General features: G+C 50.3%; 32 protein-coding genes, 4 tRNA genes and 1 pseudogene. 16 read left to right on the top strand and 21 right to left on the bottom strand.

The window, feature by feature from the left end:
• The first annotated feature begins 250 nt into the window (after positions 1-250).
• Positions 251-1,348 carry a branched-chain amino acid aminotransferase gene (locus NY07_RS17090; protein WP_033540572.1) on the top strand — a complete coding sequence of 366 codons (1,098 nt, stop codon included), beginning with the start codon at positions 251-253 and terminating at the stop codon, positions 1,346-1,348.
• A gap of 52 nt (positions 1,349-1,400) precedes the next feature.
• Here NY07_RS17090 and NY07_RS17085 read toward each other — a convergent pair whose 3' ends face one another.
• The 5 genes from NY07_RS17085 to NY07_RS17065 form a co-directional block, all read right to left on the bottom strand.
• The gene (locus NY07_RS17085; RefSeq protein WP_033540571.1) at positions 1,401-1,820 is read right to left on the bottom strand and encodes a hypothetical protein; all 420 of its coding nucleotides are present in this window, start codon (positions 1,818-1,820) and stop codon (positions 1,401-1,403) included.
• A 223-nt stretch (positions 1,821-2,043) separates the two neighbouring features.
• Positions 2,044-2,736 carry a GntR family transcriptional regulator gene (locus NY07_RS17080; RefSeq protein WP_052125879.1) on the bottom strand — a complete coding sequence of 231 codons (693 nt, stop codon included), beginning with the start codon at positions 2,734-2,736 and terminating at the stop codon, positions 2,044-2,046.
• A 220-nt stretch (positions 2,737-2,956) separates the two neighbouring features.
• On the bottom strand, positions 2,957-3,904 hold the full coding sequence (locus tag NY07_RS17075; protein ID WP_033540569.1) for an acyltransferase: 948 nt from the start codon (positions 3,902-3,904) through the stop codon (positions 2,957-2,959).
• A gap of 24 nt (positions 3,905-3,928) precedes the next feature.
• Positions 3,929-4,813, bottom strand: a complete 885-nt coding sequence (locus NY07_RS17070; RefSeq protein WP_033540568.1) for an acyltransferase — start codon at positions 4,811-4,813, stop codon at positions 3,929-3,931.
• A gap of 112 nt (positions 4,814-4,925) precedes the next feature.
• The gene (locus NY07_RS17065; protein ID WP_033540567.1) at positions 4,926-6,446 is read right to left on the bottom strand and encodes a YifB family Mg chelatase-like AAA ATPase; all 1,521 of its coding nucleotides are present in this window, start codon (positions 6,444-6,446) and stop codon (positions 4,926-4,928) included.
• 325 nt (positions 6,447-6,771) lie between these two features.
• On the opposite strand from NY07_RS17065, the gene NY07_RS17060 reads away from it, so the two are divergent.
• Positions 6,772-8,103, top strand: coding sequence for a hemolysin family protein (locus NY07_RS17060; RefSeq protein WP_033540576.1), 1,332 nt, complete (start codon positions 6,772-6,774; stop codon positions 8,101-8,103).
• Here NY07_RS17060 and NY07_RS17055 read toward each other — a convergent pair.
• From NY07_RS17055 to ilvY, 3 genes are all read right to left on the bottom strand, one after another.
• Positions 8,100-8,933 carry a GGDEF domain-containing protein gene (locus NY07_RS17055; protein ID WP_052125878.1) on the bottom strand — a complete coding sequence of 278 codons (834 nt, stop codon included), beginning with the start codon at positions 8,931-8,933 and terminating at the stop codon, positions 8,100-8,102. The genes NY07_RS17060 and NY07_RS17055 overlap by 4 nt on opposite strands.
• A 184-nt stretch (positions 8,934-9,117) precedes the next feature.
• Positions 9,118-9,924: a substrate-binding periplasmic protein gene (locus NY07_RS17050; RefSeq protein ID WP_235363958.1), complete on the bottom strand. Its 807-nt coding sequence runs from the start codon at positions 9,922-9,924 to the stop codon at positions 9,118-9,120.
• 69 nt (positions 9,925-9,993) lie between these two features.
• Entirely contained in the window at positions 9,994-10,878 is an 885-nt protein-coding gene (ilvY, locus tag NY07_RS17045) for an HTH-type transcriptional activator IlvY (RefSeq protein ID WP_033540565.1), read from the bottom strand.
• 182 nt (positions 10,879-11,060) lie between these two features.
• Between ilvY and ilvC the strand changes: the two genes are divergently transcribed.
• The 9 genes from ilvC to NY07_RS18950 all read left to right on the top strand — a co-directional run bounded on the left by ilvC (position 11,061) and on the right by NY07_RS18950 (position 22,573).
• A complete protein-coding gene (gene ilvC, locus NY07_RS17040) occupies positions 11,061-12,542 on the top strand; it encodes a ketol-acid reductoisomerase (RefSeq protein WP_033540564.1) in 1,482 nt (493 codons plus the stop codon).
• Between the two features lie 497 nt (positions 12,543-13,039).
• A complete protein-coding gene (gene ilvG / locus NY07_RS17035) occupies positions 13,040-14,713 on the top strand; it encodes an acetolactate synthase 2 catalytic subunit (RefSeq protein ID WP_033540563.1) in 1,674 nt (557 codons plus the stop codon).
• Positions 14,710-14,979 carry an acetolactate synthase 2 small subunit gene (ilvM, locus tag NY07_RS17030; protein ID WP_033540562.1) on the top strand — a complete coding sequence of 90 codons (270 nt, stop codon included), beginning with the start codon at positions 14,710-14,712 and terminating at the stop codon, positions 14,977-14,979. The genes ilvG and ilvM overlap by 4 nt, the downstream gene beginning before the upstream one ends.
• 25 nt (positions 14,980-15,004) lie before the next feature.
• Positions 15,005-15,928, top strand: a complete 924-nt coding sequence (locus NY07_RS17025; protein WP_033540561.1) for a branched-chain amino acid transaminase — start codon at positions 15,005-15,007, stop codon at positions 15,926-15,928.
• A gap of 119 nt (positions 15,929-16,047) precedes the next feature.
• Positions 16,048-17,898, top strand: coding sequence for a dihydroxy-acid dehydratase (gene ilvD, locus NY07_RS17020; RefSeq protein ID WP_033540560.1), 1,851 nt, complete (start codon positions 16,048-16,050; stop codon positions 17,896-17,898).
• 1 nt (position 17,899) lies between these two features.
• On the top strand, positions 17,900-19,450 hold the full coding sequence (gene ilvA / locus NY07_RS17015) for a threonine ammonia-lyase, biosynthetic (protein WP_033540559.1): 1,551 nt from the start codon (positions 17,900-17,902) through the stop codon (positions 19,448-19,450).
• Between the two features lie 231 nt (positions 19,451-19,681).
• A complete protein-coding gene (locus NY07_RS17010; protein WP_033540558.1) occupies positions 19,682-20,824 on the top strand; it encodes a pyridoxal-phosphate-dependent aminotransferase family protein in 1,143 nt (380 codons plus the stop codon).
• 423 nt (positions 20,825-21,247) lie between these two features.
• Entirely contained in the window at positions 21,248-21,718 is a 471-nt protein-coding gene (locus tag NY07_RS17005) for an Hsp20/alpha crystallin family protein (protein WP_033540557.1), read from the top strand.
• Between the two features lie 291 nt (positions 21,719-22,009).
• Positions 22,010-22,573, top strand: coding sequence for a TetR/AcrR family transcriptional regulator (locus tag NY07_RS18950; RefSeq protein ID WP_052125877.1), 564 nt, complete (start codon positions 22,010-22,012; stop codon positions 22,571-22,573).
• Between the two features lie 138 nt (positions 22,574-22,711).
• On the opposite strand, the gene NY07_RS19675 is transcribed toward NY07_RS18950, so the two are convergent.
• The 5 genes and pseudogenes from NY07_RS19675 to ubiK form a co-directional block, all read right to left on the bottom strand.
• A complete protein-coding gene (locus tag NY07_RS19675; RefSeq protein ID WP_200884320.1) occupies positions 22,712-23,482 on the bottom strand; it encodes an amidohydrolase family protein in 771 nt (256 codons plus the stop codon).
• A 29-nt stretch (positions 23,483-23,511) separates the two neighbouring features.
• Positions 23,512-24,051, bottom strand: a complete 540-nt coding sequence (locus NY07_RS19825; protein ID WP_200884315.1) for an amidohydrolase family protein — start codon at positions 24,049-24,051, stop codon at positions 23,512-23,514.
• A 588-nt stretch (positions 24,052-24,639) separates the two neighbouring features.
• Positions 24,640-25,437: pseudogene (locus NY07_RS16990) on the bottom strand (sodium-dependent transporter); the annotation flags it as partial.
• Positions 25,425-25,787, bottom strand: a complete 363-nt coding sequence (locus NY07_RS16985) for a hypothetical protein (RefSeq protein WP_052125876.1) — start codon at positions 25,785-25,787, stop codon at positions 25,425-25,427. The pseudogene NY07_RS16990 and the gene NY07_RS16985, both read right to left, overlap by 13 nt.
• Before the next feature lie 431 nt (positions 25,788-26,218).
• Positions 26,219-26,479 (bottom strand): ubiquinone biosynthesis accessory factor UbiK, encoded by a 261-nt coding sequence (ubiK, locus tag NY07_RS16980; protein ID WP_033540556.1) that lies wholly within the window; start codon positions 26,477-26,479, stop codon positions 26,219-26,221.
• Positions 26,480-26,760: 281 nt separating this feature from the next.
• Here ubiK and rep point away from each other — a divergent pair, with 281 nt between their 5' ends.
• Positions 26,761-28,773: a DNA helicase Rep gene (rep, locus tag NY07_RS16975; RefSeq protein ID WP_033540555.1), complete on the top strand. Its 2,013-nt coding sequence runs from the start codon at positions 26,761-26,763 to the stop codon at positions 28,771-28,773.
• Between the two features lie 39 nt (positions 28,774-28,812).
• On the opposite strand, the gene NY07_RS16970 is transcribed toward rep, so the two are convergent.
• Positions 28,813-31,458, bottom strand: a complete 2,646-nt coding sequence (locus NY07_RS16970; RefSeq protein ID WP_033540554.1) for a sensor domain-containing diguanylate cyclase — start codon at positions 31,456-31,458, stop codon at positions 28,813-28,815.
• 218 nt (positions 31,459-31,676) lie between these two features.
• On the opposite strand from NY07_RS16970, the gene NY07_RS16965 reads away from it, so the two are divergent.
• The 4 genes from NY07_RS16965 (at position 31,677) to NY07_RS16950 (ending at position 32,178) form a co-directional block, all read left to right on the top strand.
• Positions 31,677-31,753 (top strand) — tRNA-Arg (locus tag NY07_RS16965).
• 44 nt (positions 31,754-31,797) lie between these two features.
• A tRNA-His gene (locus NY07_RS16960) sits at positions 31,798-31,873 on the top strand.
• 98 nt (positions 31,874-31,971) lie between these two features.
• Positions 31,972-32,048, top strand: a tRNA-Pro gene (locus NY07_RS16955).
• A 53-nt stretch (positions 32,049-32,101) separates the two neighbouring features.
• A tRNA-Pro gene (locus tag NY07_RS16950) sits at positions 32,102-32,178 on the top strand.
• Between the two features lie 106 nt (positions 32,179-32,284).
• On the opposite strand, the gene NY07_RS16945 is transcribed toward NY07_RS16950, so the two are convergent.
• The 7 genes from NY07_RS16945 to NY07_RS19820 form a co-directional block, all read right to left on the bottom strand.
• On the bottom strand, positions 32,285-34,207 hold the full coding sequence (locus tag NY07_RS16945; RefSeq protein ID WP_033540553.1) for a bifunctional diguanylate cyclase/phosphodiesterase: 1,923 nt from the start codon (positions 34,205-34,207) through the stop codon (positions 32,285-32,287).
• 8 nt (positions 34,208-34,215) lie between these two features.
• Positions 34,216-34,854, bottom strand: a complete 639-nt coding sequence (locus NY07_RS16940) for a transglutaminase-like cysteine peptidase (protein ID WP_373681773.1) — start codon at positions 34,852-34,854, stop codon at positions 34,216-34,218.
• Positions 34,855-34,939: 85 nt separating this feature from the next.
• Positions 34,940-35,545, bottom strand: coding sequence for an OmpA family protein (locus NY07_RS16935; RefSeq protein ID WP_033540551.1), 606 nt, complete (start codon positions 35,543-35,545; stop codon positions 34,940-34,942).
• Positions 35,545-36,957, bottom strand: a complete 1,413-nt coding sequence (locus NY07_RS16930; RefSeq protein ID WP_033540550.1) for a TolC family outer membrane protein — start codon at positions 36,955-36,957, stop codon at positions 35,545-35,547. The genes NY07_RS16935 and NY07_RS16930 overlap by 1 nt, the downstream gene beginning before the upstream one ends.
• Before the next feature lie 31 nt (positions 36,958-36,988).
• Positions 36,989-38,371, bottom strand: coding sequence for an HlyD family type I secretion periplasmic adaptor subunit (locus tag NY07_RS16925; protein WP_033540549.1), 1,383 nt, complete (start codon positions 38,369-38,371; stop codon positions 36,989-36,991).
• Entirely contained in the window at positions 38,364-40,544 is a 2,181-nt protein-coding gene (locus NY07_RS16920) for a type I secretion system permease/ATPase (RefSeq protein ID WP_033540548.1), read from the bottom strand. Before NY07_RS16920 ends, NY07_RS16925 begins: the two co-directional genes overlap by 8 nt.
• A gap of 134 nt (positions 40,545-40,678) precedes the next feature.
• A partial coding sequence (locus NY07_RS19820; RefSeq protein WP_033540547.1) for a beta strand repeat-containing protein occupies positions 40,679-44,922 on the bottom strand: 4,244 nt, incomplete at its 5' end.

Genomic DNA, 44,922 nt, shown 5'->3' with positions numbered 1-44,922 from the left:
TTTAGTCCCCGCTTATCCGCGATGAACCAATAAAAAGCCCTCGATAGGATCGAGGGCTGGGCCAAAATTGTCATCACTGTGGTGAGTTAGCCTCGTCGGAATGAAGAGATAACCCCCGTGGCATCAGGCCTTCTCTGTCTAAAAATCTGTACTGCGAGTCAGTTGAAGAATTTGCTGCTACCCCGCCTATGGCTTGACTTTCAAGCAGGTCATACATAGTCTGCTAGATCAGTCTTCAAGGTGGTATGAAATGCAAATAAACTATAACTTAAAACCTGCGTCTGAACGCCGTACAGAACAGTTTGAGCCGGAAACCAATGTGGGCTTCGGCAATCTGAGAACTGATCATATGTTTTTGATGGATTACCGCGATGGGGAGTGGCGAGATCCGAGAATTGTACCTTACGGGCCTTTTGAGATGGCGCCCGGTGCAATGGCACTGCATTATGGTCAGTCAATCTTTGAAGGCGCCAAGGCCTTTATGCATGACGACGGTGAGATCTACTCCTTCCGCTTAAAGAAAAATGCCGAGCGCCTCAACTGTAGTGGCGAGGTCTTGTGTATTCCTGAGGTGCCAGAAGCGATGCAGCTGGCCGGTATTAATGCCTTAATTGATGTCGATAGGTTGTGGTTCCCCATGCAAGAGGGCGCCTGTCTCTATATTCGTCCCTTTGTGTTTGCCACCGAAGATAGGCTGTCGGTAAGCCCAAGTCAGCAGTATACCTTCTGTGTCATGTTAAGCCCGAGTGGCGCCTATTATGCAGATGGTTTCGATAAAGCGATCCGTTTGTTGATCACCGAGCGTTTTCATCGCGCCGTGTCTGGCGGCACGGGTGCATCTAAGGCGGCGGGTAACTATGCTGCGTCGCTTAAAGCCGGTAAGGCGGCTGCCGAATATGGCGCGGCCCAGGTGTTGTATCTGGATGCCAATAACAAGCAGATAGAAGAGGTGGGGGCAATGAACCACTTCCACGTGCTTAAAGATGGCACCATTATCATTCCTAAGTTTACCGATACGATTTTGAAGTCCATTACCTCTCAATCCATCATGGAGTTAGAGAAGGAGCTGGGTTGCACCGTGCGTCAAGAGACAGTGATGTTAGAGCAGTTTATTGCCGATATCGAGTCGGGAGAGATTATTGAAGCCGGTGGTTTCGGGACCGCTGCAGTGGTATCGCCGGTGGGTTCCTATATTTTTGAAGATCGTCGGGTGCTAACGGTAGGCTCTGGTGAGGTAGGTGAACATACTCGCCGCATTTATCAGGTTCTGACGGATATTCAAAAGGGTAAGCGTCAAGGCCCCGAAGGCTGGATGCAAAAGGTTGAGCGCGTCGCGCCTAACTCTTGAGTTTGATATAAAAAGGGCGCCTATTAGGCGCCTTTTTTAATTGAACACTCTTTTAATTGAACACTACGGTCGCGGACACTCTAACCGGCTGCGCGGTTTTATTATCGACGGTGGCATTAAACCTCTGCTCGCTAAACCTCGCCAGCAAAAGCTCTTTTTGTTGTGCAGTCATCGCCAGCTGTTCATGGTCTATGTCGAGATCGACCAGTTGCCCCGCCTGATTAATGCTAAAACGTATATTGAGCTGCTGCTGATTAGATTGATAATTAAGCAGGTCTTGCCAATTGAGCGTGTTGTCTTGAATTACCCAGTATTTGCTAAGTTGGGTTGGGGTGACCTCAAGGTAATCCCGTGATGTTTGTGGGGTGCTGTTGAGTTGGCAACCGCTGATCATAAGGGGAAAGGCGATAGCTGCGACCAAGCGAGCAAATGATGACTGCTTGAGTCTACCGATAAACGTAACTGGGTTCAAAACTACTATTCTCTGCTGATGCATAGCTATGCATTTAAGGTAATCATTCAGGCGGGCAATTATATTAACATTTTATTAAAGTTAATAGTCAAATTTATGACACTCACAACAAAATGACTCAAATGATACAAAGTGTTACGTCCAAAAGAAAAGGCCTTGCCGGAAGGGAGGGGCAAGGCCTTTTCGAGTCGATGTCAACGAATATTCGCTGGCATGAACCTGGTTAACGCTGCTCTGCTTGCAGCGCCTTGAGTCGTTTCTCTGTGTTTATCCTGCCTTGCTCGATATGACGACGCATTAGTAGGCTGGCGAGCTCGCCGTCACCTTCGGCGATAGCATTGACTATATTTCTGTGTTCGGCAATCGCCCTGGTGGGCCGGGTCTCGCTGGTGCATTGGTAGCGGTACATGCGCAGCAGATGGTATAGGTTACCTATAAGTGTCTCCTGCAGGTGTCGACTGCCACTGGCGCGTATAATGCGATAGTGAAAATCCACATCGCCATCTTGTTGAAAATAGGTATCTCCCTTGGCTAGGGCCTCTTCCTGATTATCCATCAGACTTTGCAACTGCATCAGTGCCGCAGGGGTAATATGTTGCGCCGCTAATTCGCAAGCCATCCCTTCGAGCACACTGCGAAGACGATAGAGATCGTTGAGCTCCTCAATCGACAGCTGAGCCACTCTGGCGCCAACATGTGGCACTCTCACCACCAAGCGGCGGCGCTCTAGTGTCAACAAAGCTTCGCGAGTCGGGCCGCGGCTGATGCCATATCTTTGTGCCAGCATCTGTTCATTGATCTTGCTGCCTGGGACGAGCTCTCCCTTGATGATACTGGTCTGGATAGCCTGTAGTGCCTTATCGGCTAAGGTGAGCGCCGGCGGAGTGTCGGATAAGGCTAATGATTCAAGAGGCATCTCAGGGCTCAAACATAAATAAAGTCAGTAAACAAATTAGTGCTACAAGCCATTATTGTCAACAATATGCTTGTTGAACTTAAGTCTAAGTCAAACTTTATACCTGTTTTTTTTATGCTGTTTTATGGAAAGGCGCTTCTTTGGTTTTGCTATTTTTGTCGACAATAGGTATTAAAAAGCCGCCTTGGGTGGGCGGCTTATCATGCGTGCCAAGATGAGGCTAGCGGCTCTCAGCCAGCGAGGCGGTCTCTTTTGTCACCAGGCGGTCAGAGTTGTAGCGGGTTAAGATCTGATGGATCTGCTCATCCTTTTGCTGCCAAATACCATTGAGCCACCGCTGGAACTGGGCACGGCATTCTGCATCGTTGAAATATTGCTTATCGTCCACCTCAGGCACTGGCATAGATTCGATGCGGACCACAATACGTTTCACCTTACCGTGCATCACTTCTGATAGCGTGTTGTCGGCCGAGTCAGGGTAGACCAGGGTGACGTTCAGCAGGCTGGTAAACTGCTCGCCCATGGCAGAAATGGTAAAGGCGATACCACCGGCCTTGGGCCGCAGTAGGTAACGATACGGCGAGCGTTGACGTGCCTTCTTCTCGGTGGTGAAGCGACTGCCCTCAACATAGTTGATGATAGAGGTGGGCATAGTCTTGAACTTTTCACATGAACGACGTGTAGTGGCTAAGTCTTTCCCCTTAAGTTTGGGGTTTTTACGTAGTTGCTTGGCGCTGGTGCGATTCATAAAGGGCATATCCAATGCCCAGCAGCCTAATCCTAAGAAAGGCACATAGAGTAACTCTTTCTTTAGGAAAAACTTGAGCATGGGGATATTGTTACGCAGCACATAGGTGAGGGCGGCAATATCGAATCCGCTGAGGTGATTGCTGATCAGCAAATACCAACCATCTTTCTTTAAGCCTTCAAGCCCTTCGATATCCCACTCTATCTTGGCGATCAAAAACAAAATGCCGCCATTGCAGCTGGCCCAGCTCCACATACAGCGATTCATCAGGTGAGTGATCCCGGTTCGTAGCGGGGCGATTGGCAGCAGGAGTTTGATTAAGCCGCCAACGCAGATTAAAGAGCTCCATAACACAGTGTTGATGATCAACAGGGTTAGGCTGAGCGCAAATAGGAGGGGTCCGGGTAAAAAATTTAGCATCGTTCTAAAGCACCTTATCTGCGGTTATTGCTGCGCCATTTTCGTTAACATGGCGTCCTTTTCTTGCCAGATACGATTGAGTTGTTCCTGAAAACTGATCTTGTAGGCGCGATCATTGAGGTAGTCGCCACGCATCTCAGGGGCGATTTCGCTCACCTTGATGTGGACTCTGACCTGTTTGACCCGGCCGCAGATATAGTCCCAGTAACTGGGTGTGTTGTCTGGATAATAGATGGTCACATCTACCAGTTTATGGATTTGCTCGCCCATTGCCGAGAGCGCAAAAGCCATACCACCAGCTTTAGGCTTGAGCAGGTGGTTAAATTCTGAGTTTTGTTTCTTGTGCTTTTCAGGGCGAAAGCGAGTGCCTTCGACAAAGTTCATCACGCTGACTGGTTTAGTCTTAAATTTGGCGCAGGCCTTACGGGTGATCTCAATATCTTTCCCTCTGAGCTTAGGGTTTTTACGCAGTTGGGCACTTGAGTATCGACGCATAAAGGGGAAGTCCAGCGCCCACCAGGCAAGTCCCAGCACAGGAACGAAAATAAGTTCTTGTTTAAGAAAGAACTTTAAGAAGGGGATCTTGTGGTTGAAAACACGCTGTAGGATCAAAATATCTACCCATGATTGATGATTAGCAATCACCATATACCACTCTTTGGTGGAGAGGTTGCTGTCACCTTCGATCTTAATCTCTACCGGATGAAACAGGCGCTCAATAAAGGTATTAACGCTGATCCAGGCGGTCGCACAGTGATCCAGCAGATAACTACATAGGGTGCGCATAGGTGCGATGGGGATAAGTTTTATTATACTTACCAATAAGATAGGTATTACCCAGAAGAGAGTATTGATTACATAACAGCTAAAAGCCAAGCTGCCTCTTATTAGTGATAACACTGCGCCCATTAAAGCCCCCATAAAAATTCGGAGACCTATGTTACTCGCCTGAGCCATTTTGCTCAATGTTATCCTGTTCAATCTGCCTTTATAGCCCAGAAAAAGCTGAAAAAATCCTCCGTTAATAGGGATTCTTCAAGCTATTAAGCAGTCTATCCATGGCGCGATAGCCAAGTGCCTGGGCGATATGGTGGCGGGCGACAGTTTCGCTTTGTTCCAGATCCGCTATGGTACGGGCGACGCGTTGCAACCTGTGATAGCTGCGAACAGATAACCCCAGTTGATTGACACTCTGCTCGAGAAACTCGAGATCCCTTTGACTGATCCCTGCCGTTTGTGTGAGCTGCGTGCCGGTGAGTTCAGCGTTGAGTACGCCTGCGCGGCACAGTTGACGCTCCCTGGCTTGATGTACCCTTTGGGCGACAACCTGGCTTGGCTCGCCCTGTTGGCTAGTGGTGAGCGTGCCTTGGGGGAGGCGTGGTACCTCTATGGTGAGATCGAAACGGTCAATAAAGGGGCCGGAGAGCCGTGACAGATAGCGCTGTATTTGATCGCTTGTTGCTCTGGCGTTTGCGCTGTCACCGCAGGGGCTGGGGTTCATGGCGGCGATCAGCTGAAAACGGCTGGCGAAGGTCAGTTTGGCGGCGGCGCGGGAGATCACCACTTCACCCGTCTCCATGGGTTCACGCAGGCAATCGAGCACCTTACGGGGAAATTCGGCCACCTCGTCGAGAAACAACACGCCCCTGTGGGCCAGGGAGATCTCACCGGGTTTAGGATGGCTGCCGCCGCCCACCAGTGAGATGGCTGAACTCGTGTGATGAGGGCTTCGAAAAGGCCGTTGGTAAAATTGCTCCTTAGGGATACTCTGCCCGGCGACCGAATGAATGGCGGCAACTTCTAACGCTTCGTCGTAATCCAATGGCGGCAGCAACTGCATCATGCGACTGGCAAGCATGGTTTTCCCCGTGCCGGGTGGCCCTAGAAACAACAGATTATGATTGCCAGCAGCGGCGATTTCCAGGGCGCGTTTTGCCTGGTACTGGCCGATCACATCACTTAAGCATTTGCCTGGCGCCCTGGGAGTTGAATCTATCCAGTGCAGATCTTGGCTGAGGCCGGGAAGTGAGCCTTGTCCGTGCAGGTATTCGCTGAGCCCTTGTAGGTGTGCGGCAAAATGGCTTTTCTGATAACCCACCAGCTCGGCATCGTCGCGATTTTCCAGGGGAAGCACTAAGGTTTTGTCCTGTTTGCGCGCATCGATGATCGCCGGCAATAGGCCGGGGCAGGCACGTATATGGCCCGATAAGGCAAGTTCACCGATAAATTCGTGATCGCTTAAGTGGGTGTCTGGCACTTGCTTGGAGGCGGCCAGTATGCCGATGGCGATGGGCAGATCATAGCGGCCCCCCTGTTTGGGGAGGTCGGCTGGCGCCAGATTGACCGTTATTCTGCGTTGAGGAAACTCAAACCCGGCGTTGATTAGGGCGCTGCGCACCCGCTCCTTGGCCTCTTTTACCGAGGTCTCGGGAAGGCCCACTAAGTTGAAGGCGGGTAGCCCATTACTGAGGTGCACTTCCACTGTGACTTCGGGGGCTGCCACGCCCAAACTGGCGCGCGTGGTGACGCAGGCTATGGCCATAAACAAATCCTTTTGTTTTTATTATTAAACCTTTTTCGACTAAGTGTAGCACAAGGCTTTTTTAGCGCCTTTGCTCAAAATCTAGTTGCCTATTTTAGGATTTCTGATAAAAGGTGCTCCACGTTCTCAGCCGTATCTTATCGCGGCGCTATTCCCGCCATTTTGGCATCTTGAGGTGGTATCTCAATCACGTCTTATGTAGGCATAAGTCACTATAATTGTCGGCGTCTTCATACTGCTTACATCATCTAGGGTTATTTTTGGCATTGCTCCAGCCTTGAGGAGCGCCTTGGCCGTGGTCGGCCGCAATGAGGTTAGGTTTAACATGAGTCTATTCGATAATATTCTGATTATTATGGTGCTTATTGCCACCAGCTGTTTTTTTTCCATGTCTGAAATTGCCCTGGCGGCGGCGCGAAAGATCCGTCTGCGTCAGATTGCTGATGAGGGGGATGAGCGGGCCCAGCGCGTATTGCTGCTACAGGCTCACCCCGGCAGCTTCTTTACCGTGGTACAGATAGGCCTGAATGCGGTTGCCATCATGGGCGGTATTGTGGGGGAATCGGCTTTTACCCCTTCGATTAAGGCTGCGCTACTGCCGTTTCTCGCCGATCCTTGGCTTAGCCAGCTGAGCTTTATCTTGTCCTTTATCATAGTGACCAGCCTGTTTATCTTGATTGCCGATCTTATGCCTAAACGGGTTGCCATGGCGATGCCCGAGCAGGTGGCCTTGGTGCTGGTGGGTCCTATGACTTATTGCATTAAGTTACTCACCCCCTTGGTGTGGGTGTTTAACGGTTTGGCGAATGTGATCTTTCGAGTGCTGCAGATCCCCACGGCGCGTAACGACCAGGTGACATCCGATGATATCTATGCCGTGATGGATGCTGGTGCCGAAGCGGGCGTGCTTGATAAGGGTGAGCAGCAGATGATTGAGAACGTGTTTGAGATGCAGACAGTGCCAGTCACCGCTGCCATGACAGCGCGGGAAAGCCTGGTCTATTTTCTGCTGCAGGACGGTGAAGAGGTGATAAAAAGCAAGATTGCAGAAGATCCCCATACCAAATTTTTGGTGTGTGATGGTCAGCTCGATTCGATTAAGGGAATCGTTGATGCCAAGGAGTTGTTGATTCGGGTCATCAATGGTCAGAGTATCGAACTCAAGGACACCTCACTGGTGCATAGTTGTTTGATTATTCCCGATAGTCTGAGCCTGTCTGAGTCGATGGAGTATTTTAAAAATCACAGAGCCGATTTTGCCGTAGTGATGAATGAGTATGCGTTGGTGGTGGGCATAGTGACCACCAATGATCTGCAGAGCGCCGTAATGGGCGCCTGGTCGCTGCATGAGAGTGAAGAGCAGATCATCGCCAGGGACAAAGATTCCTGGCTGGTGGACGGCGTAACCCCCATTACCGACGTGATGCGAGCCTTTGGTATTGAGGCCTTCCCCCAGAGCCAGAACTACGAGACTATCGCAGGCTTTATGATGTTTATGCTGCGTAAGATCCCCAAACGCACCGATTATGTTAATTTCAGCGGCTATAAGTTTGAGGTGGTTGATATCGATGCCTATAAGGTGGATCAGCTATTGGTAACCCGCATTCCTGCCGAGGCGATCTTACCTATAGCGCCGAGTATCGAGGCAGTGCACTAGCCTCTTAGCAGATCTAGCGACTGTGGGATATCTGTGATGGGAGAGAAGGTCTCATAGTCGCTGTTGTTCTGTTTACTGCGATACATGGCGATATCGGCATTTTTCATGAGAGTCTTCCTGTCATCGCCATCTTGTGGGTAGAGAGCAATACCTATGCTAATGCCGATGGCGAGTAGATGGCCTTCGCAGTGAATATCCTCAATGACGACTTTTTGGATCTGTTTAGCCAGTTGTTCGGCCTGGCTCAGTTCGCTGCTTGGCAGGAGCACTGCAAACTCATCGCCCCCTAAGCGAGCGGGTAACGCCTTTGATGGCACAGCCCGTTCGATACGATAGGCAATGATCTCGAGCACCTTGTCGCCTGCGTCGTGGCCAAGATTGTCGTTAATCATCTTAAAGTCATTGAGATCCATCATCATAAAGATAAAAGGATTACCATTTCCCTTAATCTGTTGCTCCATCGACTCATAGAGCATGTGACGGTTGGGAAGATCGGTAAGAGAGTCGTGATAGGCTTGGTAATGCTTATCCTCTAGTGTGTCCTGCAGTTTGATGATGGTTTTCTTGCTCATTTTGACCACCAGCCAGACAAAGCTACCGCCGGCGGAAAACACCAGGGAAACCACGGTTTCCAGTGGCCCGGTTTCCCGATGGAGCAGCATCCAGAGAAAACCTATATAGCCAAGAATAAACAACCCTATCATCAATAGCAGCAGATTCCAGCCTTGAGACTGCGCAGGCTTAAGCAGGCAGATCTGATAGGTAGGAATGAGCGAAGCGAGCAACCCCATCAAACCGAGAAGTACGATAAAAATAGCAAAGGCGGTCATGTATCCCCCTTTCAGGGCTTATTGGCGTCGAGTGTGTCGGGCCTTGGCATGGAACTCTACGTTTATTTGTGAGATCAAAAGTCCGTTAGATTCGCCAACCGCTTGAAAGTCTTGTGGCTGTTAAGTCGCTATTAAGTATAGGCGAAGTTGGCTATAAAGTAGGATCAAGCGGCGATCTTCTCAGCTACTTAATTTGGTTAAGTAGCTGTAAATGGTGTTCCAATAAGTTTTGCAGTTTCCCCTCTTTGTTTAGCCTATCTACCTTGGTATCAAATAGCTGTTTGATGGTCTCTTTGTGGGGCGAGTTTTTAGAGATCAACATATAAAAAGGCTCGGGCTGAGTGTCAGGGGTAGAACGACCGACCAGGCGCGCCGCAAATTCATCCATCTTATTAATGGCCAAGGTGCCTGCCAGTGTCTCCTTTCTGGCAAGAAAGAACTGGCAGCGCTTCTTGGTTAACATGTCTGGTAAATGAGATAGTTCGCGGATTTGAAACAGATGAAAGTTTGGACTCAGACCAAAGTTGTCATAGTTGAAATTTTTGATGCCGCACACGTTGCCATATTCTTTGAGCTGTTCTAAACGCTTAACCTGCACGCCTTGGGGAAAGTCACTCTTTAGGTAGTAGTAGCTGGGGGTGAGGTAATAGTATGGCGCCGAGATAAGATAATCACGCTGGCGCTCATGATTGAGTGAGGCGCTCATGGCCGCATCCACGGCTCCTTGTTTAACCTCCTTTAGGCAGCGGTTCCAGGGGAGGGCAATCACCTTGTGCTGCAATAGGGTCTCTTTGAAGGCGAGATCTAATATATCTATGTCGTAGCCAATGCTGCGGGGCTCGACACTCTGGGCGCGATCGAAATAGTTAAAAGGGGAAAATTCGGTATTTTCGACACAGATAGTGACAGAAGCCTTAGCCCATGTGGGCAGCGACAAGATGATTAAGATGAGGCCGCTACATAAGTTCCTCGCTAAGCTTCCCCATTTCACTATGGCTAACCCCTTGAAAATACGTTGATGAAATCAGTATAGCAGAGCTCCGCCTGATGCAATCTTTGGTTAGGCGACCTCGTTAAGTTCTTCGACAAAGGCGGCGATCACGGGTTCGTTTTCGCGGCTTTTCTTACTGCAACAGCCAAGCTCAAAGGGTGGGATGGCCACCGGAGAACTCAGTTGTTGGATCCTGTCTTTTACCGGACTGTTTTGGATCACCACTTCTGGGGTGATACTCACCCCACAGCCCAGAGCCACCATAGAGGCGATCGCTTCCTGGCCCGAGACCTGGGCATAGACATTAGCATTGAGCCCAAGCTGCTTGAACCAATTCTCGATTCGTTGTCGCCCAGGGCCGTGTTCCGGCAGGATAAAGGGCAGCCTGTCCCAGGGAATATAGGGTTCGGTTAAAAGTTCTTGGACGGCACATTTGAAGGTGGGGGCTATGATGGCCAAAGGCACATTATCTATCTTTATGAAATGCAGGGATTCCGGCAGTGATTCTGGCTTGGCTGCAATGCTGATGTCGGCGCGATTCTGGCGCACCATCTCCACCGCATTGGCGGCATCCCCTGTGGTCAGGGCGATCTCAACCAAGGGGTGTTCATTACGAAAGCGATCCAGCAGCGCCGGTAGATGACTGTAGGCTGCCGTGACCGAGCAATAGATATTGAGGCGGCCGCGCAGCAGATCCTGTTTGGGATCCAGTCTGTGTTTCAGTTTGCTCCAGTTGTCCAGGGTCTGCTCGGCGAAGTGGCGATATTCGACCCCTGCGTTGGTTAACGTCACGCTGCGATTATCCCGTTCGAACAACTTGGCACCGACCTCCTCTTCAAGGCGCTGCATGGCGCGACTGAGAGTTGAGGGGCTGACATGCATCTGCTGGGCGGTGCGCGCGAAATGCAGGCTATTGCTCAGGTGCAGATAGAGTTTGATGGTACGAATATCCATGTTCCCGCCTCGCTTATTCGTCTTGCTTTAGGAGATACCTGTGTTGCATAAAACGCAACATGATGTTTCGAATATATCATTTTAAGCAATAAATAACATGGGCTATAGTTGATCGCAATCACAGCTTGGCCAAGGCGGTTGAGCCCATTTTCAACGATTTCGTTTTAAAGGTAGGGAATCTGATGGCTAATTACTTTAACTCTCTGAATTTACGCCAACAATTAGAGCAGCTTGGCCAGTGCCGTTTTATGGATCGCAGTGAATTTAGTCAGGGCTGCGACTATATCAAAGGCTGGAACATCGTCATCTTAGGCTGCGGTGCCCAAGGGCTTAACCAAGGTCTTAACATGCGCGATTCGGGCCTGAATATCTCTTTTGCCCTGCGTGAGCAGGCGATTGCTGAAAAGCGCGCCTCTTATCAGAAAGCCACAGGTAATGGTTTCCGCGTTGGCACCTTTGAGGAGCTGATCCCTGATGCTGATCTGGTGCTGAACCTGACGCCTGATAAGCAACATACTGATGCCGTCAATGCCGTGATGCCACTAATGAAGCATGGCGCGGTACTTTCCTATTCTCACGGCTTTAATATAGTGGAAGAGGGGATGCAGGTGCGCCCCGATATCACAGTTATCATGGTGGCGCCTAAGTGCCCGGGTACCGAAGTGCGCGAAGAGTATAAGCGTGGTTTCGGTGTGCCAACTTTGATTGCAGTGCATCCTGAGAACGATCCTAAGGGTGACGGTCTGGAAGTCGCTAAGGCCTATGCTAGCGCCACAGGCGGCGATCGCGCCGGTGTGTTGCACTCTTCCTTCATCGCCGAGGTGAAATCAGATCTGATGGGCGAGCAAACCATCTTGTGTGGCATGCTGCAAACCGGCGCCATCCTAGGTTTTGAAAAGATGGTGGCCGATGGTGTAGAGCCAGGTTATGCCGCTAAGCTGATCCAACAAGGCTGGGAAACCACCACAGAAGCGCTTAAGCATGGCGGCATCACCCACATGATGGATCGCCTATCTAACCCAGCCAAGATCAAGGCATTCGAGATGGCCGAAGAGCTCAAAGTGATTCTTCAGCCATTGTTTGAAAAGCATATGGACGACATCATCAGTGGTGAGTTCTCTAAGACCATGATGGAAGATTGGGCCAACGATGACGCTAACTTGCTGAAGTGGCGCGCCGAGACCAATGAGACTGGCTTTGAGAATGCGCCAGAGTGTGATGAAGCGATCGACGAGCAGACCTACTTTGATAAGGGGATCTTCCTGGTTGCCATGATCAAGGCGGGTGTGGAACTGGCCTTCGATACCATGGTATCGGCTGGTATCGTCGAGGAGTCAGCCTACTATGAGTCGCTGCATGAGACGCCGCTGATCGCCAATACTATTGCCCGTAAGCGTCTGTATGAGATGAACATAGTGATCTCAGATACCGCCGAATATGGCTGTTATCTGTTTAACCACGCCGCGGTGCCATTACTGCGTGACTATGTTAACCAGATGTCTCCCGAGTACCTGGGTGGCGGCCTGAAAGACAGTGGTAACGGTGTCGATAATCTGCGTTTGATCGAGGTGAACGATGCGATTCGTCACACCGCGGTAGAGTATATAGGCGCCGAGCTTCGTGGTTATATGACCGAGATGAAGCGCATCGTAGAAGAAGCTTAACTATCAATACATTAATCCACGATTTTTTAGTGGTTGGGCCGAGTTTTATCGATTTCGAAGTGATGAAATCGAGTCGGCCTAAGAGTCAAATGAGTAGGGGAAATATCTGGTCTTGATTGGCTTGCTAGCGCGGCTCAAGATGCTTGTGATCAGGCTTTTAACAGATAGTTGCAGGTTTTGGTTGTGTTATTCGTTGGCTTTGTGGTATTGATTAAAAGGTCGGCTAAATTGAGTCGACCGAGATACAGAATTTAAGCAAACAGAGATTAGGAAATACAAAGACACCATGTTTAACCAAGCTGCCCTCCTCATTATTGAGATTATTACCGTAGTGATTATTAAATCACAGCGGGGGCATCGCATGGCGCGTCGACACACCTAACTCAGGTCAAGATTGCAACAAGAACCCCCGCTCCGAAAGGACCGGGGGTTTTTTGTTTTTAGCACTCATGACTTGCTTAACCCAGAAAAACACTTAATTACGCAGGATAGGGCAGATGGAACAAGGGCAGAAGATCAGAGGCGCAGACGCCGTCATCAAGGCATTGGCCGCGCATGGCGTGACCACGGTATTTGGTTATCCAGGTGGCGCCATCATGCCTATCTACGATGCCCTGGTCGGTGCGCCGGTTGAACATCTGCTCAGTCGTCATGAACAGGGCGCCGCCTTTGCCGCCGTGGGGTATGCCAGAGCGAGCGGTAAGACTGGCGTTTGTTTCGCCACCTCGGGACCTGGCGCGACTAACCTAGTGACCGCACTGGCCGATGCCCTGCTAGATTCTGTGCCTTTGGTAGCGATCACGGGTCAGGTGTCTACCGCGGTTATTGGTACCGATGCGTTTCAGGAGATCGACGTGCTCGGCATGTCACTCTCTTGTACCAAGCACAGCTTTATGGTGACTGATGTCGAGGAGTTAGTGCCGACACTGTACCGCGCCTTCGAAATTGCCGCTTCTGGCCGTCCCGGCCCTGTGCTGGTGGACATACCCAAAGATATCCAAATCGCCCTGCTAGATTACAAGGCGCCGCTACAGGCGATACAGCCTGAGCCTGAAGTTGAACCCAGCCAGCTTGAAGCGGCCAGAGCGCTGATCGCCCAGGCGCAGCGTCCCATGCTCTACGTGGGTGGTGGTGTTGGCATGGCGGGCGCAGTGGAGCAACTGCGCCACTTTATCAAGCAAACCGGTATGCCCTCGGTCGCGACCCTTAAAGGACTCGGTAGCATAGCCCATGACCATCCGGGTTATCTTGGCATGTTAGGCATGCACGGCGGTAAGGCCGCTAACCTGGCGGTGCAGGAGTGCGACCTCCTCTTGGTGGTGGGCGCTAGGTTTGATGACAGGGTTACCGGCCGTTTGGCCAGCTTTGCCGAGCATGCCAAGGTAGTGCATCTGGATATCGATATCGCCGAGTTGGGTAAACTTAGACGCCCGGATGTGGCTATCGCAGGGGACCTGCGTGAGATTTTGCCTGCGTTGGCGCAGCCACTTGAGATCGCGTCATGGCTTACCGAGGTGGCCGCATTGAAAGCTCAGCATCAATGGTGCTACGACAGACCTGGCGAGCTGATCTTCGCCCCTAAGCTGCTTAATTGTCTGGCGGGGAAATTGCCCGAGGATAGCGTGGTGGCTTGTGATGTGGGCCAACATCAGATGTGGGTCGCCCAGCATATGTGGTTCAGACGCCCGGAAGATCACCTCTCCAGCGCAGGTTTGGGCACCATGGGCTTTGGTCTGCCAGCTGCTATCGGCGCTAAGGTCGCCCGGCCCGATGCTTGTGTGGTGGCCGTCTCAGGCGATGGTTCTTTCATGATGAATGTGCAGGAGCTGACCACCATCAAGCGACGTCAGATCCCGCTTAAGATCCTGCTGATCGATAACCAGAAACTGGGAATGGTGAAGCAGTGGCAACAGCTATTTTTTGAAGAGCGTTTCTGCGAGACCGATCTTTCCGACAACCCCGACTTTGTCACCATGGCCTCGGCCTTCGATATTCCCGGACGCACTATCACTCAGGCGGGTGAGGTGGAGTCGGCACTCGATGAGATGCTTGACGCAAAGGGGCCATTCTTACTGCATGTAAGGATCGATGAGGCCCACAACGTTTGGCCTTTGGTGCCGCCCGGTGCCAGTAACCGCGACATGATGGATGAAATGGAGAAGCAGACATGATCTATAACCTAGCCTTAACCCTAGCCCAGCAACCCGAGGTGGTAGAACGTGTCCTGCGAGTGACCCGTCACCGTGGATTTAAGATAACCGAGATGGACATGCACCTGGGTGACAATGGTACCACCCGGCTCGGCATGGTGGTCGAGAGTGAACGTGCGCTGGAGCTTCTGAGCCATCAGCTGAATAAATTGATCGACGTGACCGAGTGCAAGGTGTTACCCACTGAGCAACTCGCAACACAATTAGCCCATAGTGCAAGCGCCTAAACGCAAAATAGACAGGTGAGAGAAGATGGCCGCAAAAACAGCAGAATTGATTTGGTTTAATGGAGAGATCATGTCTTGGGGGGATGCCAAGGTGCATGTGATGTCACACGCCCTGCATTATGGCACCTCAGTGTTTGAGGGGATCCGTGTTTACAACACGCCGCAGGGCCCGGCGGGATTTCGCCTCACCGACCATGTGCAGCGCCTGTATGATTCAGCCAAGATTTATCGCATGCCTGTGCCCTATAGTTTCGAGCAGACCATGCAGGCCTGTCGCGACATAGTGCTGAGCAACAAGCTCGACAGCGCCTATATTCGCCCCCTAGTGTTTTTTGGCGATGTGGGCATGGGCATCACCCCGCCGAAAGATGCCGAGTGCGACCTTATGGTCGCCGCCTTCCCTTGGGGGGCCTATTTAGGTGAGGGCAGCATGGAGCGTGGCGTCGATGTGGCCGTGACCTCCTGGAATCGATTGGCGCCCAATACCATTCCTACCGGGGCTAAGGCGGGTGGTAACTACCTTTCATCGTTACAGATCTCCACCGAGGCCAAGCGTAACGGTTTCGACGAGGGGATTGCCCTGGACGTTAACGGCCTGGTGAGCGAAGGCGCCGGTGCCAACCTGTTTGTGGTAAAGAAGAATAAGCTCTATACCCCGCCAGCGACGGCCGCTATCTTAATGGGGATCACCCGAGACACTATCATCACCCTGGCAAGAGATCAGGGTTATGAGGTGGTCGAAGAGCCTATGTCGCGTGAGTTTCTCTATCTGGCGGACGAGATCTTTATGACGGGCACCGCCGCCGAAATTGTGCCGGTACGTAGTGTCGATCGCATCGAGGTGGGGGCGGGTGGACGCGGACCTGTGACCAAGGCCTTACAGGCGAGCTTCTTCGGCCTGTTTAACGGCGAGACTCAGGATAAGTGGGGTTGGTTAGAGCGGCTTTAACCTTCCGGCTGCAAGTTTTAAGATAAGATTAGTTATTCCCCCCAGATGGCCCTATGGCGTCGGGGGCCCTATTTTCGCTCAGGTGGCCAGGCCACCTAATGCAACAGAAGGAAAGTGTCATGGCAAAATTACGTTCAGCTACCAGTACTCAAGGGCGCAACATGGCAGGAGCGCGTGCCCTCTGGCGTGCGACCGGCGTAAAAGATAGCGATTTTGGCAAGCCAATTGTCGCCATTGCCAACTCCTTTACTCAGTTTGTGCCTGGGCATGTTCACCTCAAGGATATGGGCTCGCTGGTGGCCGGCGCCATCGAAGCGGCGGGCGGTATTGCCAAAGAGTTCAACACTATCGCCGTAGATGATGGTATCGCCATGGGTCATGGCGGCATGCTTTATTCTTTGCCTTCGCGCGAGCTGATCGCCGACAGCGTCGAGTATATGGTCAATGCCCACTGCGCCGATGCCCTGGTCTGCATCTCTAACTGTGACAAGATCACTCCGGGCATGCTGATGGCGGCCCTGAGACTCAATATCCCTGTGGTGTTTGTTTCGGGCGGCCCCATGGAGGCCGGTAAGACCAAGCTGTCGGATCAATTGATCAAGCTGGATCTGGTGGATGCCATGGTGGCGGCGGCCGACGATCGCATCTCAGATGAAGATAGCGAGAAGATAGAGCGTAGTGCCTGTCCAACCTGTGGTTCTTGCTCGGGCATGTTTACCGCCAACTCGATGAACTGCCTGACCGAGGCCTTAGGCTTGTCGTTGCCGGGTAATGGCTCTATGTTGGCGACCCACAGCGATCGCCGCGAACTCTTCTTAGAAGCTGGACGCCGCGTGATGGAGCTGGCTAATCGCTATTACCGTGAAGATGATGAATCGGCGCTGCCACGCAATATCGCCAGCTTTAAGGCCTTTGAGAATGCCATGGCACTGGATATCGCCATGGGTGGCTCTTCTAATACTGTATTACACCTGCTCGCTGCGGCGCAGGAGGCCAAGGTGGACTTTACCATGGCCGACATCGACCGCCTGTCGCGTCAAGTGCCGCATCTGTGTAAGGTGGCGCCCTCGACCCCTAAGTATCATATGGAAGATGTCCATCGCGCCGGTGGTGTGATGGGTATCTTGGGTGAACTGGACAGAGCCGGGCTGTTACACACAGATGTCAGCCATGTGGCCGGCGAGAATCTCAAGGCCGTGCTGGCTAAATATGATATTGCCCAGAGTCAGGATGAGGCGGTGCATCAGTTCTTCTCGGCGGGCCCTGCTGGGATCCCGACGACCCAAGCCTTTAGCCAAAGTTGTCGTTGGCCGAGTGTCGATATCGACCGCGAAGGAGGCTGTATCCGCACCCGCGAATTTGCCTTTAGCCAAGAGGGCGGCCTGGCAGTGCTATCGGGCAACATCGCTCCCGACGGCTGTATCGTCAAGACCGCCGGGGTGGATGAAGCCAACCATACCTTCGTGGGTCATGCTCGGGTCTATGAGAGCCAGGACGATGCTGTGGCCGGTATCTTAGGCGGCGAAGTCGTTGCCGGTGATGTGGTAGTGATCCGTTACGAAGGCCCTAAAGGGGGCCCGGGTATGCAAGAGATGCTCTATCCCACCAGTTACCTTAAATCTAAGGGGCTGGGTACTTCTTGTGCGCTTATCACCGATGGGCGCTTCTCAGGTGGTACCTCAGGTTTGTCTATCGGCCATGTTTCGCCTGAGGCGGCGGCCGGTGGCACGATTGCATTGGTGGAAACCGGCGATCGTATCGAGATCGACATTCCCGCAAGGTCAATCACTCTGGCGGTGAGCGAAGAAGAGCTTGAGACGCGTCGCCAAGCCATGGAAGCGTGTGGTAAGCAGGCCTGGAAGCCGGTTAATCGTGAGCGTAGCGTGTCGCTGGCGCTGAAAGCCTATGCCATGCTCGCCACCAGTGCCGATAAAGGCGCGGTGCGCGACGTCAGTAAGCTGGAGGATTAATATGTTGGCTCTTGCCTCTCAGTCCCAGCTGGATCTTGCACACTATTATCTGCAGAAGATCTTGCTGTCGTCGGTTTATGATGTCGCCAAGGTGACGCCGCTTTCCAGCCTCAATAAGCTGTCGGCGCGCCTCGGGTGCCAGGTGTTTCTCAAGCGTGAAGATATGCAGCCAGTGCACTCTTTTAAGCTGCGCGGTGCATATAATCGTATTGCCGAGCTGAGTCAGGAGGAGTGTCAGCGTGGCGTGGTATGCGCCTCAGCGGGGAACCATGCCCAGGGGGTTGCCATGTCGGCCTCGGCGCGGGGTGTGAGTGCGGTGATCGTCATGCCTCAGACTACGCCGGATATTAAGGTGGATGCGGTGCGCCGCTTAGGTGGCACAGTCGTTTTGCATGGCCAGTCCTTCGATATGGCCAATGAGCACGCCCAGCAGCTTGCAAAGGACGAAGGTCGCATCTATGTCGCGCCGTTTGACGATGAGGCGGTGATCGCGGGCCAAGGTACAGTCGCTCAAGAGATGCTGCAGCAGCAGCGAGATCTTGAGGTGGTGTTCGTGCCTGTGGGCGGCGGTGGCCTGATAGCAGGCATCGCAGCCTATTATAAGGCGGTGATGCCCCAGGTGAAGATCATTGGTGTCGAGCCAGAAGATTCGGCCTGCCTCAAGGCAGCACTGGAAGCCGATGAGCGGGTGATTTTGTCTCAGGTAGGCCTGTTTGCCGATGGTGTTGCGGTAAAGCAGATCGGCGCCGAGCCCTTCAGGCTGGCCCGTGAGTATGTGGATCAGGTGGTGACGGTAACCTCAGATGAGATCTGCGCTGCGGTGAAGGATATCTTCGAAGATACCCGTGCTATTGCCGAACCTGCGGGCGCGCTCTCTTTGGCGGGGCTGAAGAAATATATCGGTGATGAGGGCAAGGGGCAGAAGGTGGCGGCGATTCTCAGTGGTGCCAATGTCAACTTCCATAGCCTGCGTTATGTGTCCGAGCGCTGTGAATTGGGTGAGCAGAAAGAAGCGATTTTAGCGGTTAAGGTGCCGGAGCGTCCGGGGATCTTCCTGCGTTTCTGTGAGCTGCTGGAAAAGCGAGCCATGACAGAGTTTAACTATCGCTTCTCTAGCCGTGAAAAGGCTGTGGTGTTTGCCGGTATTCGCCTATCTCACGGTCAGGCGGAGTTAGACGAGATAGTGGCGCGGCTCGAAGGCGATGGCTTTGAGGTGCAGGACCTGTCTCACGACGAGACCGCCAAGTTGCATGTGCGTTACATGGTGGGCGGTCTGCCGCCAGAGCCGCTGCAAGAGCGTCTGTTTAGCTTCGAGTTTCCCGAGCATCCTGGCGCCCTGTTTAAGTTTCTCACCACCTTGCGCAGTAAGTGGAACATCAGCCTGTTTCATTACCGCAATCATGGTGCGGCCTATGGCCGGGTGCTGGCCGGTTTCGAGGTGCCTGAGAGCGATAGCGTTGCTTTTCAGCAGTTTCTTACCGAGCTGGGTTTCGTCTATCAGGAAGAGACTCAGAGCCCTGCCTATAAGCTGTTTCTGGATAATCGCGACTAATGACTTGCGCTTTCGCGAGCGGAGACAAACTTTCACTTTTAAAGGGCGCGATGGCGCCTTTTTTTATGTTATCTTGCAACAGATTTAAAGCAATAAGATGCCAGTCATGGCACGAAAGTAACTGTTCATCCGTAGGGTGGTGATGGCATTTGTCATAATTCCATCATCAATTAATCAGACAGTTAGCCTTAACCCTTACTTCTCAAGCTCAGGCTTGATAGAGGACATGAGATGTTAGCAGCACCTAAAGTTATCCCTTTTAATCCCCCGCGTAGAACCTTGATGGGCCCGGGCCCGTCGGATGTCTATCCCGAGGTCCTGGCGGCGCAGGCAAGGCCAACCATAGGCCACTTAGATCCCTTGTTTGTCGGCATGATGGATGAGCTTAAATCCCTGATCCAATATGCGTTTCAAACCGAAAATGCCATGACCTTAGCGGTTTCAGCCCCTGGCAGTGCAGGTATGGAAACCTGTTTTGTTAATCTGGTTGAGCCGGGTGAGAAGGTGATTGTCTGCCGTAACGGCGTATTTGGCGAGCGTATGCGCCAGAATGTTGAGCGCGTCGGTGCCACGGCGGTGGTGGTGGATAATGAGTGGGGCACACCGGTATCACTGAGCGATGTCGAGGCGGCGCTTAAGGCCCATCCCGATGCCAAGTTTCTTGCCTTCGTCCATGCTGAAACCTCAACCGGGGCGCTGTCGGATGCTAAGGGCCTGTGTCAGTTGGCCAAGGCCCACAACTGCCTGTCGATTGTCGATGCAGTGACTTCTCTTGGCGGTGTCGAGCTTAGGGTCGATGAGTGGGGCATAGATGCTATCTATTCGGGCAGTCAAAAGTGCCTCTCCTGTGTGCCAGGCTTGTCGCCAGTGTCATTCTCGCCGGCGGCGGTAGAAAAGCTGAAGGCGCGTAAGACGCCGGTGCAGAGCTGGTTTTTAGATCAGAGCCTGGTCATGGGCTACTGGAGTGGCGAACAGGGGGCTGGTGGCAAGCGTAGCTATCATCATACGGCGCCTGTAAATGCCTTATATGCGCTACATGAGTCGCTGCGTCTGCTTGCCGAAGAAGGGCTGGAAAATGCCTGGGCGCGCCATAAAGCTATGCATGGCTTACTGCGTGACGGCTTAGAAAACTTAGGCCTTAAGTTCGTGGTCGAGGAAGGCTCGCGCCTGCCACAGCTTAACGCGGTTTATATTCCTGAGGGGGTAGACGATGGCGCGGTGCGTAAGCAATTGCTTGAGGAGTATAACCTAGAGATAGGCGCTGGATTAGGCGCGCTGGCAGGCAAAGCCTGGCGCATCGGTTTGATGGGGTTTGGCGCGCGGCGTGAAAATGTCGCCCTTTGCTTGAGGGCGTTGCAGGAAGTGCTGCGTTAGCTACGGACTCAATTGAATTAAAGGGGGCTTTAGCCCCCTTTTTGTTGGCTAGCGAAAAGCGGTTTTTAACAAGGTCTTGAACCTCAGCTTTGTCTCATGTTGAGTGGCATGCATCAATCGTCAGATATCAGAGTTTGGTAGCTTTAAATCATTGTTATTCATAGTTTTACACTGATTAGTGCTCTTCGCGTTTTAGACTGGCGTTTAGCGCATATTTTGTGCCTAATCGGCGGGGTGAAAGTCACTTTTTAAAGCTGTTTTGATCTGGATTAATTGACCTGCAAACAATGCTTAGTTGCCCGTGAAAAGTGCGGGCTAACAACTAAAATTAAGGTATGGGAGCCCAGAGGGCTTACGCTTTGGGCTGTTTGTAAATCCTCTGAATCTCTCGCTATGGAGATTCAGCCGACAAAGGAGCTTGTTATGCGATCTTTCTTCCCCTCCATCTTTCATAAAGATGATCCGCGAACCGCTCTGCATTCGCGGCTAGACAACGTATTCGATGATTTTGCTAAAGATTGGTTAACGACTTGGCCTAATGCACGTGCCGAGCTAGGCGTCATGCCTGCCATCGATGTTAAAGAGTGTGCCGAATATGTCGAAATCAAGGCAGAACTGCCTGATATGGAAGAGAAGGATATCGATGTCGACATTCGCGGTAACTATCTCACCATCAGCGGTGAGAAGCGTCATGAGCAGGAGAAAGATGAAAAAGGCTACCACTTGAGAGAGCGCTCATTTGGATCTTTCCAACGGCAGATCCCATTAGGCTTCAATATCGATGCCGATAAGATCACGGCGAAGTATAAGAAGGGTGTGCTCGCCATTCATGTACCTAAACCTGCCGAGTTGCAACGAGATGCGAAGAAGGTAAAAGTCGATTTCCACGAATAGCAAGTCAATCGAAAGTCAGCCAAAAGGCGCCAAATTGGGCGCCTTTTTTATCGATTTATATTAACTGATGCGAGCAGAGGGCTGGTGGAAAATCAGCGGCTTAGTCAGAGTTTACCAATAAAGGATCGCGGCCGCGCTAAGTATGCTTGCGATTGAAAACATCTTCAATGATGATGCAAAACGCAATGAGGTCGTTAAGTTTGATAAGCACCAGTAAATATAAACTTGCTAGTGTAGTTTATGTAGACTTGGTTTAAAAAGTTAACTCGCTCAGAGCTTAAACGCGCCGCCATTGTCGACGCGGCCAGTGTTGAGTTTCAAAACAAGGGATTTAGTCTGGCGAGTATGGACGAGATCGCCAAACGTGCCGATGTATCAAAGCGCACTGTGTACAATCACTTTCCCAGCAAAGAAGCGTTATTTAGTGCCATCATGCTTGAGATGATGGCGATGCTGTGTGCGTTCGAGGTTGTTCCTTATCGCGCCGATGAAGATTTGGCCGTGCAGTTGACACAATTAGTGCAGCATGAAATTAAGCTGCTCAGTGCCAAAGGTTTTATTGATACGTCTAGGGTGATTATTGCCGAGGCAATTCATAAGCCTGAATTGATTCAGGGTGCCATGTCAGAATTCACAAAGCAGGAGTCTCCCTTGGCGGGCTGGTTTAATCAGGCGATTGCTGCAGGGGCGCTCAAGGCTGCGAATAGCGAAGTATTAGTTATTCAGTTTACCGCAGTGATCAAGGCGTTTTGTTTCTGGCCACAGTTGATCCAAGGTGAGCCACTGCCTAGCCAAGTTAAGCTCGATGAGATCACCCAAACTGTGGTCGAGATGATCATCAAGCAGTACACCTAAGCCGGGTTACTTGGCTATTGTCTTGAGTTCAAAGGTTAAAGAAAAGCCTAGTCATATTGCTATAACCAGGCTGTTGTGGAGTACTATCTTTGGCTTCACGAGTTTTGCTTTCGCAAGTCTTGTGTCGCTGCTGCCGATTTAGTCCAGCTTATTTTTAAAGATTTTCCCATCTTTCATGATCAGGTCGAAATTAGTGGCGGCATCGCTAATAAGGTCAATATCCTTCAGTGGGTTACCATTGACTAAGATCAGGTCGGCATAGGCGCCCTTACGCACCTCGCCGAGAACCCCTTGTCTATAGGGAGTGCGTGGACCGGCTAGAGTGAGTAACTCCGCGTTATTCGAGGTTACCATCTTCATGATCTCGTAAGGAGTAAACCAGCGCTTCATCTTGGCGACAAAAGTGCCTTGCTTGCGCGCTAATTCTTTATCGAAAAGCATGTCAGTGCCCCAGGCCATTTTAACCCCTAACTTTTTAGCGAGTTCGATGACACGATTAGTTCCCTCAGTGACTTCTATAAACTTCTTGGTGCTGACGGGGTTATCAAATTTAATGGCATCATCATCGTTGATAATGGGTTGAACTGACAGCCAAGCGCCTTTTTTCTTCATCAGCTTCAAGGTTTTTTCACTGAGCAAGTTGCCGTGTTCAATTGACTTGACGCCTGCTTCGACCGCTATCTGCGCGGCTTCATCGGTGAAGATATGTGCAAGTACATAGGTGTTATAGGTTTCAGCCACTTCGACGAAGGCTTCAAGTTCTGCCTTGGTGTATTGTCGTACGTCCAGGGGGTCATAGAGGGAAGACACTCCTCCGCCAGCGGCGATTTTGATCTGGCTGGCGCCCATACGCATCACTTCGCGGGTGCGCAGTATGACTTCTGGTACGCCGTCTGCCTGCAGCATCATTGCATTTTTTTTACCAATACCAGAGTGAGTCAGCGGGATTTGAGGGGGACCGCTTGGTAGGGGCGATAGTCAAGATGCCCGCCGGTTTGTGTGATTGGAGGGCCAGAAGGAAAGATTCTGGGCCCGATCAGCTCACCCGCATCGATTAATTTCTTAGTTGAGAACGGATTGCCACCCACATCACGTACCGTGGTGAATCCCCTGAGCAAAGTCTCTTCGGAACCGAGTGCGCCGCGAATGGCGATTTCCAGGATATCACCGGTAATGACCGTACTTTGGGCAGTACAGCAGTAAGTGGTGTGCCAATGGGCGTCAATCAAGCCGGGGATCATGGTGCGGCCGCCACCATCGATGACCTTTCCGCCTGCAACGGCGAGAGGCTCGGTAGAGACTTCAGTGATTAAATTCCCTGTTACGACAACATTCGCATTTTGAATGAGCTTTTCGTTAACGCCATCGAATACATTGACGTTAGTAAATAAAGTCACGTTACTCGTTTCTTCCGCGAAAAGCGCATTACTACTGAAAACTAGTGTTAACGAGGCCAATAAGCCAACTATTCTCTTCATGAGTGCATTTCCTTGTGAGATAAGCAAAGACGCTGCCTATCTGTCGTGGTCAGTTTTACTTGCTAAAGAGCGAGATATAGAAATCTCTCTGCTGCCCTAAAACATAATAGGTAATGTTTGGTGTGCTCGCTTTAAAAAGAGCACCGCCATGCGTGGGTGGTCTTTCGTTTCTTTATGAATGGGAGAGTTGGGGGACGACTCTGTAAGATTAAGTTTCTGTGTATTGGGCTGCACATATAAGCTCCCTTTATAGACATCCTTGCTGCCAACTTTAAACTAAAGTGGTGAGGGTGACTGTTAGACAACCCTCTTTAACAGTCTCTGACTAGCACAGTATCAGTTCTGCATAGATGATGCTATTTCACCCCTTGTGCTGTCATGAAATATTCATTTATGTCAGTAAGATCTGCCTGTCTTTGCCAACAAATAATGCTAGGTCTGGCTAAAAAATATACGCCTGCTCAGCGTTAAATACAAGTCGTTGGAGTGACAAGCAGCCCCTTAGCAATGGCTTATGACGAGGGCGAATTAAATCACCCCCGACATCTGTCTGGAAATCAGGTTCAGGCGGTATCCTTGCCCCTATTTTTAGGCGGTTAATAGCTGCAATATGATGGCCAGGATCAGCACTGGACAGACATATTTAACGTAGATAGGCCAGATGCGCCAAAAGAATCCTTTTAGGTTAGCGCCTTCTTGGGCAGCAATGGAGCTGAGCAGACTGTTTCTGTGCCATACCCAGCCGGTATACAAGGCGATACCCAGTGCAATGAAAGGTTGCGCTCGCTCCGTGGTCAAGGTGATCACCAACCCAAATAGGGCATCAAAATTAAACACCATAATTGTTGCCAGCAGGGCGATGACGGTACCGACTAGGTAGGTGGCGCGGTGACGATTGATCTTGGTTTTCTCCACCATATAGCTGGTGGGCACTTCAACGATAGAGATAGCCGATGTTAGCCCTGCTATGGTCATCAAAATGAAGAAGATAATCGCAATAATCTGCCCTAAGTTACCGCCCAAACTGTCGAAAAGCGCCGGTAATACGGTAAATACCAGGGTGTCGGCATTTAGCAGGCTACCGTCTGCGGCGAAGATCTCGACCCCATTGTGGTGTGCCACATACATGGCGGGGATGATCATCAAGGCTGCAAGAAAGGCCACGCTGGTATCGGTTAGGGTGACATAAGCGGTCAGCTTGGCCACATTTTCTTGCTGATTCAAGTAGGCGCCGTAGACCATCATGGCACCTGTTCCCACGGTTAGCGAGAAGAAGGTTTGCCCCAGGGCACCGATCAGTACTTGCGGTTCCCAAATGTTGTCAAAGTTTGGCAGTAGCAAAACCTTCAGCCCTTCGCTGGCCCCTGGTTGCATCAGAATATAGCCAACCCTTGGGTTTCCGCCAGAAATTGCACATTGGGTCTGGCTTCAGCGAAGTGAGGCTTTAGAAAATGATTTAGCCCTAAGCTGAGTCCCATGGCCAGAGAGACGCTTAATACCAGCGGTGCGAAGTATCGGCCACGCAGGCGTAAGAAGCAGAGCAGGAGCAAGGCTAAAACGGTCAAGATGCCATAGGGAGACGTCCCCGAACTGGTGAGACCATAGGCTACTTGTGCCCTAAAAGAGCTGAGATCCAGTAGAGGAAACATTGTCAGGCCGCTAAGGTAAACGGCGGCGGGAATCAAAGTTAAACCGCCCCAAAGAAGCAGTAGTTTGAACAATGGAGTCTTTGGCATCAATTTCCCCCCTCAAAAGCACTAGGCTAACCTATAAGCAGGGTGTTGGGCTAGGCTAGTATCTCGAGTGTGATTAAGCGAGAGCCGAGCAGGATGCTTCGCTGGCGACGATACTGGCAATATAGGCTGAGTTTGAAAGCAGTGGGGTTGCGGCGGATAGCATAATAAGTACTGCCTGGGCTAATCTACTTGTACAAAAATAATCGCTGTAGATAGAAGAGCGTCAGAGCACTCACCAGCGTTAGGTAAGCGAGTTAACATGAAAAATCCCTCTTGAATGACAGTTCAGGGGGAGTACCGCCATTAAATCTTAAGCTAGTCTATAGAGGCGGGCGGAGTGATGAGCAACTGTGGTCAAATAAGGGCAATAAAAAAGAGCGTCTCGCGCTCTTTTAAAGGGGGCTGCTTAGGCTGAGGCCCAGGAACAAGGGTTACACTTCGTCTTGCTGTCTGAGTCTGGCTTCCAGCGCGTCGACTTGTGCCTGCAGAGCTTCCAGTTTCTCTCGGGTTTTTAGCAGGACATGCTGCTGCACATCAAACTCTTCACGAGAGACGAGATCTAGCTTCATCAACTGATTTTGCAGTATCTGTTTGCTCTTCTCTTCAAACTCACCGGCGAACTGCTTAAGCCCGCTGGGGAGGTTATCGCTAAGTTGCTTAGCTACTTCTTCGATCTTCTTGGGATTAATCATCTTTGTTGTCCGCCATTGGCCATCTAATGCATATGCTCGAATTGTACCTAAGCCGCCTAGGATGACAACTAAAAACCTAGCGACGCACATTCTTATGTAATGTCGATCTGCCCTTGAGCTAGCAATGCTTGTTGGGATTACTTGGTGTTGCCGGCTCAGTTACAGGCGATTCTCGAAGTGGTGGCGGTATTTGGATAAATATTTTGTCTCAGCCCGGGTAAAGATTCTGGTATGATCCCTGGCCGATCTTATGATTTCTCTTGTTTGGTAACTCTTGTTCAATGAAGCTCAATCCCGGTCAAAATGATGCTGTTCACTATGTTTCTGGTCCCTGTCTGGTGCTTGCTGGCGCAGGGAGTGGTAAGACGCGTGTGATCATCAATAAAATCGCTTATCTGGTACAGAAGTGCGGTTATCAGGCGCGCAATATTGCGGCGGTGACCTTTACCAACAAGGCGGCGCGGGAGATGAAGGAGCGTGTGGCCCAGTCGATGGGGCGCAAGGAGGCCAGAGGCTTGTGGATCTCGACCTTTCACACCTTGGGGCTGGAGATCATCAAGCGAGAGTATAAGGTGGTCGGCCTTAAGCCTGGTTTCTCTTTATTTGATGACCAAGACACCCTGGCGCTGCTGAAAGAGCTTACTGAAAAGGAGTTCGATGGCGACAAGGATCTGCTGCGCATGCTGATGACGGCTATTTCCAATTGGAAAGGGGATCTGGTGATCCCTGAGCGTGCCCGCAAGACGGCCAAAGATGAGCAATCTCAGCTGTTTGCCCTGCTTTATCAGCGTTATGCTCAGCACATGAAGGCATATAATGCGCTGGATTTCGACGATCTAATCTTATTGCCGACCTTGCTACTGAGACACAATCAAGAGGTGCGTGAACGTTGGCAGAAACGGATCCAGTACCTCTTGGTGGATGAGTATCAAGATACCAACACCAGTCAGTATGAGTTGGTGAAGTTGCTGGTGGGGGAACGCGCTCGCTTTACCGTGGTGGGAGATGACGACCAGTCTATCTACTCCTGGCGTGGGGCTAAGCCGCAAAACCTGGTGCTCTTGGGGAAGGACTTTCCCAGGCTTAAGCTGATTAAGCTTGAACAGAACTATCGCTCCAGCCAGCGTATTTTGCGAGCGGCTAACATACTGATTGCCAACAACCCCCACGTTTACGACAAGTCACTGTTTAGTGAGTTGGCCTACGGCGAGCCGCTGCGGGTATTGATTGCCGCTAATGAGGAGCAGGAGGCCGAGCGTGTGGTGGCCGAGATGATTCGCCACAAGTTTGTTGGCAAGACCCAGTATGGCGACTATGCCATCTTGTATCGAGGTAACCATCAATCACGCCTGCTTGAGCGTGCCCTGATGACCAACCGTATTCCCTATAAGTTAAGTGGTGGCACCTCGTTTTTCGGCCGCGCCGAGATTAAAGATATCATGGCCTACCTGCGTCTGGTGGTGAATCCGGACGATGACAACGCCTTTTTGCGAGTGGTCAACTTGCCAAAGCGTGGCATAGGACCAGCAACACTGGAGCGCCTGGGTAATTACGCCAACGAGAAACATATCTCCATGTTTGAGGCGATTTTTCAGGCGGAGTTGAATCATCATCTACCGCCGGCGGCCATGTCGGCCCTGTATGAGTTTGGCAAGTTTATTGTCGATACCGGTGAGGCTGCGAACCGGGGCGAACCGGTAGAAGCGGTAAAACACCTGATTCGTAATATCAATTACGAAGATTACCTGTACGAAACCAGTACCAGTGCCAAGGCCGCCGAGATGCGGATGAAAAATATCTCCGAGCTCTATCGCTGGGTAACCGAGATGCTTGAAGGCGATGAGCTGGATGAAGGGATGACCCTGCCAGAGGTGGTGACTCGGCTTACGCTCAGAGACATGATGGAGCGTAACAGTGAAGATGAAGCCGGAGATCAGGTACAGCTGATGACGCTACATGCTTCTAAAGGTTTGGAGTTTCCCTATGTCTTCATGGTTGGGGTGGAGGAGCGCATCTTGCCCCATCAAACCAGCATAGATGAAGACAATGTCGAGGAGGAGCGCCGCCTTGCCTATGTGGGGATAACCCGCGCTCAGAAGGAGCTATGGTTTATGATCTGCCGTGAGCGCCGACAGTTTGGTGAGGTGATGCGTTGTGAGCCGAGCCGTTTCTTGATGGAATTGCCCCAGGATGATCTCATCTGGGAAAACCGCAAACCACCACAGTCCGAGCAGCAAAGAGTGCAATCTGGCCGCGCCAATATTGCCAACATACGGGATATGTTGAAAAAATAACGGTTCACTATGGAGAAGCAATCAAGCTAGCGCTATCGCTTAGGCGGAGATGCAGCCGCTTTGCGTTTGCTGTTCTGGTAGGGTGCTGGGATCGATAGACTCGCCCAGTGCTTGCCCTTGCCCCTGAGCAAAGCCGAGGCTGACCAGCTGCTGCCTGTGCAGATCGGTTTTGACGCCTTCTACAAATAGCGTCAGTTCTAGCGCCGAAGCCGTTAGCTGATGGGCTTTTAGCAGTTTCTTTTGCTGTGGATTATTGAGGTGGCTGATATAGCTGGGATCTAGCTTGAGGCCACTCAAGGGCAGGAAGCTAAGGCTATTTAGCGCGGTATGGGCGCTGCCATAGGCACACAGACCTAGTTTTATCGCCTGTTTATCTAGGATGTCAAAGGCCTGTATGTGGCTGTCACTGTCTTCAACAAACGCCTTTTCACTAAAGAAGAGCCAGATGGCGGAGGCGTTAAAGTAACTTTGTTTAATGCGATTTTTGAGTTTGCGCACCGCATGTTTATGTTTGAGGTGCTGGCTGGCGATCTTGATGTGCAGCTGCACATCGCCACTGAGTTGCTGCATTAGTTTGGGGTAATCGACATTAAGCTGATCAAACAGGTAGAGATCTAACTCCTTGGTCAGATTGCAGTGCTCGGCAATATTATTGAGCTGATCTTGCTTTATTTTCCCCAATTGTTCGTGCTGCCAGTATAGTCTGGGCTCCAAGGCAATAATCTCTTGCTCTGCCAAGGCCATGACAGGAAAGTACTGTAGCGCCAAGTCCTGTTTGGCAATCGCTTCTCTTAGTTCGATTTCTAATGTGACGTCATGGCTTTGTTGATGGGTCGTGCTGTTGTCGAAGACCACAAAGCAGCCTTTGCCATTGGACTTTGCCTGGTACATGGCAGCGTCGGCATCCTTAAGCAAGGACTCGCTGGTGTCGCCACTGCTTTGGCCACTAAACGCGATACCTATACTGGCGCCAGAGGTAAAGTTCTGGTTAGACAATTGGTAAGGCTCGCTCAGTTCTCCCAGAATGCGCTCGGCGACTTCGATGGCGTCACTATTGCTGTTGATACCATCGAGGAGAATGACAAACTCGTCACCGCCAATCCGGCCTAAGGTGTCGTTGCTGCGGATACAGAGGTTGAGACGGCGGGCGGTCTCAATGAGGAAGCGGTCGCCTTGCAGATGCCCCAGAGTATCGTTGATCAGCTTAAAGCGGTCGAGATCGATAAACAACAGGGCAAACCTGTCTCTAGCGTGGCGTCTGACATGTTTGACCGCCTGTGCCAATCGCTCCATGAACATGGCGCGATTGGGAAGTCCTGTGAGGGTATCGTGATTGGCATCATGTACCAGCTGCCTTTCTACCTTACGGCGCTGGGCGATCTCTTTTTCCAGATCTTGGTTGAGCATGGCTAAGGCGCGGGTACGCTGCGCGACTTTCTCTTCGAGTTGTTCGTAACTTTGCTTTATGGACTCGGCCGATAATTTACGCTCGATCGCCGCCGCTATGTGTTGCGACACGAAGGTGAGCAGATCCAGATCTTTCTCTTGATAGGTTTGTGAGGGGGTAAAGCTGTAGATGGTCAGCGCTCCCTTCACGATTCCCTGAATGAACAGGGGCACGCCTATCCAATGATGTATCGTTTCGGCATTGTTAAGCTCTGGCGCTTTAGCATAGAGCTGCCCCGCATTGATCAGGGCCTTGATATCATTGCCATCGAGTAACAGAGGACGTTTATGCTTTAGAATGAATTCGGTCAGTCCATCTGCAAGAGGGCGCTTTTGCGGTGAGCCAACATTTAGCTGAGAGACGTAAAAAGGAAAATGTAATTCGCGGCCATTATCTTCCAACAGAGCAATATAACAGTTGTTGGCTGGCAATAGATGTCTGAGCACCCGATGCAGTTCACTATAGAAAGTGTTGTGATCCATGGTCGAGTTTGACAGCTCGGCGATCTCAAACAATGACTTTTGCAGGCTCTCTGCGCGGCGTCGCTCGGTGACTTCCTGTTTGAGCTTATCATAGGCAACACTGAGCTCTTTAGTTCTGTGCTCAATTGCTGCTTCGAGATTATGTTGATATTGAACCCGCTCAATAACACCAGAGATATGTTGACTGATAAAGGTCATCAACTCGACCTCGATCTCCCCATAACTGATATTGGGATCATAACTCTGTACGGCGATCACTCCTATGGTCTGATCGCTACTGAAAATCGGTACCCCTAACCATTGGTGGCAGCTAGAACCACGGCTGACAATTTCTTCGGCGGCCAGCAGTTGTTCAAATTTGTCATCATCACACAGTAGCGGCACTTGAGTGCGCATTACATAGCCAGTGAGACCGCTATTGAGCGTGGCTGATAACTCTTCGCTGGGATATAGCTGGCTGGGATGTTGATCTTTTTCATCGACAAAGAAGGGCACCGCTAACTTGTTGGTGTCACGGTTGGCGATAGCGATAAAAAAGTTGTCGGCGGGGAGGAGTTTGTTGAGATTGGTTTGAATGCCAGCGTAAAAGTCTTCGGCGCGCTCTACGCGAGCAGCCAAGTTGGAAATATCCAATAAGGTATTCTGGATTATCTCAGATCGCTTGTACTTCCGAGCCAGGCTCTTTAAGCGAGATATCCTTTTGTATAAACGGCCAACTTCATGAAGTGGATGCTGGTCTGTTTTATCCCTAAACATGGTTCCGCCAATCACAAGTAGTTATAATTTTTCGCTACGATCTGGGGTAATGGTTATAAATAGCATAAAAAAACACCATCACCAAGTCATTATTTTGACGTTGTCAGCTTAATAACGCTTCAAATATGCTAAAACTTGAGCAAACGCGTAAAAAAAAGCGTGTTTGCTATAGACGTGCAGTAAAATAATCCATACTATATGCGGCGCTAACAAGGCAGGCACCCATAGCTCAGCTGGATAGAGCGCACCCCTCCGGAGGGTGAGGCCGAGGGTTCGAATCCTTCTGGGTGCACCAGTTGGATAAGAAGCCAAGTTAGTGTAAAGAAGTCAACATCAGTGGTGATTGTAGCTCAGTTGGTAGAGCCCCGGATTGTGATTCCGGTTGTCGTGGGTTCAAGTCCCATCAGTCACCCCACTTCTTCTTGCAGTAGACTTCACGAGTCACTCAGGTAGCCGTTAGGCCATTTAGTAAACGTGAAGCAGAGGCGGCACCTCGTAAAATATCCATTGTTTCGGTGATTAGCGCAGCCCGGTAGCGCATCTGGTTTGGGACCAGAGGGTCAGAGGTTCGAATCCTCTATCACCGACCACTTTCAAAAATAGTGATTCTTATTAGAGTCGGTATTGAGTACAAAAAGATTTTCGGTGATTAGCGCAGCCCGGTAGCGCATCTGGTTTGGGACCAGAGGGTCAGAGGTTCGAATCCTCTATCACCGACCACTTTTAGAGAAGCCCTTCGAGTAATCGAAGGGCTTTTTCTTTATCTAAATCAAAATGATGCTTCTATCTTAGTTATAAAAAAGCCGCATGAAGCGGCTCTTTTGTTTTATAGCTCTACGCGAGTGGGCGGATAGATATATCCCATGTAGGCATTAGTCTTCAGCGGCTCGAAGCGCGCTAGCTGAGGCTGCTCCTGAATGCCTGTGACAATGATTTGGATCTCAAGGCCTCTGGCAACGTTGACTAAGGCGCGGCACAGCTCGCTGTTGTGCTCGTTCTCATCATAATAGGCAAAGGATTGATCCAGCTTGACGTAGCTTGGCCTTAAACTTTGCAGGTAAGACATAGAACCAAACTGACGGCCGAAATGGTCGATACCAAAATGAGCACCGTTATCACGAATGATGTTACACAGTGCCTGACAAGCGTCTGGATCACTGTAGACACCGGCCTCAGGGATATCAAACACGATACGTTGCGCCAGAGGGGTATTACGCAGGAACTTATTCAGCCACTGGTGGAAGTTGGCATCGCTGAGGCTGTTAAAGGTCAGGTTGATGGCCACAGGTTCATAGTGACGCTCCAGCAGGCCGTTATCGACTATGGTCTCTATCAGGCATCTGTCTAGCAGGGAGCCTAAAGAGAGCAGCTCCACATAAGGCATAAATTGCCCGGCGTGTATCTCCTTGTCCCCAATCGTTAATTGGCAATAGAGTTCACGCTGTACCACCTCTTCCTTACCACTGAGGTAGACAGGCTGCCACTTGAATTGGAAGTTCTTGCCAGTGATAGCTTTGCTCAGGTGCTCACGCCACTGCTCGCGGGTGTAGAGCTGTTTCTCGTTGCTCTTAAACCAGTGGAACACCTTATTCTCGGCAATTGCCTTTTGCAGCGCGTTATCCGTCTGCGCCAGGATGTCTGATACCGTCATGTGATCGGTGCGCTGGGCGATACCTATGGCAAATTGCTCATTAGGTTTACAGCCAGCCTTTGAGATCTCCTGATTGACGGTTCTGATCAGAGTGTGCAGGTATTTGCTGCTCTGTTCCTGCTCGGCACTGGTGATCAAAAAGGCAAATTCATAGGCGGCAATACGCGCAATGACAGAGGGAGCGACATCGTCGAGTTGCGCTTGCATCTTTTCTGATAGCAGACGTATGGTTTCGTCACGTACCTGGTAACCATACTTACTGTGTACCTCTTCTAACCAGTCGAACTTGGCCATCATCAAGGAACCGTTGTTGGGTTCGCTGAGCCAGCTGTTGAGGCGTCCCATCATATACTGACGATTAGGGAGTTTAGAGACCTGATCGACCAGGTTCTTTTTACGTAACTCGGTCACCTCTTCATCCAGTGAACTAAAGATCTGCTTGAGCTGATGAGACATGCTATTGAAGGCTTGGACCACAGACTTGAGCTCTGATGTCTTGGGGATAGCCATATCTGGGCCAAACTTGCGCTGAGCGATCTCAGAGGCGTGCTCGGCGATCTCATGCAGTGGGCGTAGTATCCAGGTGAGGCCGAAACGTGCCAGCATGATGGCAAGCAAAAACAGAATGGAGATAACTATGATGGCGTTGGTTAGGGTGCGCCACAGTTCGTTATAACCAAAGCCCGGATGAGCGGTGATCTCTAGCTTGGCTAACTGGATCCAACCTGAGGTGATGGTGCTTTCACGCTTGATGGTCTCGAAGAATCCCAAATCGATAAACCATTGAGGCACACCTTCGATTTTCAGATCGTTTTCCCATACCTGCTGTTTGCCATCGACCAGCCAGGTCAATTTGACCTGTTGATAGTAGCCGCCTTCAAAAATCACGTTGATCAGCGTCTCGGCGCCGACTATGTCACCCGCTTCGAGATCAGGAACCAGCATGATCCCCAGGCTATGGCTGGTGTTATTGAGATCAGACTCCATCTGCTTGGTTAAAAAGCTTTGTGTCTCGGTAAATTGCACATAAGCCAAGCTGATGACAACGACCAAAAACAGGCCAAAAAGCAGTGAGTATATCTGTCGAAACAGTGTCATTGTTTTCGCTACTCCAATCTTAAGATAGGCATATTGAGTCGTTTAACACCTAATCTATTTTTGAGATCATTCCATTTTTCAAGGCGTTCAGATGAGCCTGCCAGCACACCACGACCTTTCTCTTTGTTTAGCCACAATTGTCGACCGTTAAAACTGTATACGGGGATCAAATCTTGCCTTTGCGTGGCGGGCTTTATCTGTCTGTCTAAGTTGTCCAATACCAAGGGGATGGAGCCCGGCGTCTCATAGTAGGCCAATACCATGTGGTATTGATTTACAGAGGTTGCTTTGACCATAGTGATACGCAGCTTGTCATCGGGAATGCCCAATTGCAGCAGGGTAAAATATTTGGCGATAGAAAAATCTTCGCAATCGCCACCATTTACTCCGATGAACTCCATTGGACTTGCCCAATAGTTGCTGACACCCCATAGCTTGATGTCGTCGACAAATCTAAACAGATTGAAAAAGTTATTTACCTTGGTGATCTTCTCTTGTTCACTCAAGCCTTGCGCTTCATCCAGCACCTTAAACCAGGCGTCTACACGCATGCCTGCACGCCCACCATAGCGAGCCTCTAGTGTGGATTTTATGTAGCCAGCATCGAGTGTTTGTGTCGGAGAAGCGTACAGGCAAGAAAACCCCATGGCCGTTGCCACAACACAAAGTTGGCAGACCCTTTGAAAGCGCTTTTGCCTGCCAAATTTTGCCTTCATCTTCTCCGACTATTTTTTATTTTACTTGTTCATCAACTGTGTAGATATGCCACTTCATATCAGCTTTGGTATCTTCACCCGTCACTTCGGCGATTACGCGGCGATTGCGGGTATGTGCCATCTGAGTATGAGTTGGATCTACGGGTCTGTCGTAGCTATAACCAATGGCTGTCAGACGATCGGTGTCGATACCAAAACGTTCAGAAAGCAGTGAGGTCACCGCGTTAGCTCTGTTTTGTGATAACGTCAGGTTATGCTCATAGCTACCCGTTTTACTGCAGTGACCTTCGATGGTGACCTTAGTACTAGGGTACTGTCTCATGAAAGTCGCTACCATTTCTACTTGATCATAATATTGGGGATCAATATAGAAAGAGTCATTGGCAAACAATATCTTAAGTTCTTGACGTTCATTGATGGGTTTAATTTTACCGCAACCATAGTTGTCTATGGTGGCGCCTAAGACAGTATCGTTGCAACGCTCACGCGCTACGATTACACCGTCTTTATCATTGTCGTTAAGATCGAATACCTGATTGGTCGGACTGTCCATGGTGACTATGTCACGAGAACCACAACCGCCAAGTAAGGCAAGGCTTATAATAATCAGTAAAGCTTTCATTATTTCACTCCCCCTTCGTATTCGCGCTCACCTTTCCAGACATCGGGGCGAGTCACACGAAGTGATTCCAGTAGTCTACCTGTCGCGTTAAGGATGCGATATTCAGAAAGAATTTCGTCATATTCGGCATCGAGATAATCTTTACGCGCTTCAAACAGTTCGTTTTCAGTATCCAGCAAATCCAATAAGGTGCGTTGGCCCAGATTGAACTGCTGACTGTAGGCGACTTGGGTATCTTTTGCGGCAATGACATGATCGCGAATATACAGCTTTTGTGGCTCAAGCATTTCGTAGGCATTCCAGGCTAGGTTAACCCCTTCGACAACTTGGCGGTAGGCACGTTGGCGGATCTCTTTTGCTTCACCTACTTTGTAAGCCGCTTCTTTTTCGCGGGCCAGATCTTTACCACCGGCAAATAGGTTGTACTTAACGCGTACCATGGCGACGAGGTCATTGCTGTGGCCGCCGACATTTTGGTTAGCAAAAACTGAGTAACCATCTTCACCGTCTATGTTGTCGTTCCAGTTACCGCCAAGCTCTAATGATAGCTTTGGATAGTAGTTGGACTTGGCCGAAGAGCGCTCATTCTCCGCTGCCGAAATATCGCTTGTAGCGGATTTCAGAATTGGGTGGTTTTCCTGAGCGACTTTAAGACCGTCGGAAAGATCCGTTGGTAGCATGTCGTCATCAGGCACAGGAACGATCAGGTTTTCAGGCTCTTTTTCAACAATACGAATAAACTGCGCCTTGGCATCGTAGAAGTTGTTCTTTGCTGCAATCACGTTGGCATTAGCGCGCGCTAGACGACCGGTTATTTGCGAAAGATCGGCGATTGAGCCCAGACCTGAGTCGGTACGTTGCTTGATCTGCTCGTAAATGTCTTTGTGACTCTGTAGGTTTTTCTCTGCCAGGGTTAGCACCTGTTCGCTACGAATATAGTTGATGTAGACCTTAGCCACATCTAGGGCAATATCTTCTGCCGCAGCAAATAGCGCCCATTGGTCGGCACTGGCTTCGAAGCTGTAACGATCAACCTCGCTTGAGGTATAAAAGCCGTCAAATATCATCTGTTTGATGCTGAATCCGACTTCACCACGCATTAATTCGATAACACCATCATCGTCCACATCGCCCTGTCCTGCACGACGTCTGGTCGATGGACTGTTGGTCTGCTCCCAACCGTAACCACCGCTGATGTCGATACTTGGCATATAACCAGCTCTCGCTTGGTTGACCTGTTCTTCTCTTGCTTTAAAGCGATTGAACGCGATGCGAATATCCGGATTGGTATCCAGCGTATGGGCAACAGCCTGTTCAAGCGTTTGGCTAGAAGCTGCCCCAGGTATCAACATCGCACTAACAGCGAGTGCCATGGCACTGCGCTTTAGTTGATGTATGGTTTGCTTACTCATTTGGTTAACCCCCCTGGTTATTGTTGTGAACTTATCGTTCACGCAGAGCAGTGTCTCTTGCTCTCAAAATTGGATTAAGTATGTACTCTAGAACGGATCTTTGCCCAGTGATCACATCTACCGAGGTTAACATGCCTGGTATGATGGGCATCTGGGTGCCATCCTCTTTCGTCAAACTTGATAGTTCAGTTCTAACCCTTACAAGATAGAAACTGTTTCCTTCTTCGTCCTGTGTTGTATCGGCACTAATGTGCTCCACAACGCCGTTGAGGCCTCCATAACGAGTGAAGTCGTAGGCGGTGACTTTGACAACGGCGGGTAAGCCAGGATGTAAAAACGCAATATCTTTTGGAAGAATCTTGGTTTCGATCAGTAGTTGGTCTTCAGACGGGACTATCTCTATGATGTCGATTCCCGGCTGTACAACTCCCCCCAAGGTATTCATATGGATTGTTTTAATGGTGCCATTGACCGGTGAAACAATTTCGGCCTTGCTGACCTTATCGCGTGCACCGACCTGAGCCTCGCTCATACGAGACAGACGGGTTTGCATCTCGTTTAGCTGAGTTCGCACCTCGGCGGCATAGACAAATACCGCTTCTCGCCGCTTCAGAATCGCTTCATCCTGTGAGGCTTTCACCTTAGGTCTGAGCAGTCTGACCGAGCTTAACTCGCCACGAATGTCGTTGACGATACGCTCGAGCTTAAGCAGTTCCACTTCGGGCACTATGCCTTTATCTGCCAAGGGGCGTGTGAGCTCCAGCTCTCGGGTCACTAGCTGGAAACTGGTGGTCAAGGTGCTAATTTTTGAGGCGAGCTCTTCGGTTTCTTGCTGTTTCTGCTGGATCTGCCGCGCAAGGATTTCTAGCTGATTGCTTAGATTATCCAATCGGCCCGCGTATTCATCTTTTTGGCGCGCGATCAAGTCAGGCTCGCTGTCGATCAGTGACTGAGGAAACTGCAGTGGTTGTTTGACGATCTTGACCTGTTCGCGCCAATCGGTGGCCACATCTGAAATCGTGATGCTGTTAAGCTCGGCGCGCAGGCGAATCACGTTAGCTTGTAGGCTGTATACCTCTTGTTCTTGCTGGGCGAAGTCTGAACGAAAACGCGTATCATCGATTCGCACCAAGGGCTGGCCCTTAGTGACCACCATGCCTTCGTGTACATAGAGATCCTGCATGATGCCGCCATCCAAACTTTGGATCACCTGCACTTGAGATGAGGGAATCACCTTACCCGTTCCTGTGGTTACTCGGTCGAGCTCGGCAAAATAGGCCCAAAGCAAAAAGCTGAAGGCGAGGGCGGTAAGTGCCCAGATGATCAGCCTGTGACTGGTAGGCGCATCTGTCATCATGGCGCCATAGACGTCATCGACCATCTCGAGATCATGGGTCGTTAAGTGCTTACTCACTCTTTGGCCCTCCAGACAGCAGGCCTTTGGCTAGCTGGTTGAGCACCTGATCTTTAGGACCGTCGGCGACCAGATGACCTCGGTCAAGCACTATGATGCGATCAACTAGATTCAGCAGATGCATCTTATGTGTGATAAGTAGTAAGGTGCGCTCCTTGGAGACATTGCGCATGGCACGGATAAACTGCTTCTCGGCTCGGGCATCCAAACTAGCCGTTGGCTCATCCATTAACAATACCGGTGGATCGTTTAAAGTGGCTCTTGCCAGGGCGATAGTTTGCCGCTGCCCGCGACTGAGTGCTTGTCCACCTTCACCAACCTGTTGATCGAGGCCTTCGGTTTCGATATCGGTGAATTGATTGACGCCCGACAATTGCACCGCGCGGATAAGTTGATGCTCGGTCACCTGACGGGTACCGAACAAGATGTTATCGCGGATCGAACCATGAAATAGGGTAATGTCCTGAGGCAGGTAACCAAAGTTTCTACGTAGATCCGTTGGGTGGATCTGTGCCGAATCCAGACCGTCGTAACGCAGGCTGCCTTTGGTTGGCTGGTACAGACCGACAAGTAGCTTAGCTAGAGTACTCTTGCCTGAGCCGTTGCGACCTATGATGGCGATACGTTCCCCTGGTGCTATCGACAAAGACATAGGATGCAGCACCGGACGCTCTGAACCTGGGTAGTTAAAGCTGATATGGTCGGCATTTATCTGCCCCATCAGGCGCTGCTTACTGACCAAATGACCTTTATTCTCAAACTCATCTTCTTGAGTCATGATCTGGTCTAGCTGACGTAAAGCGCTGGCGGTGTGATTGCCGCGAGTCATGAGATTGGCTAGTTGTGCCATGGGCGAGATCGCCCGGCTCGACAGGATCACCGCCGCGATAATTCCCCCCATGGAGATCTCATTGTCGGCGACGCGATAAACACCGAGTATCACCACACATACAACCGATAGCTGTACCGTAAAGTTGGCGACGTTAGTGACAGAGGTTGAGATCTTTTTCACTTTTAGCTGCCAGTTAGCCGTGTGGCCGATCATCTGCTGCCAGCTTTTTTGGACTAAGCCTTCGGCTCCACTGGATTTTATCGATTCGATAGAGGCGAGGGATTCAATAAGGTGACCATGTTTTAGTCCGGAAAATTTGTTGCTCTCTTCGATAGCGGCTTTGAGCTTAGGCTGCATGATCAGGGTGTAGATAATGATAATAGTCCCGCCGATAAGCGGAATAATGGCCAGGTCGCCGGCGACTATATAGATGATGATCATGAAGAAAATAGCAAAAGGAAGATCGACCAAAGTGGTGATGGTTGCCGAGGTTAAGATGTCCCGGATGCTATCAAACTCCCCGAGCTGTCTGGCCATGCCGCCGACGCTGGGAGAGCGTTTCTCAAGAGGAATGCCGATTGCCTTAGCAAACAGGCGTGATGACACTATGATATCGACTTTTTTACCGGCAACGTCGATAAGGTAGGCCCTAAGCTGTCGCATGACGAGGTCGAAGATATAGGCTATACCCGCACCGATAGCCAGTACCCACAGGGACTCAAATGCCAGGTTGGGCACCACCTTGTCATAGACATTCATGATGAACAGTGGTGAAACGAGGGCAAAGAGGTTAACCAGTACCGAGGCGATCAGGGCATCCCGGTAGATGGGGGCTGAATCCTTTAAGGTTTGCAGTAGCCAATGGGTGCGACTGTCGTGTAGATGCAGATCTAGGCCCATGTCACCGCGATATTGCTGCTTAACCAGGAACAGATAACCCACATACATGGCTTCGAGTGACTCTATGGTGAGCTCTTCCTCTCCCCCGGTTTCAGGCAGTTGGATCACCGCCCTGTCTTTGTCTATATCGATCTCGCGCAGCAAACAGGCATTTTTGTCTTTGAGTAGCAAGATGCAAGGCAGCAGGATTGGGGAGATCTGATCGAGCCCTTTACGGGTGAGTTTAGCCGCTAGGCCTGCTCGACTCGCAGCCTGGGGGACAAGTTCGGGTGTCAAAATACTACCTGACAGCGGAAGACCAGCGGCTAAAGATTCGCTGGAGCAAGGACTGCCGAAGTATTCGGTCAATAAAACTAAACTGTCTAACAAGGGATCGACAGTCACTCTTTGGGAGGCTGAAACTGTCCATTGTTCAGTTTTTGGAGACGCTGAAGCTTGCACCTTAAAAACTTATCCTTAAGATTTTATTAAAAAATTATCGTAGAACAATTATAGAAGTAATACCAAAACATAACAAAAGTAAAAATGACACCAATTAGCTGGAAACTAGTTGGTGTCATTTGTTATTGACGGGTTTAAGGTATTAGATGCTGGATCTGTCCGTCGTCATCATGAGTTGCAGGAACGGCGAAGCTCGAGGCCGACTCAGTTGAGCTGGCGTTATCCACTATCAGCGCTCCGTTACCGTCATTGCCCAGCAAGCCATTAATGATCTGGCCATCAGTTGTGCCTAGGTAGCTTAAATCGACACCGTCGAGCACTATCGTTTGATCCACATGGCCGTCATTATTGGCATCGATTTCAATTGTGGTTGAGCCATTGTCCACGGTGAAGTGCAGGTAATTTTCCAAATTCCCGGCATTTTCCCCTTGAAGCAGATCACTCAGATCCAGCTTATCTTGGTTGATATTGAAATCGGTAATGTGGTCTGTGCCAGTATCGCCTTGCTGCCAGACGAAGGTGTCCGTTTCGCTATCGGCTTTACCACTGCCACCAGTTAAGGTGTCGTCACCCAAGCCGCCGATGAGGATATCTTCGCCAGCACCGCCGATGAGCTCATCGGTTCCCATGCCGCCAAGCAATAGATCATCGCCACTACCACCATGAAGCTCATCATCACCGCCTTGACCGAAGAGGATGTCATCTCCTTGGTTGCCGGCAAGAATGTCGTCGCCATCATTGTCGCGAGAGGTATCTAACAGGGCTGGGTTGGCCGCCACAAATTCGTGAACATCTTGTATGGTGACGGTTGAAGTGTCTTCACCCAATTGCAATGCTACATATTTTTGCAGCGCCGCATAGCCTTGGCCGTCGATGCCGTCAAACTGTACGAGATCGCCAAAGACGATATCATTGCCTTCACCAGCGTTAACCGTGTCATCACCCTGAAGCAGCATCTGCTTCGAGCCTAAGATGATACTCGCCAGATCGCTGATATTGATATTGGTGGCTACGTTACCATCTGAATCATAAGGGGTAAGCTTATTAAGGCTAATACCGTTACCTATGCCGATAGCTTCGACATTAGATAGGGTGCTGAGCACCTGGAAGGCTACCTGTGCTTCAGACTCTGCGGTGACGTCTGTGCCATTACCATCACTGTAACCTGAGGCTATTTTCGCGACATAGTAGTCGCCATTTTCGTCTACCCTGATAGAGCCAATTTGGCGACCATCCATATCGTATCTTGAATAGCCCGACCAGTAGTTAATGTTGCCGTATTCGTCAACTATCACTTTTCCGCGATAAGTTAACTCTTTTCCTGGAGTGTAATCATCAAGAAGATCTGATAGCGTTCTATCGTCTCCGCTTCTGTAATTATCGGTATAATAAACCCACACATCTTCAGGATCGGCATCAACGTTGTAGTTGTTGGTTTCACCATCGGTGATGAAGTAGGTCAGGTTAGTACCTGTATTTGACGCTGCCGAACCATGAGAGAACCAATCGATTACTGTTTCAAATGCTGCCTCATAGTTAGTTCTGCCATTGTCGCTGGAGATTTCGGCCAGTACGCTGGAGAGCTTAGAAATAGCTTCTGAATCGGCTAGGTTTACGGCCACATGTGCCTTAGTGCCGCTATTAAAGTCGACGAGTAATACGTTTACTGTACCGGAAGTCGCACCACCAACGCTGGCCTTCAGTGTATTGAAGACTTGCAGCAGCTGCTCCTTAGCTGAGTCGATTCGATTCGATCCCATGCTTCCTGATGAGTCTAGGATAAAGGCAACGTTGTAGTTTTCGCCCTGTATTACCTGGATGCCAGTTGTATCACTGACGATGACATCATTGTCTTGGCCACCATTGATCACATTATCGCCATCAGTGCCGTTGTCATAGTGATAGTTTCTCAGTGAAACATCCAGCAGCGTCTGGCTAGAGGCACTATCATGGTTGCTTTGTTCAACCGAGCTGGCCTTGATAGTTAATGTAAATTCCAAATCGCCATTGTAGTTGTCGTCTGCCTTGATGCTGAGGTTGCCCAGTTGATTAACATCGACAGTCCAGCTTCCATCTGCATTGAGGGTACCGCTTGATAGGGAGACGCCCCTTGGAACACCTTGAATGGTGACATCTGTCAGTGACTCACTACCATCTTTATCGACGAGCGCGATGTTTATATCCAGGGCCACTTCGCCTTGAACGACGTTACCTGTGGTGGCGCTTAGTATTGGCGCATCGGCGACGGCAATCACATTCAGATCAAAAGTAGCCGAGTCACCCGTACTGGTCAGGTATTCAATCTGTGGTAGCGTACCGCTCCAATGTAGATTCGGTTCGAAAGTAAAGCGACCATCCGATTGGATACTCAGTTTGCCTTCGGCAAGGTCAATGACGCTGCCATCTGCCTGGTATGTCTTTCCTGACAGTTTAAAGCTAACAATAGATAACTCGTCATCGGGATCGATATCATTGGTAAGCAGATTACCTGACAAGTCATGATCTTCTGTTCCGCTGATGCTATCATTTACCGCTTCTGCATAGTCACTGACAGATACAGTAATAGTGGACGCAGCTTTCTGCCCCAGAGCATCAACCCCGACGACGTTAATGCCGCTTATCACTAGATTTTCGGTAGAAACATTATGTGGGAAAGAGGCCAATAGTTCGGCAGTAACACTCACGCTTCCTTCTTCGCCACTTTCAATACGGTCACCATTGAGGGTGAGACGAATAGCCTCTTTACCCATAAAGGTACCGATGAGCTGCCCTTCATCGTTGAATGACCAGCTTATCTTAGCATTGACGCCTGAAACTTGAATGCTGTCCGTATCGCCAAACTGGAAAGCTGAAATCGACTCACTGCCAGACTTAAAGCGTAACGTCTGTATATCTGACTCAGCACCATCTTTGTAGAGATCGGCTTCGCTTAGCAGTGATATTGCGTTTGAGGTCAATGCCGTTGGTGCTGTAGTTGTACTGCCTGGTGCATCCAAGTCGACATGGATAGAACCTGTCGAGGTATCGCCATCGCTGTCGGTAACATCGACAACGAAGTCGAGATCTACGTCCACAGTAGAGCTGACAATATTCTCGGCTGAAGTCCCAGTAAACTGGAAGTTAGCGTGATTATCTAGCGCACTGGTTGAGACTTCGATATAGCTTATCTCGCCTAGGTTACCTATGGTTTGACCGCTAGTGACATCACCTTCACCGAGCAGATTACCATTGGCGTCATATGCCTTGAAATGTACGTAGGTTGCTCCGTCAAAGGCGATAGAGGCAGAGGCCACGTTGTTGGCATAATCAATGATCATGACTTCGCCTTGATCAACGAATGCATTCGCGACACCGAAACCGTTAGTGTTACCGTTCACCGTACTGGAAATGTTGCCAGAGGTAGAGGTTAGAGTGAACACCATTGCATTGCTAGGATCAACATCATTGATATCGTTATCTATGATGTAGTTAGTGCCGTCGAAGGTGACGTAAACCGCTGGTGTATTACCGCCTTTACCGCCACTCATGTTGGCCACTGTAACACTGCTCAGTTCATCAATAGCTTGTTTTAAATCTAACAGATAGCTATCGCTATTAGGGTCGATAGCTAGAGTAAAGATTACCGATTGCGCGCTATTGCCTGAATCATAGGCCGAAGGTGTTCCGCTGGTATCAGAGTAGGCAATCAATATTCCTGGGTTGGCTGGATCGACATAGTAGAATACCGTCAGGCCACCTGCTGTAATGCCAGAGTCTGAGAAGGTACCGGTTCCAGAAATATTGCCTGAGAGATCGGCACTAAAGTCCTGATCGGCACCATCTACATTAATAACTCCATTGTAGATACCTTCGGCATTCTTTCCTGCCAAGTCTAGCGGATCGAGTGTTACGCCATCATCGATGACTTTAACTGAAACAGAACCTGTGGCAGTTGCATTAGATGCATCTGTTGCTACTACTGTTATGCCATTAATGATGAGTTCATCGACATTAGTACCATGAGGCAAGTTATCCAGTAGGGTCACAGTGACAGTCACTGAGCCTGTTGAGCCAGCGCTGATCGTGCTGCCAGACAGGCTAAGCTGAAGCACAGGATTACCACCTATGCTGCCGATCAAGTTGCCCGCTCCATCTAAGCTCCAGCTAATGCTTGCATCAAGGCCGCTAATATTAATATCGCCAATGTTGCCGAAGGCAAAGCCAGTAACATCGTAAGCCCCTGCTGTGAAGCTCAGGGCTGAACTGTCACTGTCGGTCGCTGTGCCTTGGGTATTGGCATCATCGACTGTGAGGTCAACATTATTGTTTCCTGTAATTAGAGCATTGACGGTGATATTTACCGTTGTCGTTTCGGTGACGCCGCCCGAGGTAACGGTGT

It is taken from the genome of Shewanella sp. ECSMB14101, assembly GCF_000773485.1.
Taxonomy (GTDB): domain Bacteria; phylum Pseudomonadota; class Gammaproteobacteria; order Enterobacterales; family Shewanellaceae; genus Shewanella; species Shewanella marisflavi.
Note: the sequence above shows the minus strand (reverse complement) of the source record. Positions and strands in the feature narration are given on the sequence as shown.

What these genes read in the sequence shown, in the direction of transcription:
- NY07_RS17090 (WP_033540572.1), top strand. Translation starts at nt 251, where the DNA reads ATGCAAATAAACTATAACTTAAAACCTGCGTCTGAACGCCGTACAGAA.
- NY07_RS17080 (WP_052125879.1), bottom strand. Translation starts at nt 2,736, where the DNA reads ATGCCTCTTGAATCATTAGCCTTATCCGACACTCCGCCGGCGCTCACC.
- NY07_RS17075 (WP_033540569.1), bottom strand. Translation starts at nt 3,904, where the DNA reads ATGCTAAATTTTTTACCCGGACCCCTCCTATTTGCGCTCAGCCTAACC.
- NY07_RS17070 (WP_033540568.1), bottom strand. Translation starts at nt 4,813, where the DNA reads ATGGGCGCAGTGTTATCACTAATAAGAGGCAGCTTGGCTTTTAGCTGT.
- NY07_RS17065 (WP_033540567.1), bottom strand. Translation starts at nt 6,446, where the DNA reads ATGGCCATAGCCTGCGTCACCACGCGCGCCAGTTTGGGCGTGGCAGCC.
- NY07_RS17060 (WP_033540576.1), top strand. Translation starts at nt 6,772, where the DNA reads ATGAGTCTATTCGATAATATTCTGATTATTATGGTGCTTATTGCCACC.
- NY07_RS17055 (WP_052125878.1), bottom strand. Translation starts at nt 8,933, where the DNA reads ATGACCGCCTTTGCTATTTTTATCGTACTTCTCGGTTTGATGGGGTTG.
- ilvY (WP_033540565.1), bottom strand. Translation starts at nt 10,878, where the DNA reads ATGGATATTCGTACCATCAAACTCTATCTGCACCTGAGCAATAGCCTG.
- ilvC (WP_033540564.1), top strand. Translation starts at nt 11,061, where the DNA reads ATGGCTAATTACTTTAACTCTCTGAATTTACGCCAACAATTAGAGCAG.
- ilvG (WP_033540563.1), top strand. Translation starts at nt 13,040, where the DNA reads ATGGAACAAGGGCAGAAGATCAGAGGCGCAGACGCCGTCATCAAGGCA.
- ilvM (WP_033540562.1), top strand. Translation starts at nt 14,710, where the DNA reads ATGATCTATAACCTAGCCTTAACCCTAGCCCAGCAACCCGAGGTGGTA.
- NY07_RS17025 (WP_033540561.1), top strand. Translation starts at nt 15,005, where the DNA reads ATGGCCGCAAAAACAGCAGAATTGATTTGGTTTAATGGAGAGATCATG.
- ilvD (WP_033540560.1), top strand. Translation starts at nt 16,048, where the DNA reads ATGGCAAAATTACGTTCAGCTACCAGTACTCAAGGGCGCAACATGGCA.
- ilvA (WP_033540559.1), top strand. Translation starts at nt 17,900, where the DNA reads ATGTTGGCTCTTGCCTCTCAGTCCCAGCTGGATCTTGCACACTATTAT.
- NY07_RS17010 (WP_033540558.1), top strand. Translation starts at nt 19,682, where the DNA reads ATGTTAGCAGCACCTAAAGTTATCCCTTTTAATCCCCCGCGTAGAACC.
- NY07_RS17005 (WP_033540557.1), top strand. Translation starts at nt 21,248, where the DNA reads ATGCGATCTTTCTTCCCCTCCATCTTTCATAAAGATGATCCGCGAACC.
- NY07_RS19675 (WP_200884320.1), bottom strand. Translation starts at nt 23,482, where the DNA reads ATGATGCTGCAGGCAGACGGCGTACCAGAAGTCATACTGCGCACCCGC.
- NY07_RS19825 (WP_200884315.1), bottom strand. Translation starts at nt 24,051, where the DNA reads ATGAAGAGAATAGTTGGCTTATTGGCCTCGTTAACACTAGTTTTCAGT.
- NY07_RS16985 (WP_052125876.1), bottom strand. Translation starts at nt 25,787, where the DNA reads ATGCCAAAGACTCCATTGTTCAAACTACTGCTTCTTTGGGGCGGTTTA.
- ubiK (WP_033540556.1), bottom strand. Translation starts at nt 26,479, where the DNA reads ATGATTAATCCCAAGAAGATCGAAGAAGTAGCTAAGCAACTTAGCGAT.
- rep (WP_033540555.1), top strand. Translation starts at nt 26,761, where the DNA reads ATGAAGCTCAATCCCGGTCAAAATGATGCTGTTCACTATGTTTCTGGT.
- NY07_RS16970 (WP_033540554.1), bottom strand. Translation starts at nt 31,458, where the DNA reads ATGTTTAGGGATAAAACAGACCAGCATCCACTTCATGAAGTTGGCCGT.
- NY07_RS16945 (WP_033540553.1), bottom strand. Translation starts at nt 34,207, where the DNA reads ATGACACTGTTTCGACAGATATACTCACTGCTTTTTGGCCTGTTTTTG.
- NY07_RS16940 (WP_373681773.1), bottom strand. Translation starts at nt 34,854, where the DNA reads ATGGGGTTTTCTTGCCTGTACGCTTCTCCGACACAAACACTCGATGCT.
- NY07_RS16935 (WP_033540551.1), bottom strand. Translation starts at nt 35,545, where the DNA reads ATGAAAGCTTTACTGATTATTATAAGCCTTGCCTTACTTGGCGGTTGT.
- NY07_RS16930 (WP_033540550.1), bottom strand. Translation starts at nt 36,957, where the DNA reads ATGAGTAAGCAAACCATACATCAACTAAAGCGCAGTGCCATGGCACTC.